This is a genomic window from Streptomyces sp. SKN60, from assembly GCF_026236535.1.
GTDB lineage: Bacteria > Actinomycetota > Actinomycetes > Streptomycetales > Streptomycetaceae > Streptomyces.
The window spans coordinates 225,787-283,123 of record NZ_JAHTMW010000001.1 but is presented as its reverse complement, the minus strand read 5'-3'; the positions used below and the strand labels follow the sequence as shown (position 1 = coordinate 283,123).

Sequence of the window (57,337 nt, the reverse complement as noted above, 5' to 3'; positions counted from 1 at the left end):
CGCACGCCCTTGCCGCCGCGCTTCTGCGAGCGGTAGTCCTCGGTCTTGGTCCGCTTCACATAGCCGCCACGCGTGATGGTGACGACGATGTCCTCCTCGGCGATCAGGTCCTCGATGGACATGTCGCCGTCGAAGGGCACCAGCTGCGAGCGGCGGTCGTCGCCGAACTTGTCGACGATCGCGGCCAGCTCCTCGCTGACGATCGCGCGTTGCTTCTCGGGCGAGGCGAGGATCGCGTTGTACTCGTTGATCTTCGCCTGGAGCTCGTCGTGCTCGGCGACGATCTTCTGGCGCTCCAGGGCGGCGAGCCGGCGCAGCTGCATCTCGAGGATGGCGTTGGCCTGGATCTCGTCGATCGTGAGCAGGTCCATCAGGCCCGCGCGGGCGACCTCGACGGTCTCGCTGCGCCGGATGAGGGCGATGACCTCGTCGATCGCGTCGAGCGCCTTGAGCAGACCGCGCAGGATGTGGGCGCGCTCCTCGGCCTTGCGCAGCCGGAAGCGCGTCCGGCGCACGATGACCTCGATCTGGTGCGTCACCCAGTGGCGGATGAACGCGTCCAGGGAGAGGGTGCGCGGCACGCCGTCGACGAGCGCCAGCATGTTGGCGCCGAAGTTCGTCTGGAGGTCGGTGTGCTTGTAGAGGTTGTTGAGGACGACCTTGGCGACGGCGTCCCGCTTGAGCACGATGACCAGGCGCTGGCCGGTCCGGGACGAGGTCTCGTCGCGGACGTCGGCGATGCCGCCGATCTTGCCGTCCTTCACCAGGTCGGCGATCTTCTGCGCGAGGTTGTCCGGGTTGACCTGGTAGGGCAGCTCGGTGACCACCAGGCACTGGCGGTTCTGGATCTCCTCGACCTCGACGACCGCGCGCATGGTGATGGAGCCGCGGCCGGTGCGGTACGCCTCCTCGATGCCCTTGCGGCCGACGACGAGCGCGCCGGTGGGGAAGTCCGGGCCCTTGATGCGCTCGATGAGCGCGTCGAGCAGCTCCTCGTGGCTGGCCTCGGGGTTGGCCAGGTACCACTGGGCACCCTCGGCGACCTCGCGCAGGTTGTGCGGCGGGATGTTGGTCGCCATGCCGACGGCGATGCCGGCGGAGCCGTTGACCAGCAGGTTCGGGAACCGGGCCGGAAGGACCGTCGGCTCCTGGTTGCGGCCGTCGTAGTTGTCCTGGAAGTCGACGGTCTCCTCGTCGATGTCCCGGACCATCTCCATCGACAGCGGCGCCATCTTGCACTCGGTATAGCGCATGGCGGCGGCCGGGTCGTTGCCCGGGGAGCCGAAGTTGCCGTTGGAGTCGACCAGCGGCATCCGCATCGACCAGGGCTGGGCGAGGCGGACGAGGGCGTCGTAGATCGAGGTGTCGCCGTGCGGGTGGTACGTACCCATGACGTCGCCGACGACGCGGGCGCACTTGTAGAAGCCCTTCTCGGGCCGGTAGCCACCGTCGTACATCGCGTACAGCACACGGCGGTGCACCGGCTTGAGGCCGTCGCGGACGTCGGGCAGCGCGCGGGACACGATGACGGACATCGCGTAGTCGAGGTACGAGCGCTGCATCTCGGTCTCGAGCCCGACGGGCTCGATCCGCAGCTGCGGCTCCTCCTCTTCCGTGGCCCCGGTGTTCTCGGTGTTCTCGGTGTTCACAGGAGTGTTGTCGTCGGCCATTGCTGGTCGTCAGTCCTTTCGTACGGTCAGCTGAGACCGACTCAGATGTCGAGGAAGCGAACGTCCTTGGCGTTGCGCTGGATGAACGAGCGCCGCGCCTCGACGTCCTCGCCCATCAGCACCGAGAACAGGTCGTCGGCCTGGGCGGCGTCGTCCAGGGTGACCTGGCCGAGCACCCGGTGCTCGACGTCCATGGTGGTGACGCGGAGCTCCTCGGCGTTCATCTCGCCGAGACCCTTGAAGCGCTGGATCGAGTCCTCGCGGATCCGCTTGCCGTTCTGCTTGCCCAGCTCGACGAGCGCGTCGCGCTCGCGGTCCGAGTAGGCGTACTCGAAGTCGTCCCGGCCCCACTTGATCTTGTACAGCGGGGGGCGGGACAGGTAGACGTGACCGGCCTCGACCAGCGGGCGCATGAAGCGGAAGAGGAAGGTCAGCAGCAGGGTGTTGATGTGCTGGCCGTCGACGTCGGCGTCCGCCATCAGGATGATCTTGTGATAGCGGAGCTTCTCGATGTCGAAGTCCTCGTGCACACCGGTGCCGAAGGCGGAGATCAGCGCCTGGACCTCGGTGTTCTGCAGGATCTTGTCGACCCGGGCCTTCTCGACGTTCAGGATCTTGCCGCGGATCGGCAGGATGGCCTGGTACATCGGGTTGCGGCCGGACTTGGCCGAGCCGCCGGCGGAGTCACCCTCGACGATGAAGATCTCGCACTTGGTCGGGTCGTTCGACTGGCAGTCGGACAGCTTGCCCGGCAGCGACGCCGACTCCAGGAGGCCCTTGCGGCGGGTCAGGTCGCGGGCCTTGCGCGCGGCCACGCGCGCGGTGGCGGCGTTGATGCCCTTGCGGATGATGTCCGCGGCCTCGACGGGGTTGCGGTCGAACCAGTCCGTGAGGTGCTCGTGGACGACCTTCTGGACGAAGGTCTTCGCCTCGGTGTTGCCGAGCTTCGTCTTGGTCTGGCCCTCGAACTGCGGCTCGCCGAGCTTGACCGAGATGATCGCGGTCAGACCCTCGCGGATGTCGTCGCCGGTGAGGTTGTCGTCCTTCTCGCGGAGCAGCTTCTTGTCGCGCGCGTACTTGTTGACGAGCGTCGTCAGCGCCGCGCGGAAGCCCTCCTCGTGCGTACCGCCCTCGTGGGTGTGGATCGTGTTGGCGAAGGAGTACACACCCTCGCTGTACGAGGAGTTCCACTGCATCGCGATCTCGACCGAGAGCGTGCGCTCCTTGTCCTCGGCCTCGACGTCGATGACGCTGGGGTGGATCAGCTCGCCCTTGCGCGAGTTGAGGTACGTCACGAAGTCGACGATGCCGCCCTCGTAGTGGTACTTCACCGTGCGGGCGGCGGGCTCGGCGGCCGCCTCGGCGTCCGGGTCGTCGGCGCCCACGGTCGCCTTCGCGGACTCGCGCTCGTCGGTGAGCGTGATGGTGAGGCCCTTGTTGAGGAAGGCCATCTCCTGGAAGCGGCGCGAGAGCGTCTCGAAGGAGTACTCGGTCGTCTCGAAGATGTCCGGGTCGGACCAGAAGGTGACCGAGGTGCCGGTCTCGCCGGTGGCCTCGTGCTGCGCGAGGGGCGCGGTCGGGACGCCCATCTTGTAGTCCTGCGTCCAGCGGTGGCCGTCGGTCTTGATCTCGACGGAGACCTTCGTGGACAGCGCGTTCACGACGGAGACGCCGACGCCGTGCAGACCGCCGGAGACGGCGTAGCCGCCGCCGCCGAACTTGCCGCCCGCGTGCAGCACGGTCAGCACGACCTCGACGGCCGGCTTGCCCTCGGAGGCCACGATGCCGACCGGGATGCCACGGCCGTTGTCGACGACACGCACGCCGCCGTCGGCCAGGATCGTCACGTCGATGGTGTCCGCGTGCCCGGCCAGGGCCTCGTCGACCGAGTTGTCGACGACCTCCTGCACCATGTGGTGCAGGCCGCGCTCGCCGGTCGAGCCGATGTACATGCCAGGGCGCTTGCGCACGGCATCCAGGCCTTCGAGGACCTGGATGTTGCTGGCGGTGTACTGCTTGTTCTCGTTGGGGTTGCCGGAATCGGCCACGAAGCGCCCTTTCTGGCACAGCACAGGCCGTTCTCCGGGCATACGGGAGCCGGCTGCGTCGTTCGACTTGTTCCGCAGGGTGGCGGGATTGTCTTCCAGTCTACCGGTACCACTGACACTCATGGGGGTTTGCCGGTACCTGAATGCTCATGTGCCGCCCTCGACGGCCCCGAGACGACTCCCCATATCCGGAGAGGGGCTCCAGAGGCCCCTGACGGCCACCTAGCGCTTCGGGTCGTAGCGCGTTGTGGCGACGGAGGGTGGGCACACGGCGCCGGCTGACGCCACCGCGTTGTGGGCATGCGTTCCGCAAGGGCTGGGGGTCCCCCGCCGAAGGCAGGGGGAGGGTGGGCACAACGCCCACGCGCACGGCGCCCTTCTGCTTGGACCCGCGCCCGTACGGACCTGCCGGCGCCGTACTACCCGTACGTGTCCCCGGGCCCGGTGGACCCGGGCGCCCTGAGCGGCCCGTAGCCCCGCCGCGGCCCGCCAGGCCCGAGCACCTTGATCATCCGCACCGTGCCGTGCCCGAGGTCCTCGTTCAGCCGCGCCACCAGCCTCGGCGCGAGCAACCTCAGCTGCGTCGCCCACACCGTGGAGTCGCACTGCACGGTGAGCACCCGCTCGTCCGGCTCCTCGTCGTACTTCAGCGGCACGCAGTGCTTCGCCAGGTCCTCGCCGACGATCTGCGGCCAGCGCCCCATGACCCCGCCCACCGCCGCCGGCGTCTCCCAGCCGCGCTCGGTGATCAGCCGGTTGATCGCGGCGCCGAGCGCCATCGGGTCGCGCCCGTCGGCGCGCGCGCCGGAGCGCAGTCCGCCGCCGCGCCGGGCCTGCTTCTTCTGCGCGGCCGCCGCGCCCCGCGCCTTCGCCTGCTCCTTGGCGGCGCGCAGCGCGACGCGGGCGAGGTCGACCCCGGTCGGCTCGGGGGCGGAGGAAGCCGGGGAAGCCGTAGATTTGTCCACAGGCTGTGGAGACTGTGGGGAACTCTCGCCGCTCATCACCGCGCCGCCACCTTCTCCACCGCGCCGCCCGCCACCGCGTACCGCGTCCCCGCGAGGACCCCCGGCACGTCGTCGTCGACCGCCGCCGTCACGAGCACCTGCTCGCCCGGTGCCACCAGCTCCGCGAGCCGCTCGCGGCGCCGCGCGTCCAGCTCGGCGAAGACGTCGTCGAGGACGAGCACCGGCTCGTTGCCCTCAGCGCGCAGCAGGTCGTACGAGGCGAGGCGGAGCGCCAGCGCGTACGACCAGGACTCGCCGTGGCTCGCGTACCCCTTGGCCGGCAGGTCGCCGAGCTTGAGCAGCAGGTCGTCGCGGTGCGGTCCGACCAGCGTGACGCCGCGCTCGATCTCCTGTTTGCGTACGTCGGCGAGCGCGCCGATCAGCTGCCCGTACAGCTCCTCGCGGGTGTGCCCGGCACCGGGTGCGGACGGCTTGTACTCCAGCTGGACCGGACCGCCGCCCGGCGCCAGCTGCTCGTACGCCTTGTCGGCGAGCGGGCGGAGCATGCCGATGAGGTCGAGCCGCTGGGCGAGCAGCTCGGCGCCGGCCCGGGCCAGGTGCTGGTCCCACACGTCGAGCGTGGACATGTCCATGGAGCGGCCGCCGTGCCGCCGCGCCATGGCGGCGGACTTCAGGAGCGTGTTGCGCTGCTTGAGCACCCGCTCGTAGTCGGAGCGCACGCCCGCCATGCGCGGCGCGCGCGCCGTGATCAGCTCGTCGAGGAAGCGCCGGCGCTCACCGGGGTCGCCCTTGATCAGCGCCAGGTCCTCCGGCGCGAACAGCACGGTCCGTACGATGCCGAGCACGTCCCGTGGCCTGACCTGCGAGGACCTGTTGATACGGGCCCGGTTCGCGCGCCCCGGGTTGAGCTCCAGCTCGACCAGCTGGGAGCGCTCGCCCTGGGTGACGGCGGCCCGGATGACCGCCCGCTCCGCGCCCATCCGCACCAGCGGGGCGTCGGAGGAGACGCGGTGGCTGCCGAGGGTGGCGAGATAGCCGACCGCCTCGACGAGATTGGTCTTGCCCTGGCCGTTCGCCCCCACGAACGCGGTGACGCCCGGATCGAGCGGAACCTCGACCCGGGCGTACGAGCGGAAGTCGGCCAGCGACAGATGCGTGACGTGCATGGTGGGCGCCGACCTTCCCCCGGCTGCTGTGCACCGCGGGGTGCACAGCCTGTGGATTACTTCTTCGTCTCGACCGCGTGGCCGCCGAACTGGTTGCGCAGCGCGGCGATCATCTTCATCTGCGGCGAGTCGTCCTGACGCGACGCGAACCGCGCGAACAGCGACGCGGTGATCGCCGGGAGCGGTACGGCGTTGTCGATGGCGGCCTCGACGGTCCACCGGCCCTCGCCGGAGTCCGAGGCGTAGCCGCGCAGCTTGTCCAGGTGCTCGTCCTCGTCGAGGGCGTTGACCGCGAGGTCCAGCAGCCAGGAGCGGATGACGGTGCCTTCCTGCCAGGAGCGGAAGACCTCGCGGACGTCGGTCACGGAGTCGACCTTCTCCAGGAGCTCCCAGCCCTCGGCGTAGGCCTGCATCATCGCGTACTCGATGCCGTTGTGGACCATCTTCGCGAAGTGGCCGGCGCCGACCTTGCCCGCGTGCACCGAGCCGAACTCGCCCTCGGGCTTGAGGGCGTCGAAGATCGGCTGGACCTTCGCGACGTGCTCGGCGTCGCCGCCGTACATCAGCGCGTAGCCGTTCTCCAGGCCCCAGACGCCGCCGGAGACACCGCAGTCGACGAAGCCGATGCCCTTGGCGGCGAGCTCCTCGGCGTGCTTCTCGTCGTCCGTCCAGCGGGAGTTTCCGCCGTCCACGACGATGTCGCCGGGGGAGAGCAGCTGGGCCAGCTCGTCGACGGTCGACTGGGTCGCCGCACCGGCGGGGACCATGACCCACACGACGCGCGGACCCTTGAGCTTGCCCACAAGCTCTTCGAGGCTGTGGACATCGGCGAGGTCCGGGTTGCGGTCGTATCCGACGACAGTGTGGCCGGCGCGGCGAATGCGCTCGCGCATGTTGCCGCCCATCTTGCCGAGACCGACGAGACCGAGCTCCATCAGAGATTCCTTAAGCGTCGTGTGCGGTTCGTACCCGGGTCCGAGCCTACGCCCGGACCCGCGTGCACACCTGTGGGGTCAGCCGCTCAATCGGCCACCCGTGGAGCGCCCCTGAAGGCCTGCTCAGCTCCGCTCAGCCGCTCAGCCGCACCGGCATACTGCGTCCCCCGGGGGACAACCCCCGGACCCCCGGCAGAGGGCTCAGCCGCTCAGCCGCACCGGCATGATCAGGTACTTGTAGGCCTCGTCCGCCTCCGCGTCGAGCGCGGGCTTGCCGCTCAGGAGGGCGGGCTTGGTGGAGGTCGTGAAGGAGAGCTGGGCGACCGGGGAGTCGATGGCGCTCAGGCCGTCGAGCAGGAAGGTCGGGTTGAAGGCGATCGAGATGTCGTCGCCCTCCAGCTGCGCGTCGACGCGCTCCACAGCCTGTGCGTCGTCGCTGGAGCCGGCCTCCAGGATGAGCACGCCCTGCTCGAAGCTGAGCCGGACCGGGGTGTTGCGCTCGGCCACCAGGGCGACGCGCTTGACGGCCTCGACGAAGGGGGCGGTCTCGATCACCGCGACCGAGTTGAACTCGGTGGGGAAGAGCGTCCGGTACTTCGGCAGGTCGCCCTCGAGCAGCCGGGTGGTGGTGCGGCGGCCGGCGCCCTCGAAGCCGATCAGGCCCTCGCCCTTGCCGGAGCCGGAGAGCGCCAGGGTGACCGTGTCGCCGCTGGTGAGCGCCTTGGCGGTGTCCAGGAGGGTCTTCGCCGGCACCAGGGCGACGGCGGAGGCGTCCGGGGACTCCGGCTTCCACAGGAACTCGCGGACCGCGAAGCGGTAGCGGTCGGTGGAGGCCAGGGTGACGGTGTCGCCCTCGATCTCGATGCGCACACCGGTGAGGACGGGCAGCGTGTCGTCACGGCCGGCGGCGATGGCCACCTGGGCGGCGGCGGAGGCGAAGACCTCACCGGGGACGGTGCCGGTGGCGGTGGGCATCTCGGGCAGCGCCGGGTACTCCTCCACAGGCAGGGTGTGGAGGGTGAAGCGGGAGGAGCCGCAGACCACGGTCGCCCGTACACCGTCTGTGGAGATCTCCACCGGGCGGTTGGGGAGGGCGCGGCAGATGTCGGCGAGCAGGCGGCCGGAGACCAGGACGGTGCCGTCCTCCTCGACCTCGGCCTCGACGGAGACCCGCGCCGAGACCTCGTAGTCGAAGCTGGAGAAGCTCAGCGCGCCGTCCTCGGCCTTCAGCAGAAGGCCCGCGAGTACGGGCGCCGGCGGACGGGCCGGAAGGCTGCGGGCCACCCACGCCACCGCCTCCGCGAGTACATCGCGCTCCACCCGGATCTTCACCGGAACCGCCTCCTGCTTGTTGCTGGCTCTTCGTCGACTGCGGGAACCAGTCTGACGTACGCCACCGACACTCGGTGCGGCTCGGGGTCAAGTCGCGACAACAGGTCGCCGAGGCTCCGGGCTCGAGTTGTGCACAGGCCCCGCTTCAAAGCGGATTCCGAGCTAACTATGAGTGGTCGTAGTAGTAGGGCCTGTGGAAACCGTGGATAACGTCGTCCATGCAGGTCAGGCCCGGTTTTTTGTCCACCGCCCCTGTGGGTGCAGCCCGTGGAAAACCGGGGTCCGCTGTGGACACACGAAAGTTCTGCACACCCGATTCACAGGCGACGGGGAGTTCTCCCCAGTGCTGTCCCCAGCTTTCCCCAGGTTCCCCACAGCCCAAACGTCTCCCTTGGTGTGACCGCTTTCACTCGCTCCAGTGAGCCCGGGCGTTTCGTTGCCGAACAGTGGACAGGCGTGTGGAGAAGCTGTGGGCAACCCAGCCCCGCCTGTGGGTTGCCGGTGGACAACCGAGTGGCGCCCCTGTGGACGAAACTTTCGTCCACAGCCTGTGGAGATCGTTTGCCAACAATTCCACAGGGCTCTGACCTGGAGTGATGGTCTGTCACCAGGTGGGCCTGTGGATGCGATCCGGATAACTCGACAGTCCCCACCCTGTGGACGGGAGATCATCCCCCAATCTGTGGAGAACCCGCCACCGCACCTCACTAATCGAACAGCGCCGCCGCGCCGAAGCGGCTCCGGGGACGCTGAAACGCCTCCGCGAACGCTGAAACGGCCCCGCGAACGCCGAAGGGCGCCCCGGATCTCTACCCGGGGCGCCCTTCGGCGATGCGGCGGCGTCAGCCTGGCGCGTCAGCGGCCTGGCACGTCAGCCGTTCTTGATGCGGTTGGTCAGCTCGGTGACCTGGTTGTAGATGGAGCGCCGCTCCGCCATCAGCGCACGGATCTTGCGGTCCGCGTGCATGACGGTGGTGTGGTCGCGGCCGCCGAACTGCGCGCCGATCTTCGGCAGCGACAGGTCCGTGAGCTCGCGGCACAGATACATGGCGATCTGCCGCGCGGTGACGAGCACCCGGCTGCGCGAAGAGCCGCACAGGTCCTCGACGGTCAGCCCGAAGTAGTCCGCCGTGGCCGCCATGATCGCGCCGGCCGTGATCTCCGGCGCCGTGTCCTCGCCGCCCGGGATCAGGTCCTTGAGGACGATCTCGGTCAGCCCGAGGTCCACCGGCTGCCGGTTGAGGCTCGCGAAGGCGGTGACGCGGATCAGCGCGCCCTCCAGCTCACGGATGTTCCGCGAGATCCGGGAGGCGATGAACTCCAGTACCTCCGGCGGGGCGTTCAGCTGCTCCTGGACCGCCTTCTTGCGCAGGATCGCGATGCGCGTCTCCAGCTCCGGCGGCTGCACATCGGTGGTCAGCCCCCACTCGAAGCGGTTGCGGAGCCGGTCCTCCAGGGTCACCAGCTGCTTCGGCGGCCGGTCCGAGGACAGCACGATCTGCTTGTTGGCGTTGTGGAGCGTGTTGAAGGTGTGGAAGAACTCCTCCTGCGTCGACTCCTTGCTCGCGAGGAACTGGATGTCGTCGACGAGCAGGATGTCCACGTCGCGGTAGCGCTTGCGGAACGCGTCGCCCTTGCCGTCGCGGATCGAGTTGATGAACTCGTTGGTGAACTCCTCGGAGCTCACGTACCGCACCCGGGTGCCCGGGTAGAGGCTGCGCGCGTAGTGCCCGATCGCATGGAGCAGATGGGTCTTGCCGAGGCCCGACTCGCCGTAGATGAAGAGCGGGTTGTACGCCTTCGCCGGCGCCTCGGCCACGGCGACCGCGGCCGCGTGGGCGAAGCGGTTCGAGGAACCGATGACGAAGGTGTCGAAGAGGTACTTGGGGTTGAGCCGCGCGTGCTGCTCGCCCGGCGCGCCCGTTCCGGCGCCCTGGCCGGACGAGGAGCCGAGGCCGGACCCGCCGCCCATGCCCGTCGAGCCGGCGCCCGGCCGCGGGCCGTGTGCCCCGGGACCGCCGCGGCCGCCGGGGCCGGACGGGCCGTCGGTGTCCGGGAGTTCGGCCCGCTCGGGGCGCTGCGGGTTCTGCTCGTACGGCGGGCGCTCGTCGTACCGCGGCTGCTGGGGCTGCTGCGGGCGGGGCGACGCGTACGGGTCGCGCTCCTGGAAGCCGCCGAGCCGCTGCTGCTGCCAGGAGATGTCCTCCTGGGCGCGCGGCCAGACGCCCGGGTCGGGGCGCTGCTGCTGGTACTCGGGGTACGCGGGGCGGGCGGTCGGCAGCCCGTCGTCGGGCATCGGGCGCCCGTACTCGTCGTACTTCTCGTACGCGTCGTATCCGCCGTACGGCTGCGGGGCCGGCCGGGCGGGCGGCGCCGGCGCGGGCGGCTCGCCCGCGGAGTCGTCGACGGTGATCGCGATCCGGATCGGGCGGCCGCAGGCGCGGCTGAGGGCCTCGCTGATCAGCGGGGCGAGCCGGCCCTCAAGCACCTGCTTGCCGTATTCGTTGGGCACGGCGAGCAGGGCGGTGTCGGCCACCAGCGCGAGCGGCTGGCAGCGCTCGATCCACTGCTTGTCCTTCGACTCGATGCCCTGCTGGCCTTCGCCGAGGAGCTGTTCGAGGACGCGCGGCCACACTGCGGCAAGATCGGCAGGTACGTCAGCCACGGGGCACGCTTCCTCATTGGTCCCACGAAGGTGTGGTTCTGCGGGACGGTGGGTCGAAGTCCGGAAGGACAGGTAAGGACAGAACGGAAAAGATTGCGGAGTCCAGCCACGGTAGTCGGGGCGGCTGACGTGGTTCAAGTTGTTGTCCACAGCCTGTGCACAGAGGGCCCCGTCGACCAGTCGGTTTGACCGGATGGCGTAGCCCCACGTACCGTAACCAGGTCGAGTTGTCGATGGCTGCTGCCGCCTGCCTCCGATGGGCGAAGATCACCATATGTGATCGCGAAGCGGTGCACTCGGGCGAATGCGAGAGCTACTCGTGGGCGCACGGTGACAGCCAGGCGATGTCCCGCCACCACCGAATGATTTCTGGAGCCCCCGAGTGAGCAAGCGCACCTTCCAGCCGAACAACCGTCGTCGCGCGAAGACCCACGGCTTCCGCCTGCGCATGCGCACCCGTGCCGGCCGCGCCATCCTGGCGAACCGCCGTGCCAAGGGTCGCGCGAGCCTGTCCGCCTGATCTGTCTTCGCAGGTCATGACGTGCTGCCTACCGAGAATCGGCTGAGGCGGCGCGAGGACTTCGCGACCGCGGTACGGAGAGGACGCCGGGCTGGACGCCCGCTCCTCGTCGTCCATCTACGCAGCGGTGCAACGGACCCGCACGCGCCTGGGGAGAGCGCTCCCCCGACGCGTGCGGGTTTCGTCGTGAGCAAGGCCGTAGGCGTAGCGGTCGTCCGCAACCAGGTGAAGCGTCGTCTCCGCCACCTCGTGCGCGAGCGACTCACTTTGCTTCCCCCCGGTAGCCTGGTGGTCGTACGGGCGTTGCCCGGAGCCGGTGACGCCGACCACGATCAGCTGGCCCGAGACCTGGACGCCGCTCTTCAGCGGTTGCTGGGAGGGGGCACGCGATGAAGTACCCGCTGCTGGCTCTCATCAAGCTGTACCAGTGGACGATCAGCCCGCTCCTGGGCCCCGTCTGCCGGTACTACCCGTCGTGTTCCCACTACGGATTCACGGCCATCGACCGGCATGGCGCGATCAAGGGCACTGCCCTGACCGCCTGGCGCATCCTGCGGTGCAATCCGTGGTCGCCCGGCGGCGTGGACCATGTTCCCCCGCGCAAGCGGCCGCGTTGGCACGAGATGCTGCGTACCGCCCTGCGTGGAGACAAGGGCGGGTCCTCCGCCGAGACGAGCCCGGCCGCAGAGACCTCGCCCAATGCTCAAGGAGCCTGATTAGTGGACACGATTGCCAATTTTTTCAGCTTCATCACCACACCTGTCTCATGGGTGATCGTCCAGTTCCACAAGCTGTACGGGGCGATCTTCGGCCCTGACACGGGCTGGGCCTGGGGCCTGTCGATCGTGTCCCTCGTGGTGCTGATCCGTATCTGCCTGATCCCGCTCTTCGTGAAGCAGATCAAGTCGACGCGGAACATGCAGGCGCTCCAGCCGAAGATGAAGGCGATCCAGGAGCGCTACAAGAGCGACAAGCAGCGTCAGTCCGAAGAGATGATGAAGCTGTACAAGGAGACGGGCACCAACCCGCTCTCCTCGTGCCTTCCCATCCTGGCGCAGTCGCCGTTCTTCTTCGCCCTGTACTCGGTGCTCTCGCACATCGCCGAGGGCAAGACGATCGGCGTCATCAACCAGTCGCTGCTCGACAGCGCGCGTCAGGCCCACATCTTCGGTGCGCCGCTGGCCGCCAAGTTCACGGACAGCGCCGAGAAGGTCGAGGCCCTCGGTGCCTCGATCACCGATGTCCGCATCGTCACCGCGGTCATGATCGTCCTGATGTCGGCCTCGCAGTTCTTCACCCAGCGCCAGCTGATGATGAAGAACGTCGACCTCTCCGTGAAGACCCCGTACATGCAGCAGCAGAAGATGCTCATGTACATCTTCCCGGTGATCTTCGCGGTCATGGGTATCAACTTCCCCGTCGGTGTCCTCGTCTACTGGCTGACCACCAACGTGTGGACCATGGGCCAGCAGATGTACGTGATCAACCAGAACCCGACTCCGGGCAGCAAGGCCCAGGACGCCTATCTGCAGCGTCTGCTCAAGAGCGTCTCCCACCACGGTGAGGTCCGCGGCCGCCGCCGCAAGAACATCGTGAAGGCCATCGTCGCCAAGGGCAGCGACCGCAACGACAACGAGCGCCGCTTCTTCGCGGGCCTCGCCAAGGCCGGCTTCGCCGCCCAGGTCGACGGCACCGTGCTCAAGAGCGACACCGCGGTCGCCGAGGCGGAGGGCGGTGCCGCCACCCGGCGCCAGCAGCCCAAGCGGCAGACCAAGGCGCAGCGCCAGTCCGGCGGTGGCCACCAGCCCCAGGCGAAGGACGCCGACACGGCGGACGAGCCCCAGGACGCGGCGCCCGGCGACCGGACCCCCTCGCTGGAGAAGAAGCCGCAGTCCCCGGCCAAGGGCACCAAGGCGGGTTCCGCCGATGACCAGGCCACCGGCGACAAGCCGGCCCGGCCGAGCCGCGCCAACTCCGGCGGCTCCCGCCAGGGCCAGGGCAAGTCCGGCCAGCGCAAGGGCCAGCAGCGGCCTAAGCACCCCTCCTCCAAGAAGTAAGCCTCCACGAAGCAAGAAGGAGTCCATCCGTGACGGAAGGCACCACCTCCGCCGCCGAGGGTGGCGACACCCTGACCCGCCTGGAGCAGGAGGGTGAGATCGCGGCCGACTACCTCGAGGGCCTGCTCGACATCGCCGATCTCGACGGTGACATCGACATGGACGTCGAGGCGGACCGGGCCTCGGTCTCGATCATCAGCGATTCCGGCAGCCGTGACCTGCAGAAGCTGGTCGGCCGCGACGGAGAGGTGCTGGAGGCCCTTCAGGAGCTCACCCGGCTCGCCGTCCACCGCGAGACCGGTGACCGCAGCCGTCTGATGCTCGACATCGCGGGCTTCCGCGCCAAGAAGCGGACCGAGCTCGCCGAGCTGGGCGCCAAGGCGGCGGAGGAGGTCAAGGCCTCCGGCGAGCCGGTGAAGCTGGACCCGATGACCCCGTTCGAGCGCAAGGTCGTGCACGACGCGGTCGCCGCCGCCGGACTGCGCAGCGAGTCCGAGGGCGAGGAGCCGCAGCGCTTCGTCGTCGTGCTTCCTGCCTGAACCCCCTCGTAGGATCGGCCCCGTCTGTTCGCAGGCGGGGCCGAACTTTGTCAGCCTGATAGTCAGCCACACAGTGCGCTCGCGCGGTATGCGTGCGGTACGGAAGGACGGTTCCCCGTGACGGAGGCAGCGGAGCTTCCCCAGGCGCCGGAGCAGGCCCGGACGGTCTTCGGCGAGTACTTCCCGGAGGCGGTCCGGTACGCGGAGCTCCTGGCGGACGCCGGGGTCAAGCGGGGCCTCATCGGTCCCCGTGAGGTGCCCCGGCTGTGGGAGCGCCATCTCCTGAACTGTGCCGTGCTCTCCGAGGTCGTCCCCGAGGGCGTCACGGTGTGCGATGTCGGCTCGGGCGCCGGCCTGCCCGGTATCCCGCTGGCCCTGGTGCGCCGCGATCTGAAGATCACGCTCCTGGAGCCGCTGCTCCGGCGCACCACCTTCCTCCAGGAAGTCGTCGAGCTGCTCGGTCTCGACCATGTGACCGTGGTCCGCGGCCGTGCCGAGGAGATGCTAGGCAAGCTGCCGCCCGTGCATGTGGTGACCGCCCGCGCCGTGGCGCCGCTCGACCGGCTGGCCGGCTGGGGCGTGCCGCTGCTGCGCCCCTACGGCGAGATGCTCGCGCTCAAGGGCGACACGGCGGAGGAGGAGATCGACGGTGCCCGCGCCGCGCTCGCGAAGCTGGGTGTCGTGGAGGCCTCCGTGCTGCAGGTGGGTGAGGGCGTCGTCGACCCGATGACCACGGTCGTCCGGGTCGAGGTGGGCGAGAGCCCCGGCGGTGTGCGCTTCGCAGCGAAGCGCGCCAAGGCCGCTCGCACCAGCCGCCCCCGTCGGCGCCGCTGAGCGGGTTCGTCGCCACCCACTGATCCGTACAAGCTGCGATACGTACAGATTTCGGAGTGTCGGGCGGTTCCGGCCCTGCGGCGCGTGCATCGTGTTTCACGTGAAACGTCGCTCACTGCTGCAGGGGATCATCAGCCGCGGCCGCGCGGCTGCCACGCCCCGGGACCGCAAGCCTCCGGCGAAACCACCCGTGAGGGTTAGAGGGTTGTCCACAGAGGTGGATTCATCCACAGAACCACGGGCCTCGCTGGTTCACGACCCCGAAAGCATGGCAGGCTCTGTTCATCGCGAGCCTGAAGCCGAGGAGAGTGAATCCTTGCGGTCCGACGCCAACATCGCGGGACCGATGACCGATCCGGTCCCCGGTCCCCGAACCGAATCGGTGGGGATGGATGTTTCACGTGAAACACCGCCCCCGATGGACGACACCCCCATTGGTCGTGCTGCCCAGCTGGCCGTAGAGGCCCTGGGTCGTGCGGGCGAGGGGCTTCCCCGGCCTGCCCAGACCCGCGTGATGGTGGTCGCCAACCAGAAGGGCGGCGTGGGCAAGACGACCACGACCGTCAATCTGGCCGCCTCGCTGGCCCTGCACGGCGCCCGCGTCCTGGTCGTCGACCTCGACCCGCAGGGCAACGCCTCCACGGCACTGGGCATCGACCACCACGCCGAGGTCCCCTCGATCTACGACGTGCTGGTGGAGAGCAAGCCGCTCGCCGAGGTCGTCCAGCCCGTCCGCGATGTCGAGGGTCTCTTCTGTGCCCCCGCCACCATCGATCTGGCAGGTGCCGAGATCGAGCTGGTGTCGCTGGTGGCGCGGGAGAGCCGGCTGCAGCGAGCGATCCAAGCCTACGAGCAGCCGCTCGACTACATCCTGATCGACTGCCCGCCCTCCCTCGGTCTGCTCACGGTCAACGCCCTGGTGGCAGGGGTCGAGGTGCTGATCCCGATCCAGTGCGAGTACTACGCGCTGGAAGGCCTGGGTCAGCTGCTGCGGAACGTCGACCTGGTACGGGGTCACCTCAACCCGACCCTGCACGTCTCGACGATCCTGCTCACCATGTACGACGGCCGGACCCGGCTCGCCTCGCAGGTCGCCGACGAGGTGCGCACCCACTTCGGCGAAGAGGTTCTGCGCACCAGCATCCCGCGCTCCGTGCGCATCTCGGAGGCGCCGAGCTACGGGCAGACCGTGCTCACCTACGACCCGGGCTCCAGCGGCGCCCTGTCGTATCTCGAAGCGGCCCGTGAGATCGCCCTGCGCGGGGTCGATCTGCACTACGACGCCACCCAGGCCCACGGGGGACAGCCTCACCCGGGTCACCAGAACAACCAGCGAATGTCGGAGGGGATCCAGTGAGCGAGCGACGTAGGGGGTTGGGACGCGGTCTCGGCGCGCTGATCCCCGCTGCTCCCCAGGAGCGGCCGGCCCCGGCCGTCGGCGTGGGTGCCATCCCGGCCGCGGCCTCTCCCGGCGCCATCCCGGCGCTCGGCTCCGACCGCGGAGTGGCCGCCGCCAAGCTGGCGACCCTGCCGGCGAGCCCGCAGTCCCCGGACTCCGTGGTGCCGGCCGCCGAGCCGGAGCCGCTGCCGGAGTCCCCTGCCGGGGCGCACTTCGCCGAGCTGCCGCTCGACTCGATCACGCCGAACCCGCGCCAGCCGCGTGAGGTCTTCGACGAGGACGCCCTGGCCGAGCTGATCACCTCCATCAAGGAGGTCGGTCTGCTGCAGCCCGTCGTCGTCCGGCAGCTGGGCCCCGAGCGCTACGAGCTCATCATGGGCGAGCGCCGCTGGCGGGCCTGCCGTGAGGCCGGCCTGGAGCGGATCCCGGCGATCGTGCGGGCCACCGAGGACGAGAAGCTGCTTCTGGACGCCCTCCTGGAGAACCTGCACCGGGCCCAGTTGAACCCGCTGGAGGAGGCCGCCGCCTACGACCAGCTCCTCAAGGACTTCAACTGCACCCACGACCAGCTGGCCGACCGCATCGGACGCTCGCGTCCCCAGGTCTCCAACACGCTGCGTCTGCTGCGGCTGTCCCCGCCGGTGCAGCGCCGGGTGGCCGCCGGAGTCCTGTCGGCCGGTCACGCCCGTGCCCTGCTCTCCGTGGACGACGCGGAGGTGCAGGACAAGCTGGCCTATCGGATCGTCGCCGAAGGCCTGTCGGTGCGGGCCGTCGAGGAGATCGTCACCCTGATGGGCTCGGAGCCCTCGTCTCCGGTCAAGCCCAAGGGCCCGCGGGCCGGCGCCCGAGTCTCCCCGGCGCTGCGCGATCTGGCGACCCGTCTGTCCGACCGCTTCGAGACCCGGGTGAAGGTCGACCTGGGCCAGAAGAAGGGCAAGATCGTCGTCGAGTTCGCCTCGATGGAGGATCTGGAGCGGATCCTCTCGACGCTGGCTCCGGGCGAGGGCCGGGTCATGGACCAGGGCGCGTCCGCCCAGGACGACGAGGACGGGCAGGACGTCGAGGGCTGAGTTCCGCGAGGGCTGAGTTCCCTCGCTTTCGTCCCCGGGGCGGGGCGCGACCGGCATGCACCGGAACGCGCTCCGCCCTTTGCCTGTCCGCGGTATCGCCCCGATCGGCCCCTCGTTACGATTCTGAGAGGCATATTCGTACAGCGATGGCCGAAGGAAGCGAGGAACAGCCGTGGGGCGTCGGCTCGTACCGCTCACGCTGGACAACCTTCCGGATCTCCCCAAGCGATGCCGTTCCTGTGTCTTCTGGGAGCTCGATCCGGTGAGTGGCGAGGCCGCCGTGAAGGCCGGCCGCCCGGAGCTGGAGAAGGAGGCCTGGATCTCCGCCGTGCTCCTCGAATGGGGCTCCTGCGGACGGGTGGTCTACGTCGACGACATCCCCGTCGGCTATGTCCTCTACGCGCCGCCGGCCTATGTGCCCCGCTCCACCGCCTTCCCCACGAGCCCGGTCGCCGCGGACGCCGTGCAGTTGATGACCGCGTGGATCATGCCGGGGTATCAGGGGCAGGGTCTCGGGCGGGTGATGGTGCAGACGGTCGCGAAGGATCTGCTGCGGCGGGGCTTCAAAGCGATCGAGGCCTTCGGAGACGCCCGCTGGAAAGAGCCGGCCTGTGTGCTCCCCGCCGACCATCTGCTCTCCGTGGGCTTCAAGACCGTACGGCCCCATCCGAGCTTTCCCCGGCTGCGCCTGGAGCTGAGGACGACGCTCTCCTGGAAGGAGGACGTCGAGATGGCGCTCGACCGTCTGCTCGGCGCCGTCCAGAAGGAGCCCGCGCTGCGCCCGCTCTGAGCACCCGCACCGCCCGATGACGAAGGCCCGCCCCCCTCGCAAGGGGGGCGGGCCTTCGCCGTTTCACGTGAAACAGCGTGTGCCGAGCGGCAGACGTCAGGCCTTCTTGGCCTCGATGTAGTCATCGAGGTCGCGCAGGATCGCGGCCTTCGGCTTGGCGCCGACGATCGTCTTCACGACCTCGCCGTTCTGGTAGACGTTCAGCGTCGGGATCGACATGACGCCGTACTTGGCGGCGATGCCCGGGTTCTCGTCGATGTTGAGCTTCACGACCTCGATCTCGTCGTGCTCGGCGGCGATGGCCTCGAGGGACGGGGCGATCTGGCGGCAGGGGCCGCACCAGGCCGCCCAGAAGTCCACGAGGACGGGCTTGTCGCTCTTGAGGACGTCCTGCTCGAAGGAAGCGTCGGTCACGTTCTTCAGGGTGCCGGCCACGGCGCCCTCCTTAATTCTTCGGGGTGTGGGCTGAGGGGAGCGTAGGGGTCAGACCGCGGGGGTCTCGGCGAGCTTCTCGCTGTCGGCGAGGGCGGCGAGGAAGCGCTCGGCGTCGAGGGCGGCGGAGCAGCCGGTACCGGCGGCGGTGATGGCCTGACGGTAGGTGTGGTCGACGACGTCGCCGGCACCGAAGACGCCCGAGAGGTTGGTGCGCGTGGACGGCGCGTCGACCTTCAGGTAGCCCTCCGCGTCCAGATCCAGCTGGCCCTTGAAGAGCTCGGTGCGCGGGTCGTGGCCCACGGCGATGAAGAGGCCCGTCACCGGGAGCTCGCTGGTCTCGCCCGTCTTGGTGTTGCGCAGGGTCAGACCGCTGAGCTTCTGGTCACCGTGGATCTCGGCGACCTCGCTGTCCCAGGCGAACTTGATCTTCGGGTCGGCGAAGGCGCGCTCCTGCATCGCCTTGGAGGCTCGCAGGCTGTCCCGGCGGTGGACGATGGTGACCGACTTGGCGAAGCGCGAGAGGAAGGTGGCCTCCTCCATCGCGGTGTCGCCGCCGCCGACCACGGCGATGTCCTGGTCCCGGAAGAAGAAGCCGTCGCAGGTGGCGCACCAGGAGACACCACGACCGGACAGGGTGTCCTCGTTCGGCAGGCCGAGCTTGCGGTGCTGGGAGCCGGTGGTGACGATGACGGCCTTGGCGCGGTACACGTTGCCGGCGGTGTCCGTGACGGTCTTGATCTCGCCGGTGAGGTCCACGGCGACGACGTCGTCCGGCACGAGCTCGGCGCCGAAGCGCTCGGCCTGGGCCCTCATGTTGTCCATGAGGTCCGGGCCCATGATGCCGTCACGGTAGCCGGGGAAGTTCTCGACCTCGGTCGTGTTCATCAGGGCGCCACCGGCGGTGACGGCTCCCTCGAACACGAGCGGCTGCAGCGACGCGCGAGCCGTGTAGAGCGCAGCGGTGTAACCCGCGGGCCCGGAGCCGATGATGATCACGTTACGGACGTCGCTCACGGGTTTCTTCCTCGTCTCTGCAGACTGCTACTGCCTACGGGGGCGGTCGGATCGGTCACTCTCACCCCACCCAACCGATCCTACGGGGCAAGCATTCCCGTGAACGCAGCCCGGCACGGCGCAGAGTTTCAGGAGCGCGGGACGGATTCCTTCAGCAGGACCTCGCCCGGGGCGTTTCCGCCGCCGGAGGCGCAGCCGGCGTCGACCACATAGGCCTGGACCCGGGTGCTGTCGGCGCTGTCCGGCAGCACCACGAGATAGGCGGGCGTCCCCTGGTAGTCGCCCTGCCGGAAGGCGAGGACGGGCTCCGTGCGGCCGGTGCCGGCCTTGACGCACGCGGGCAGGGCCGAGGGCAGTGCCCGGTGTTGTGCGTCGCCGCCGCTCTCGGCCGACATCGACTTGGGGGCGGCGTTCTGATCCTGGGGAGCCTTGAAGGTGCCGTTCGGGGCGAGCAGCGTTCGTACGGTGGTCGCCACCGGCTGCCCGTCGAACCGCGAGGCGCTCGCCGCGCTGACCGACCGGTCCGCGGTGCTGTCAGGGGTCGACTGGACGAAGAACACACCCAGGCCCAAGGCGGCGACGCCGAACACGGTCCCGAGGACCGCGACCCGGCGGCGCCGGGCCGTGCGGGGGCGCCCGGGGCCACGAGTGGCAGAGGGGTGCCCGGCCGGCCGGCCGCCGGCGGCAGCGGAGGGCGAGGTGCGGGCGGGCGATGTTTCACGTGAAACACGCGCCTCGGTGTCCGGCGCGGTCGCGCTCAGGAGCGCCTCGGCGGCGAGGGCGGCGTCGATCCGCCCGGCGATCTCGGCTGGCATCCGGGGCGGCCCGGGGAGGGTGCCCAGCAGCCCCCGGATCTCCTCCAGAGAGTCCCGTACGTCCGCACAGAGGGGACAGCCGCCGAGGTGCTGCCGTACGGCGGCGCTTCGGGTGGGCGGGAGCAGCCCCTCGGTGAGGTCGGAGATCTCCGAGACGTCCGGGTGCTGAGTCGTGTCGGCCGCGGAAGTCACGCGCGTCCACCTCCGCCCTTCACAGCCGCTTGATTGCTCGGTCCGGTGTCCGTCGGTCCCGGCACCGGTGGGACGGATGCCCCCGGCGTCCGGTTCCTTCCCCGGTCCGAGCCCTCGTTACCCACCGTGTCCCCGCGCAGATGAGTGAGCATCGGCAGGAGTTTGGCCCGTCCGCGTGCACAGCGGCTCTTCACGGTCCCGGTGGGGACATCGAGGATACGAGCGGCCTCGGCGACCGGGTATCCCTGCATGTCGACGAGGACGAGCGCGGCCCGCTGTTCCCCGGGCAGGGTGGCGAGCGCGGCCAGGAGCTGGCGGTGGAGGTCCTGGCGCTCCGCGGGTGCCTCGGCGGACTCGACGGGTTCGAGGAGCTGCTCGAACCGGTCCGTGTCGTCCACGGGGGAGGTGCGCCGTGAGGCCGCCTTGCGGGCCCGGTCGAGACAGGCGTTCACGGTGATCCGGTGCAGCCAGGTCGTGACGGCTGACTGGCCCCGGAAGGTGTGGGCGGCCCGGAAGGCCGACACCAGGGCGTCCTGGACGGCGTCAGCGGCCTCCTCGCGGTCGCCGAGCGTCCGCAGAGCCACCGCCCACAGGCGGTCCCGGTGCCGGCGGACGAGCTCACCGAAGGCCTCGGGATCGCCGGCCACGTGGCAGGCCAGCAGGTCCTGGTCGCTGCGCTCGTCGCGTATGGCGTCGTCCAACGGTGAGCCCCTCCCCCCGGTGTCGTGTCAGCTGGTGATCTTGATGTCCGAGATCTCGCCCCGGAATCCGCCCGGGACGCTCGGCAGGTCGGTCAGCCAGACGAGCACATAGCGCGTCTTCACGGGCTTGGCCGGAGTGAGATTCACCTGCGTGCCCGACTGCGCGGCCTGCTTGGTGAAGTCGTCGATCCGATCGGGCTGCGAGGAGAAGTTCTCGGGAGTCGTCCGGACCTCGACCGACGTGACGCCGTGGAACGCCACCTCGACCTTGGCGACCTGCTGGACCTTGCCGAGGTCGAGGATGATGCCGACCCCGTCCTTCAGGTTGCCGAACTTCGAGTTCCGTTCGTACCGCATGGTCGTCCACGCGGTGCTCGGGTCACCGTCGTAGGTGTTCTTTATGTCCTCGGGGTTCTCCCGGCCGTCGTCGCTCTGCGGGTCGAAGTCCCGTGCGTCGACGATCGTGACCGGCTTCCCGTCCGCCGTCGGCTCCTTGTTGTCCGGCTCCTGCTGCGGCTGGGTGTTCTGCGGGGTCTCGGTGCCCTTGTCCTGGTCCAGGAGCCGGTCCGCGATCTGCCAGCTGCCGAGGCCCAGGGCGGCGATCAGGAGGGCCGAGACGGCCCACTTGAGGGCCCGGCCCGTGCGGCTCTGCAGCGGGGGCGGCGGGATCACGACGGGCTGGGTGGCCACGGGACGCTGCTGGGGGCGCCCGTAGGTGCCCTGCTGGTACGTGGTGCGCTGGTACTCCGGCGGGGCCGGGAGCGGGAACTCCGGCTCCGGCGGGCGGATGCGGGGCATCGCCGCGACGGCCTTGGCGAGCTCGTCCGGGGTGGTGCAGGGCGGCTCCTGGCGCGAGGCGGTGGCCCCGTCGTTCGCGAGGGCGCGCATGGCGATCTCGGAGAGGCCGCGGTGGACGCCGGCCCGGACCTGGTCCGGGGCGAGCAGCCCGACGCCCTTGGGAAGCCCGGAGAGGCCGTAGGCGTCGTTCTCGTACGGCCAGCGCTGGGTGAGCGCCGCGTACAGCAGGGCGCCGATCGCCTCGGTGTCCGTGCGCTGGGGGCGTTCGGCGCTGATGCCGCGCAGCGCGGCGTTCACGGCGAGACCGCGGATGCGGTACTGGCCGGTCGAACTGCGCAGTACGGCGCTCGGGGTGAGCCGGAGGTGGGAGAGGCCCTCGCGGTGGGCGGCGGCCATCGCCTGGGAGACCTGGCTTACGAGCTGGTAGGCGTCGTGCGGCTCCATGGGGCCGGCCGCGAGCAGCGCGGTCAGCTCGGTGGAGTCGGGCAGCCACTCGTGCACGACGTAGACGAGGTCGTTCTCCTCGACCGCGTCGAGGACCTGCACGAAGCGCGGGTCGCCGAGGAGCGCGGCGGAGCGCGCGGCGGCGAGCACGGAGCGGGCCCGGGAGTGGTCGGCGGGCAGGATGTGCACGCCGACGGCACGGCGCAGTTTCTCGTCGACGGCACGCCAGCTGCTGAATCCGTCCAGACGGGTGACGCATTCCTCCAGCCGGTACCGCCTCGCCAGCTTGTGGCCGCTGTGCAGCTCCGGTGCCGTGATGGAAGGCTGTTCGCCGTTCTTTCGTTCGCCCGCCTTGCTCTCCGTGGCCTCGGCGGTCGTGACCGCCTTCTTCTGCGCTTCCGCCACCCCGTCGGTCGCGGCCTTGTCCGCCTTGGCGGTCAGCGGGTCGTCACCGCTGTTGTCGGCCACGTCGACGGCAGCCGTGCTACGTTCCGCCACCGTCGTTCCTGCCTCCCCATCCGTTGCGCCACATCCAACAGCCATGCCAATTGTGCCCACAGTCCGGCGCTATGCACGACACGCGTCGGCAGCCGATGGTTGTGCGAACCCCACGGCGCCCGCTTGCGGTCAGCGTCCCAGACGTCCGCGGACCATACCCACCATGGAGTTGAGCTCCGCGATCCGCATGCGCTTGGCGGCCACGAAGAACACTCCGAGCAGCACCGCACCGCCCACGAGGAGCGCGACGAGCGAGCCGAGCGCGCCCTCGCCGAGCAGCTTCAACAGGCCGAAGCCGACCGCGCCTGCGACGACCGCGGCGGGCAGCGAGGCCAGGCACAGCCGTGCGTAGGTGCGCAGCACGTGCGAGCCGTCCAGGTCGCCGCCGAGCCGGTTGCGCAGCCGGCGCCAGGCGACGCCGACGCCGACCGCGTAGGCCAGTCCGTAGGAGGCGGCCATGCCGACGACGGCCCACTGGGCGGGCAGCAGGACGTAACAGACGGCCGAGGCGGCCGCGTTGACGGCGGCCACGATGACGGTGTTGTAGAAGGGCGTCCGGGTGTCTTCGTAGGCGTAGAAGCCACGGAGCACGACGTACTGCACCGAGTAGGGGATCAGGCCGAGGCCGAAGGCCATCAGGATGAAGCCCATGCCCTGGGCGGCCTCGACGCCGCTGGAGGCATAGAGCAGGGTGCACATCGGGACGCCGAGCGCGAGGAACGCGAAGGAGACCGGGACGATCGCGACGGCCGAGTTGCGCAGGCCCTGTGAGATGTCGTCACGGACGGCACCCGGGTCGTCGTCGGAGGCGGCGCGGGAGATGCGCGGCAGCAGCGCGGCCATGACCGAGACGGTGATGATGGCCTGCGGCATGCCCCAGATCAGCTGGGCGTTGGAGTAGGCGAGGAAGCCGGCGCCGTTCTTGCCGGACTCCTCTCCGGCGGCGGTGGCGAGCTGGGTGACGACCAGGACACCGGCCTGGTTGGCGAGGACGAACAGCACGGTCCACTTGGCCAGCTTGACCGTCTTGCCGAGGCCGTGGCCCTTCCAGTCGAAGCGGGGGCGGAAGCGGAAACCGGTCTCGCGCAGATACGGGATCATCGCCAGGGCCTGGACGGCCAGGCCGAGCAGGGTGCCGATGCCGAGCAGCCGGATGCCCTCGTCGGGGATCGTCTGGACGCCCATGTGGGACTCGGCGGAGGTGCCGTACACCCAGATGAACAGGCCGAACGTCACGATCATCACGATGTTGTTGAGGACCGGGGTCCACATCATCGCGCCGAACTTGCCGCGGGCGTTGAGGATCTGACCCATCACCACGTGCACACCCATGAAGAAGATGGTGGGCAGGCAGTAGCGGGCGAAGGTGACGGCGACGCTGTTGGCCGCCGCGTCGTCCGCGATGGTGTTGGACATCAGCCGGATCAGCACCGGTGCGGCGAACACGGCGATCGCCACGATCGCGCCGAGCGCGACCATGACGAGGGTGAGGAGCCGGTTGGCGTAGGCCTCGCCGCCGTCCTCGTCGTTCTTCATGGAGCGGACCAGCTGCGGCACGAAGACCGAGTTGAGGCCGCCGCCGACGGTGAGGATGTAGATCATCGTCGGGAGGGTGTAGGCGACGGTGAAGGTGTCACCGAGGAGGGCGGCGCCGAGGGCGCCGGTGATGACCAGGCTGCGGACGAAGCCGGTGAGCCGGGAGACGAGGGTGCCGGCGGCCATCACGGCGCTCGACTTGAGCAGCCCGGAGGCGCGGCCGGCCTTCTTCGGGGCGGGCGCGGGCATGGGGTTCGGCTCCGGAGCGGGCGGCGGCACCTGGCCGGAGGCCTGCTGGTCCCGATAGAGGTGGGCGAACGCGTCGGGCTCCGGCTGCTCCTCCCCCGCGTGGGTCACCAGGTCGTCGACGCCGGTGAACTGGACCGTGCGGGCGTCGTCGCCGTACGGCAGATGGCGTGAGGGGCCGTCCGGCTCGGGCGCGGGCGTCTGGGCCCACACCCGGGGGTCCGGGGCGTGCTGGGGCGCGGCGGGCTGCTGGTAGAGCGGCTGCGGCTCCGCGTAGGTGCCCGGCGGGGGCGGCGGGTGCGCGGCGCGGTCGTAGAGCGCCTCGGTCACCGGGTCCTGGGCAGCCAGGTCCCGCGCCTGGTAGGGGTCGTGGGTGTAGGCGTCCTGGACGTACGGGTCCTGGGCGTAGGGCTGCTGCTGATCCGGTGCGTACGGGTCAGGGGCGGCCTGCTGCGGCGGTGGCACCGGCGCAGGGCCGGGTGCCGCGGGCGTGCCACCGGACGGCGTGGTGCCACCCGCGCCCTGACCGCGGTCACCGTCGTACGGCGCGTTCATGGTTACCCCACCTCATCGTCTCCGGCCGACCGGCCACGACATCGCTCAACGGTCCACTTTCTCACCCGGGCCCGACGGGTCGCCGCTTTCGGACCCGGTGTCCGGTGTCGGGTCACTCGGCTGCTCGGGATCCGCGTCCTCCGACGGGGCGGCGGCCCCGGGCTCGTCGTCCCCGGCGTCGCCCGCCGCGTCGGCCTCGGTCTCCGCGGCGGCCTCCGCCTCGGCGCTGCGGGCGGCGGCGCGCTTGCGCGCGCTGTACATCCGGACGCCGGCGAGGACGAGCAGCAGCACACCGCCGGCGATGACGAGCATCACCGTGGGGGTGATCTCGGAGACCTTCACGGTGAAGGTCATCGGATCGCCGTAGGGAGTGCCGTCCTCGGTGTAGAGCTGGGCCGTCATGGTGACCGGACCGTTGGCGTTGGCCGAGGCGTCGAACTTCACCGACTGGCTGTGCCCGCCGTCGATCTTCACCGGGCGGGCCGCCTCGCCGGTGTCGCCGTCCAGCTTCAGACGCGTCTTGTTGCTGGACTTCAGCTTGAGGACCAGGTGGTCCACGCCCTGGAGCAGCCGGTTCTGCACGGTCACCGGGATGGTGGCGCTGCGGCCGGACAGCGTGAGGTCGGACTTCTCGAACAGCCGCACTTCCTGTGTGAGGTTGCCCAGGTAGTCCTGGACCTCCCTGCGGTAGAGGGCCGCCGAGGGCGCCTCTCCGCGCCACGAGGTCGACATCTCGCGGCTGATCGCGTTGGTGAAGGGCGGCACCACGCGGTCGGGGAAGGTCAGGATGACCTGGAAGTCGTCCAGCCGGTCGCGGGTCAGCTTCATCTGGCGGAACGCGTCGGCGTCCAGCTCCTGGGCCCGCAGCTTCTTCGGGTAGGCCGAGCTGCCGGGGACCCGCTTCGAGGCGTCGGGGTCGGACTGCGTGGCGGCGGCCTGCAGGTCGACCGGCTCCGTCCAGCGCTTGGCGGCGAGGCTCTGCAGGCCCTTCGCCATGGCCTGGGCCTGCGAGGTGCTGGGCATGCGCTGCGGCGCGACCACGACGCTGCGCTGGTCCTCGGGCAGCTCCAGGGTGATCGCGAGCGACTGGGCGAGGAACTCCTGCACGGCCAGGGTCGAGTTCTCGGCCTTGATCATCTCGCCCTGGAAGGCGGTCGACAGGCCCGCGTCGCTGACGATCGCGGTGGTGCCGCCGCCGATGGGGCGGGCCGAGGTCGGCGTGTACGAGAGGTCGTCGCGGAAGCTGTCGCTGCGGGCGATCACGTTCCGCGCGCCGGCGGAGGTGGCGACCGCCATGATCGACGGGTCCACGGCGCCGTCGACGGGCCAGGCGAAGTCGGTGGACGGCTTCACGTGCAGGACGGTCTCCACGGTGGTGGCGGCCAGTGCCGTCGCCTGCTGGAGGTGGCTGAGCGAGCCGGGAACGTCCTTGCCGTGGTGGGCCAGGGAGGCCAGGTCAGGGTCGGCGAAGGGCAGCGCGACGACCTTGCGGCCCTGGACGGCCTTCTCCAGGTCGTTCAGCCAGCGCTCGGCGATCGCCTGGTTGCGGCCCGGGACCTCCGTCGTGCCGTTCTTGATCATGTACGGCTCGGTCATGGCCGTGACGCTGGCCAGCAGGTCCGGGTCGATCACCCAGGTGACCGGGAGGTCCTTGCCGAGCGAGACCATCTCGTGGAGCCGGCCGCCGGGGGCCAACTCGGCCGCCAGGTCGTCGTTCTCGAAGACCGGGGTCTGCTGCTGGTCGGCGCCCGTCTCCGCGGAGACATGGGCGGTGGAGATCAGCGGCCAGAGATAGCTGAGCTGGGTCTTCTTCTCGGCGGCCTCGGGCTGGAAGGGCAGCAGCGTCCGCTCGATGCCGAGGACCCGACCGTAGGACTGGCTCGCCGTCTGGCCGGTCAGGGAGACCCCGAGCTGATAGACCCCGGCCTCGTCCAGTTCGAGCTTGGAGACCGGCACGGAGAGCGTGAAGTCCTTGCTCAGGCCGGCGCCCAGCCGGGGGATCTTCACCGTGTAGGGGCCGCCCAGCGGAGCCGGGTCGCGGCCGTCCCGGTAGGCCCGGCGGCCGGAGACCTCGTCGATCTCGCTGCGGCTGCTCAGCCGGGGGCCGACGCGCAGATCGACCGTGGCGTCCGTCACGGCCTGCTTGCCCTGGTTGGTGACCGTGCCCGTGATGGTGACCGTGTCGCCCTCCACCGGGGCGCTCGGGGTCAGCGTGTCGAGGGACACATCGACGGTTCCGCCGCCCTTCGTGCTCTCGGCGGCCGTCGTCTCGGCCGCCGCCGCGGCTTCGGGGGCGGGAGTGCCCGGGAGGAATCCGGCCAGTAGCGGGGCGGCGACGGCGAGTGAGGCCGTGCGCCGCAGCCAGCGGCGGGCAGGTGAGGGAACGGTCCCCTGGATAGCTGCCGCCTCGGCCACGCGTCGCCCGTCCTCGTCGTTGTCTGTGGTGTCAGTGGTGTCGCTGGTGGTTCCCGGTTGCTGTGTCCAGGCATGGTAACGATGCACGCGGGGGCCAAGTGCCGGGGACTGCTCCAGCCGATGGGCCGGAGCGGGCCGGCAGCGGACCGAGAGTGGACCGGGAATGGACCGGACAGCGGGCCGGACGGCGGGAGAAAACGGGGACGTCGCGGTGGGCCGGTGCACGTACCCTTTTCTGTTGTGCCGAACGCCAACGAAGACACCCCGACTGCCCTGAGCCAGGTGCAACGCCGCGCGGTCAGTGAACTACTGCGTGTGTCCCCTGTCGCCGACGACCTCGCCCGCCGCTTCAAGGATGCCGGGTTCAGCCTCGCGCTGGTCGGCGGCTCGGTGCGCGACGCCCTCCTCGGCCGTCTCGGCAACGACCTGGACTTCACCACCGACGCCCGCCCCGAGGCCGTACTGAAGATCGTGCGCCCCTGGGCCGACGCCGTCTGGGAGGTCGGAATCGCCTTCGGCACCGTCGGCTGCCAGAAGGACGGCTACCTGGTGGAGATCACCACCTACCGCTCCGAGGCGTACGACCGCACTTCGCGCAAGCCCGAGGTCTCCTACGGCGACTCCATCGAGGAGGACCTGGTCCGGCGCGACTTCACCGTCAACGCCATGGCCGTGGCACTCCCCGAGAAGGAGTTCATCGACCCGCACGGCGGCCTGGAGGACCTCGCCGAGCAGGTGCTGCGCACCCCGGGCACCCCCGAGGAGTCCTTCTCCGACGACCCGCTGCGCATGATGCGGGCGGCCCGCTTCGCCGCACAGCTGGACTTCGAGGTGGCCCCCGAGGTCGTCACGGCGATGACGGAGATGGCCGAGCGGCTGGAGATCGTCTCCGCCGAGCGCGTCCGTGAGGAGTTCAACAAGCTCCTGCTCTCCGCCCACCCCCGCAAGGGCCTCGGTCTCCTCGTGGACACGGGCCTGGCCGCCCATGTGATCCCCGAGCTGCCGGCGCTGCGCCTGGAGAGCGATGAGCATCACCGGCACAAGGACGTCTACGAGCACTCGCTGACCGTGCTGGAGCAGGCCATCGACCTGGAGGAGGACGGCCCCGACCTGGTGCTGCGCCTGGCCGCTCTGCTTCACGACATCGGCAAGCCGCGTACCCGTCGCTTCGAGAAGGACGGCCGGGTCTCCTTCCACCACCACGAGGTGGTCGGCGCGAAGATGACCAAGAAGCGCATGACGGCGCTGAAGTACTCCAACGAGATGATCAAGGACGTCTCTCGTCTGGTGGAGCTGCATCTGCGCTTCCACGGCTACGGCTCGGGCGAGTGGACCGACTCCGCCGTCCGCCGTTACGTCCGGGACGCGGGCCCGCTGCTCTCCCGGCTGCACAAGCTGACCCGCTCCGACTGCACCACCCGGAACAAGCGCAAGGCTGCCGCGCTCTCCCGTACGTACGACGGCCTGGAGGAGCGCATCGCGCAGCTCCAGGAACAGGAGGAGCTGGACTCGATCCGTCCGGACCTGGACGGCAACCAGATCCAGGAGATCCTGGGCATCCGCCCCGGACCCGCCGTCGGCCAGGCCTACAAATTCCTGCTTGAGCTGCGGCTGGAGAACGGCCCGATGGAGCAGGACGCCGCCGTCGGCGCGCTCAAGGAGTGGTGGGCGAGCCGACAGGGCTGACGCGGATGCCACCGTTTCGCGGTTGATGTTTCACGGTCGATGTTTCACGTGAAACATCGACGCGGCGGTCTCGGGCAGGGGTGATGTTTCACGTGAAACATCACCCCTTTCTGGTGGTGCGGGCCAGGGCGAGCGCGAGCAGTGCGTAGAGCAGGGTCACGAGCAGCACGATCGTGGGGGACCGCCCGTCCGGCGGCAGCATCGCGGCCGCGACCCCGGCGGCGCCGACGAAGGCGACGTTGAAGAGCACGTCGTAGAGGGAGAAGACCCGCCCGCGATAGGCGTCGTCCACGGAGGTCTGTACGACGGTGTCGGTGGCGATCTTCGCGCCCTGGGTGATGAGGCCGAGCACGAAGGCGGCCACGAGGAACGGCGTCCGGGCGAAGGTGAGGCCAAGCGCGGGCGTCAGTACGGCGGCGGAACCCGTGCACACGGTCATCCAACCGAAGGCGCCGAAACGCCCCACCGCCCACGGCGAGAGCACGGCCGCCGCGAAGAACCCGGCCCCGGAGGCGGCGACGGCCAGCCCGAGGACGGCAAGGCCCTGCGACTCCGTGGTGCTCCAGGCGTACCGGGAGAGCATGAGCACGGTCACGAAGAGGGCGCCATAGCAGAAGCGCATCACCGTCACGGCGGAGAGCGCGCGGGCGGCGGCGCGGCGCTCGGACAGATGGCGCAGCCCGCTCATCAGCCCCCGGGCGGTGGAGGCCAGCGCGGCGGAGAGCCGGGGCTGGAGGAGCTCCGGGTCGGGACCGAGGAGCTCGCGGGACATCCGCAGCGAGGCGAGCGCGGAGCAGAGATAGAGGACGGCGCCCAGGAGGACCACGGCGGCGTCGGAGTCGTCCGCCACGAGGCGTACGCCGAAGGCCAGACCGCCGCCCAGGGTCGCGGCCAGGGTGCCGGCGGTCGGCGAGAGCGAGTTGGCGATGACAAGGCGTTCGGCGTCGACCACGCGCGGGAGTGCGGCGGAGAGGCCGGCCAGGACGAAGCGGTTGACGGCCGTGACGGAGAGGGCGGAGGCGTAGAACAGCCACTCCGGCACGGAGGCCAGCATGAGCACCGCGGTGCCGCCGGCCAGCAGGGCCCGGAGCAGGTTTCCGTAGAGGAAGACCTGGCGCCGCTGCCAGCGGTCGAGCAGGACGCCGGCGAAGGGGCCGACGAGGGAGTAGGGGAGCAGGAGCACGGCCATGGCGGAGGCGATGGCGGCGGCGCTGGTCTCCTTCTCCGGGGAGAAGACGACATACGTGGCCAGGGCGACCTGGTAGACGCCGTCGGCGCACTGGGAGAGCAGGCGGACGGCCAGCAGGCGGCGGAAGTTGCGCAGCCGCAGGAGGACGCGCAGATCACGCACGACGGACATGGCAGCAAGACTCACATACGACGAGGGCCCCCGGGCAGTGCCACGGGGACCCTCGTCAGTGAGCCTTCGTCGGGATCTCGACGGCCGGCGGGCCGCAGGGAGACCGTCGGGTCAGCGCTCGACCTCGCCCTTGATGAACTTCTCGACGTTGGCGAAGGCCTCGTCGTCGAAGTACTGGACCGGCGGGGACTTCATGAAGTAGCTCGACGCGGAGAGGATCGGGCCGCCGATGCCGCGGTCCTTGGCGATCTTCGCGGCGCGCAGGGCGTCGATGATGACACCCGCGGAGTTCGGGGAGTCCCAGACCTCGAGCTTGTACTCCAGGTTCAGCGGGACGTCGCCGAAGGCACGGCCCTCAAGGCGCACGTACGCCCACTTGCGGTCGTCCAGCCAGGCCACGTAGTCCGAGGGGCCGATGTGGACGTTCTTCTCGCCGAGGTCCCGGTCGGGGATCTGGGAGGTGACGGCCTGCGTCTTGGAGATCTTCTTGGACTCCAGGCGCTCGCGCTCGAGCATGTTCTTGAAGTCCATGTTGCCGCCGACGTTGAGCTGCATGGTGCGCTCGAGACGGACACCGCGGTCCTCGAACAGCTTCGCCATCACACGGTGCGTGATGGTGGCGCCGACCTGGGACTTGATGTCGTCACCGACGATCGGGACACCGGCCTCGGTGAACTTGTCCGCCCACTCCTTGGTGCCGGCGATGAAGACCGGGAGGGCGTTGACGAAGGCGACCTTGGCGTCGATGGCGCACTGGGCGTAGAACTTCGCCGCGTCCTCGGAGCCCACGGGCAGGTAGCAGACGAGAACGTCGACCTGCTTGTCCTTGAGGACCTGGACGACATCGACCGGGGCCTCGGCGGACTCCTCGATGGTCAGGCGGTAGTACTTGCCGAGACCGTCGAGGGTGTGGCCGCGCTGGACCGTGACGCCCTTGTTCGGGACGTCGCAGATCTTGATGGTGTTGTTCTCGCTGGCGCCGATGGCGTCGGACAGGTCGAGGCCGACCTTCTTCGCGTCGACGTCGAACGCGGCCACGAACTCCACGTCGCCGACGTGGTAGTCGCCGAACTGGACGTGCATCAGGCCGGGCACCTTGGTCGCCGGGTCGGCGTCCTTGTAGTACTCGACGCCCTGCACCAGCGAGGCGGCGCAGTTGCCCACGCCGACGATGGCTACGCGAACCGAACCCATTCCGGTTGCTCCCTGTGTGATCGTGGAAGCCCTGCGAGAGCAGGGTTTCACTTGGCGGTGTCGTCGGACGGATCCGGCCGGGTACTGCCCCCGTGCCGGGGCAGGCCGCCCGTTTCTCCGGATTCTCTGTTCTGCTGCTGAGCGGCGCCCTCGGGGGCGTCGGGGCCGGATCGCTGATCCCGCCCCGCCCGCTCGCTCTCGATGAGCTCGTTCAGCCAGCGCACTTCGCGCTCCACGGACTCCATTCCGTGGCGCTGCAGCTCAAGCGTGTAGTCGTCGAGGCGCTCGCGCGTCCGGTTGAGAGAGGCGCGCATCTTCTCCAGGCGCTCCTCCAGCCGGCTGCGGCGACCCTCGAGCACCCGCATCCGCACCTCGCGCTCGGTCTGGCCGAAGAAGGCGAAGCGGGCGGCGAAGTGCTCGTCCTCCCAGGCGTCGGGGCCGGTGTGGGAGAGGAGCTCCTCGAAGTGCTCCTTACCTTCGGCCGTCAACCGGTAGACGATCTTGGCACGGCGCCCTGCGAGTGAAGCCGCGAGGGCCTCCTCGGGGGCACTTCCCGGTTCCTCGATCAACCAGCCGTTGGCGACCAGCGTCTTGAGGCACGGGTAGAGGGTCCCGTAGCTGAAGGCCCGGAAGATGCCCAGTGAGGTGTTGAGCCGCTTGCGCAGCTCGTACCCGTGCATCGGGGCCTCGCGGAGCAGGCCGAGAACGGCGAACTCGAGGATTCCTGAGCGCCGGCTCATTCGTCGCCTCCTCCGTTCTCGGGACTCGTCTCGGGGACCGTGCGGAAAACACTCCTATGTCGAGTCGATGTGCCGCACTGATGTATCGACTCGATACATCCCGACGATAGAACGGCCCCATGTCCGCGACAAGTGGGACTCGGGTGACCGGCGTCACATCGTCAATTCACAGCAATCGAGTTGCCTGATTTGGGGTGAACTTGCCCTCTAGGGAGGTTTTGGCCGTGCGTAGTCTGTGCGGCATGCAGACCACCGGGAACCGAGCAAGGCCGCGAGGCGTCCGTGAAACGGGTGACCGGCTGCGACCCGGCGGGGCTTCTTCCGAGGTCCGGCCGTGTGCATTTCGGGGGGACCGGAACTCAACTGCCGCTTCCAGGCGTACGCGCCTGCCCGAGGAGTAGTCGTTCGATGAGCGAGCACCGTCGCAAACCGCCGCAGCCGCAGCAGCAGCCGCCGTACGGCGGTCGTGCCGCGGCACGGCGCGCCGCCCAGCAGCCCCCGGGCCGCAGGCCGGCGCCCGGTCGTGATGCCGCCACAGGGTCCCCTTCCGCCTCGTACGGGCCGCCTTCTTCCTATGGAGAGGAAGAGCGTCCCTACGGCGGACGGGCCGAGGCCCGTCGTGCCGCCCAGCGCGGTGGGCGCAGGCGCGCCCCCGAGGGCGGCGGTGGTCCTGGCGGACCCGGCGGCCGGCGCGGGGGCGGCGGAGGCGGCCGTGGCGAGGGCCCGGGGCGCGGTCGCGGCGGCGCCGGCGGGCGTCCGCCGGGCAAGAAGCGGCTCATCGACTACCCGCGGTACGGCAAGCACGGCTGGCGTCGCTGGATGCCCTCGTGGAAGCTCGTGACGGGCCTGTTCCTGGCGTTCGTCGGCAGCCTCATGGGCGCGGCGACGATCGGGTACGCCATGGTGGGCATCCCGAACGAGGCCGACAGCGCCAAGCAGCAGAACAACGTCTTCTACTGGTCCGACAACACGGTGATGGCCGCGACCGGTGGTGAGGTCAACCGCCAGATCATCGACTTCGCCGAGATTCCCAAGGCCATGCAGGACGCGGTGGTCTCTGCGGAGAACAAGACCTTCTGGACCGACTCCGGCATCGATCCCATGGGCATCGGCCGCGCCGTGTGGAACATGGCCAAGGGCGGCCAGACCCAGGGCGGCTCGACCATCACCCAGCAGTACGTGAAGAACAACCGCCTCGACGACCAGTCGCAGACGGTGACCCGCAAGGTGAAGGAACTCTTCATCTCGATGCGCGTCGGCAATGAGCGGGGCAAGCCCGAGATCATGGCGGGCTACCTCAACACCTCGTACTACGGCCGAGGTGCCTATGGCCTCCAGGCCGCCGCCCGCGCGTACTTCGCCAAGGACGCCACCGATCTCAACCCCAGCGAGTGCGCCCTGCTCGCCTCGGTGCTCAAGGGCGCGACCTACTACGACCCCGCCGGCTACCCCGAGATCGACCCGAACGCCAGCGCGCAGGCGAACACCGAGCGTGCCCGGAAGCGCTGGTCGTGGATCCTCGACGAGATGGTCAAGGACGGGAAGCTCGACGCCACCGAGCGCGCGAAGTACACCAAGATGCCGCCGACCAAGCAGCGCACCCAGGGTGCCCAGCTCGGTGGCCAGATCGGCTATCTGGTGCGGACGGCCGAGGCCAACTTCCTGAACAACAGCAACTTCACGACCCAGCAGCTCGCCAAGGGCGGCTTCGAGATCCACACCACCTTCGACAAGAAGAAGGTCAAGGCACTCGAGTCGGCGGTCCAGAAGGTCTACAAGGACAACATCGACCCGGAGAAGCGCCCGGAGAAGGACACCCACGTCCAGTTCGGCGGTGCCTCGGTGAACGCGGAGACCGGCGCCATCGTCGCCCTCTACGGCGGTCAGGACGCCACGAAGCACTTCACCAACAACGCGGACCAGACCGGTGCCCAGGTCGGCTCGACCTTCAAGCCCTTCGTGCTGGCCGCCGCGCTGCGTGACGGTGTGCGGGACCCCAAGGGCGAGAAGGTGCAGGGCCCCGAGACCCGCAGGATCGTCGACCCGAGCAAGAGCTTCTACAACGGCACGAACAAGCTGACGATCAAGAACTACGACGGCTCGACGTGGTACGACGACAAGGGCAACGAGTGGCGTCAGGTCAATGACGGTGGCGAGAGCGTCCCGAGGGTCGACCTGCGCAAGGCCATGATGAAGTCCCTGAACTCGCCGTATGTGCAGCTCGGCATGGACGTCGGCATCGACAAGGTGCGCCAGTCGGCCATCGACGCGGGTCTGCTCGACTCCTCGCTGGTGAAGGCGGACGTCCCGTCCTTCTCGCTCGGTATCTCCTCCCCGAGCGCGATCCGCATGGCCGGCGCCTACGCGACCTTCGCGAACAACGGCGAGCGCAACGACGTCTTCTCCGTGACCAAGGTCCTCCAGCGGGGCACGGTCGTCTACGAGCACAAGGCCGAGCCCAAGCGGGCGTTCACCACGGCCGTCGCCAGCAACGTCACCGACGTCCTGAAGGACGTCGTCGAGGCCGGCACCGGTACCAACGCGAAGCTCGACGACCGCGAGGCGGCCGGCAAGACCGGTACCACCGACGGCAACAACTCGGCCTGGTTCGTGGGCTACACCCCGCAGCTCTCCACCGCGATCGACATGTACCGCTTCCCCGACGACGAGAACCTCAAGGACCGCAAGTTCGAGTCCATGAAGGGCACCGGCGGCCAGGCGAAGATCCACGGTGCGTCGTTCCCGTCGGAGATCTGGCACGACTACATGACCTCCGCCCTCAAGGGCACCGACCCGAAGAGCTTCCCGGCTCCGGAGGACCTCGACGGCGAGGCGGTCTTCGGCGGTGGCGCGGTCAGCCCGACCCCGACGCCGACCGCGACCACGCAGTCGCCGACGCCGACCATGACGCCGTCGACCGAGGCGCCCACGGACAAGCCGACCAAGTCGCCCGACCCGGGCAAGACCTGCAGCGTCTGGGACTGGCCGTGCAAGGACAACGGCGGCACCAGCACGGGCACCGACAGCGGCGGGGCCGGCAGCGGTGGAACCACCAGCACACCCACCGTCGATCCGACGAGTACCGCCACCACCGACCCGACCAACGGCGGAGGCGGCGGCAAACCCGGCGGCACCTCATGGGGAACCGTGGGCTAGCCCCGGGGCTCCGCTCCCCCGATCGCAGGGCCGTCGTGCCCGGTTCCGTACCCCGTACGGAACCGGCGCGGCGGCCCTCACCGTTTTCCCAGGGGCGTACGGCAGGATGTCCCCCATGCCGAGCCTCCAGAAGACGAGCCCTCCGCAGGATCCCCCGGTGGTCTGCCCCACCCGACGGGACGAGGTGGCCGCCGCCGGCAGCGAGCTGATCGGCGGCCCGATCGGACGCCGGGCGCTGCTCGGCGCCGGGCAGCTGACCCCGGTCAGGGTCGTCGTGCTCGTGGCCCTCGGGATGTACGCGCTCGGCATGGTGCAGAAGCTGCCCTGCTACAACTGGGCCTGGTTCCGTGGCTCCACCTCGCAGTACACCCACGCCTGCTACTCCGACATCCCGCACCTGTTCTCCGGGCGCGGCTTCGCGGAGGGCCTGGTCCCGTACTTCGACCGGCTGGGCGGCGACATACCGTTCCTGGAGTACCCGGTGCTCACCGGGCTGTTCATGCAGGTCGCCGCGTGGCTGACGCCGGGCGGGGACGTGACGGCGCAGGAGCGGACGTACTGGATGGTCAACGCGGGCCTGCTCATGGTCTGTGCGGCGGTCCTGGCCGTCTGTGTGGCCAGGACGCACCGGCGGCGCCCCTGGGACGGCCTGCTGGTGGCGCTCGCGCCCGCGTTCGCGCTGACCGCCACCATCAACTGGGACCTGCTCGCCGTGGCGCTGACGGCCGCCGCGCTGCTGATGTGGTCGCGCAGCCGGCCGCTCGCCTTCGGGGTGCTGCTCGGGCTCGCGACGGCCGCCAAGTTCTATCCGGTGCTGCTGCTCGTGCCCGTGCTGCTGCTGTGCTGGCGGGCCGGGAAGTGGCGCGCGTTCGGTACGGCGCTGCTGGGCGCGGCCGGAGCCTGGCTGGTGGTGAACCTGCCGGTGCTGGTGCTCGCGACGGAGGGCTGGAAGCAGTTCTACGTCTTCAGCACCGACCGGAACGTCGACTTCGGCTCGGTGTGGCTGCTGATCAGCCAGCTCACGGGCGAGCAGATGCGCCCGGAGACGGCGAACTACTGGGCCCTGTTCCTGATGATGCTGGCGGTCGCGGGGCTCGCGTATCTGGCGTTCAACGCGCCCCGCAGACCGCGCCTTGCCCAGCTGGCGTTCCTCATCGTGGCCGCCTTCGTGCTGGTCAACAAGGTCTACTCGCCGCAGTACGTGCTGTGGCTGATCCCGCTCGCCGCGCTCGCCCGGCCGCGCTGGCGGGACTTCCTGGTGTGGCAGGGCTGCGAGGTCCTGTACTTCTTCGCGATCTGGTTCTACCTGGCGTACACGAGCAGCGGGAACAAGCAAGGGCTGCCGACCGACGGCTACCAGTTCGCGATCGTGCTGCACATGGCCGGCACGCTCTACCTGTGCGCCCTGGTCGTCCGGGACATCCTGGCGCCGGATCGGGACGGGGTGCGGCGCGACGGCTCCGACGACCCGTCCGGGGGCGTTCTGGACGGTGCCGAGGACGTCTTCGTGCTCGGCAGGGCGGCGCACCCGGCGCGGCACGCGGCACCGGCCCTGGAGGGCCCGCGGGTGGACTGGGGCACGCCCCGCGAGTGACGACGCCCGGATACGCGGAAGCGGCCCCCGGGGACTCCCCGGGGGCCGCTTCCGTCATTCCGGTTCGGTGCGGCGGCTCAGCGCTCGACGAGCCGGTCGTACTGCGTCGTGGTGTGCCGCAGGTGTGCGACCAGCTCGTCGCCGACCTTGGGCTCCTGGGCGTCGGACGGCACGAACAGGATCGACACCTGCATGTGCGGCGGTTCGGCGAACCAGCGCTGCTTGCCGTCCCAGACGAACGGAGAAAGGTTCCGGTTGACCGTGGCGAGGCCGGCCCGCGCGACGCCCTTGGCCCGCGGCATCACGCCGTGCATGGCCTTCGGGGCCTCCAGGCCGACGCCGTGCGAGGTGCCGCCGGCGACCACCACGAGCCAGCCGTCGGAGGCGGTCTTCTGCTGCCGGTAGCCGAAGCGGTCGCCCTTGGCGACCCGGGTGACGTCGAGGACCGCGCCGCGGTACTCGGTCGCCTCATGGTCGCCCAGCCACAGCCGGGTGCCGATACGGGCCCGGAAGCGGGTCTGCGGGAACTGCTGCTGGAGCCGGGCCTGCTCCTCGGCGCGCAGATGGCTGACGAACATGGTGTGCAGCGGCAGCCGGGCGGCCCGCAGCCGGTCCATCCAGGCGATGACCTCCTCGACGGCGTCGGTGCCGTCGGGGCGGTCCAGCGGCAGGTGGAGGGCGAAGCCCTCCAGGCGTACGTCCTCGATGGCCGCGTGGAGCCTGGGCAGCTCCTCCTCGTGGACGCCGTGCCGCTTCATCGAGCTCATGCACTCGATGACGACGCGGGCGCCCACCAGGGCGTGCACACCGTCCACCGAGGAGACCGAGCGGATGACCCGGTCGGGCAGCGGCACCGGCTCCTCACCGCGCCGGAACGGGGTGAGGACGAGCAGGTCGCCGCCGAACCAGTCCTTGATCTTCGCGGCCTCGTACGTGGTGCCCACCGCGAGCATGTCGGAGCCGAAGCGCGCGGCCTCGTCCGAGAGGCGCTCGTGGCCGAACCCGTAGCCGTTGCCCTTGCAGACCGGGACGAGGCCCGGGAACTGCTCGATCACGGTCTTCTGGTGCGCCCGCCAGCGAGCGGTGTCGACGTAGAGGGAGAGCGCCATGGCCGGCCCGGAACCTTTCTGGTGGCTGCGGTGAGTCAGAGATGTGTACGAGCGGTACGAGACTACGCAAGCCTCGCACGGGTCGTCAGCGGCGCGACATGTAGATGTCCAGGGCCTTGTGCAGGAGCTTGTTGAGCGGGAAGTCCCACTCGCCGACGTACTCCACGGCCTCGCCGCCGGTGCCGACCTTGAACTGGATCAGGCCGAAGAGGTGGTCGGTCTCGTCCAGCGAGTCCGAGATGCCGCGCAGGTCGTAGACGGTCGCGCCCATCGCGTAGGCGTCGCGCAGCATCCGCCACTGCATGGCGTTCGAGGGGCGGACCTCGCGGCCGATGTTGTCGGAGGCGCCGTACGAGTACCAGACGTGGCCGCCGACCACGAGCATCGTCGCGGCGGACAGGTTCACGCCGTTGTGGCGGGCGAAGTAGAGCCGCATGCGGTTGGGGTCCTCGTTGTTGAGGACGGTCCACATGCGCTGGAAGTACGAGAGCGGGCGCGGCCGGAAGTGGTCGCGGACGGCCGTGATCTCGTACAGCCGCTGCCACTCGGCCAGGTCCTCGTAACCGCCCTGGACGACCTCGACACCGGCCTTCTCGGCCTTCTTGATGTTGCGGCGCCACAGCTGGTTGAAGCCCTTGAGGACGTCGTCCAGCGAGCGGTTGGCGAGCGGGACCTGGAAGACGTAGCGGGGCTGGACGTCGCCGAAGCCGGCGCCGCCGTCCTCGCCCTGCTGCCAGCCCATCTTCCGCAGCCGGTCGGCGACTTCGAAGGCGCGCGGCTCGATGTGGGTGGCCTCGACGTCCTTGAGGCGCTTGACGTCCGGGTCCTGGATGCCGGCCTTGATGGCGGTCGAGTCCCAGCGGCGGATGACCACCGGCGGGCCCATCTTCACGGAGAAGGCGCCCTGCTGCTTGAGGTGGGCCAGCATCGGCTGCAGCCACTCGTCCAGGTTCGGCGCGTACCAGTTGATGACCGGGCCCTCGGGCAGATAGGCCAAGTAGCGCTTGATCTTGGGCAGCTGACGGTAGAGCACCAGACCGGCACCCACGAGCTCGCCGGACTTGTCGAACCAGCCGAGGTTCTCCGAGCGCCACTCGGTCTTCACATCAGCCCATGCCGGGACCTGGCAGTGACTCGCCGCGGGCTGGCTCTGGATGAATGCCAGATGCTGCTCACGACTGATGGTCCTCAGGGTCAGGCTCATGCGGGGCGCTCCTCGGCAGGTGTGTCCCCATCGGTTGCGGGGCTGCGGCTCTCGCGCCGAAGCCTACTGCGACCGGGGAGCGCCCCGGAGGGCCCCGTGGCCCGCCCGGGCCCGGCAGGGGCCCAGGTGACGGGCCCGGGGCCCTTGCGCGGCTAGCTGATCACGCCGCCGAAGAGGCCGCCGTGGGCCATGCCGAGGTAGAAGCCCACTGCCGCGGCGCCGAGTCCGACGATCAGCGCGAAGCGCTCGCGGGTCGTGGCGGAGATGAACTGTCCGTAGGCGCCGGTGAGGATGCCGATCAGACCTGCCCAGGACGCCAGCAGGTGCAGGTTGTCGAAGAAGCCCACGACGAAGGCGAGGATGCCGAGCGCGAGGGTGACGACGACCAGGGTGTCCTGGAGCGGATGGGGTTTGCCGTCCGTTGCGAAGAGGGAGTGGCCGGGGTCGGGTCGCATTGCCTGTGCCATGGGGCACCTCCTGGCGTGCCTGGCGGAAGGCGGCGCCAGTGTGACGCCGCCGACATCCGTTGTGTACAGATTGCGTCCCCTCACCACCGGATTTCAACCGCAGGGCGATGTGCGGGTACTCTGTACGGTCTGCACCGGTGTCTGCCCAGGTCCGACCTGGATCCGCCGGCAGCCCCTCGTTCACCGAGGGGGACTGTCAGCGGCGGCGGATACCGTTGCGCACGCATCACGACCCTCCTGCCACGGAACGACCGTGGCCGCTGAGTCCAAAGGAGGTGGGTTCCACATGCGTCACTACGAGGTGATGGTCATCCTCGACCCCGATCTCGAGGAGCGCGCTGTCTCCCCGCTGATCGAGAACTTCCTCTCCGTCGTCCGTGAGGGCAACGGAAAGGTCGAGAAGGTCGACACCTGGGGCCGTCGTCGTCTCGCCTACGAGATCAAGAAGAAGCCCGAGGGCATCTACTCGGTCATCGACCTGCAGGCCGAGCCTGCGGTCGTCAAGGAGCTCGACCGCCAGATGAACCTGAACGAGTCGGTCCTCCGGACCAAGGTCCTCCGCCCCGAGACCCACTGAGCTCCGGCTCAGGCGTTCTCGGGTTCGAGTAGCAGTAAGCAGCCGTAAGCAATCCCGCCGAGAGGTTCACCCATGGCAGGCGAGACCGTCATCACGGTCGTCGGCAACCTTGTCGAAGACCCCGAGCTGCGCTTCACCCCGTCCGGTGCGGCGGTCGCGAAGTTCCGCGTCGCGTCCACTCCCCGCACCTTCGACCGGCAGACCAATGAGTGGAAGGACGGCGAGAGCCTGTTCCTGACCTGCTCGGTCTGGCGGCAGGCGGCGGAGAACGTCGCCGAGTCGCTGCAGAAGGGCATGCGCGTCGTCGTGCAGGGCCGTCTGAAGCAGCGGTCCTACGAGGACCGCGAGGGCGTCAAGCGCACGGTCTACGAGCTGGACGTCGAGGAAGTCGGCCCCAGCCTGCGCAACGCCACGGCCAAGGTCACCCGCACCACCGGCCGCGGTGGCCAGGGCGGCTACGGCGGCGGCCAGCAGCAGGGCGGCGGCGGTGGCTGGGGTGGCAACTCCGGCGGCGGCCAGCAGGGCGGCGGAGCTCCCTCCGACGACCCCTGGGCCTCCAGCGCCCCGTCCGGCGGCCAGCAGGGCGGCGGCGGTGGCTGGGGTGGCAACTCCGGCGGTTCCGGCGGCGGCTACTCGGACGAGCCTCCCTTCTAGGGCCTGCGCCCCGGAAGCAGCTCGTACCCACACTTCTTGATCACACAGGAGAAACACCATGGCGAAGCCGCCTGTGCGCAAGCCTAAGAAGAAGGTCTGCGCGTTCTGCAAGGACAAGGTCGCGTACGTCGACTACAAGGACACGAACATGCTGCGGAAGTTCATTTCCGACCGCGGCAAGATCCGTGCCCGTCGCGTGACCGGCAACTGCACGCAGCACCAGCGTGACGTCGCCACGGCCGTCAAGAACAGCCGTGAGATGGCGCTGCTGCCCTACACGTCCACCGCGCGCTAAGGGAAGGGTGACCGAAAAATGAAGATCATCCTCACCCACGAGGTGTCCGGCCTCGGTGCCGCCGGCGACGTCGTCGACGTCAAGGACGGCTACGCTCGCAACTACCTGGTCCCGCGCGGCTTCGCGCTCCGCTGGACCAAGGGTGGCGAGAAGGACGTGGCGCAGATCCGCCGCGCCCGCAAGATCCACGAGATCGCGACCATCGAGCAGGCCAACGAGGTCAAGGCCCAGCTCGAGGGCACGAAGGTCCGTCTGGCCGTTCGCTCCGGCGACGCCGGCCGCCTCTTCGGCTCCGTGACCCAGGCCGATGTCGCCGACGCGATCAAGACCGCCGGTGGCCCGGCCGTCGACAAGCGTCGCGTCGAGCTCGGTTCGCCGATCAAGACCCTGGGCTCGCACGAGGTGACCGTGCGTCTGCACGCTGACGTCGTCGCGAAGCTCGGCGTCGAGGTCGTCGCCGCGTAACACTGCCCCCGGGCAGTGAGCGCAGCGGTACGCGCTCAGCAGTACGGAAGGGCCCGCACCCCGAGGGGTGCGGGCCCTTCCGCTGTTTCACGTGAAACAGCCGGTTTCACGTGAAACAGCGCTCAGCGCGTGGCGCCCGTGACGAGCCAGCGGCCCGAGCGCTCGCGGAACCACAGCGTGGCCATGCGGACGAGCATCATCAGCGTCATCGCTCCCCACAGAGCCGTGAGGCCGCCGCCCAGCGTGGGGACCAGAAGGGCCACGGGGGCGAAGACGGCCAGGGTCAGCAGCATGGCCCAGGCGAGGTACGGGCCGTCGCCCGCGCCCATGAGGACGCCGTCGAGGACGAAGACCACCCCGGAGATCGGCTGTGAGAGCGCCACGACGAGGAGGGCGGGGAACAGCGCGTCCTGGACGGCGGGGTCGCTGGTGAAGAGCGGGACGAAGAGCGGCCGGGTGAGGATCAGCAACGCGCCGAGAGCGATCCCGGAGACCACGCCCCACTGGACCATGCGGCGGCAGACCTGGCGGGCACCCGTCGCGTCGTCGGCGCCGAGGTAGCGCCCGATGATGGCCTGGCCGGCGATGGCGATCGCGTCCAGGGCGAAGGCCATCAGACTCCACAGGGACAGGATGATCTGGTGGGCCGCGACATCGGCGTCCCCGAGCCGGGCCGCGACGGCGGTGGCGATCATCAGGACGGCGCGCAGCGAGAGCGTACGGACCAGGAGCGGGGCACCGGCCTGGGCGGAGGCCCGGATGCCGGCGGCGTCGGGGCGCAGCGAGGCGCCGTGGCGGCGGGCGCCGCGGACGACGACGAAGAGGTACGCGGCGGCCATGCCGAACTGGGCGATGACCGTGCCCCAGGCGGAGCCGGCGATGCCGAGGCCGGCGCCGTAGACCAGGCCGAGGTTGAGGGCGCCGTTGGCCGCGAAGCCGCCGATGGCGACGTAGAGCGGCGTGCGGGTGTCCTGGAGGCCGCGCAGGACGCCGGTGGCGGCCAGGACGACCAGCATGGCGGGGATGCCCAGGCTGGAGATGCGCAGATAGGTGGTGGCGTAGGGGGCGGCCGTGTCGGAGGCTCCGAAGAGGTCGACGAGCCCGGGAGCGGTGGGCAGGGTGAGGGCGACCACGGCGGCGCCGAGGAGCAGGGCGAGCCAGATGCCGTCGATGCCCTGGCGGATGGCGGCCTTGAGGTCGCCGGCGCCGACCCGGCGGGCGACGGCCGCGGTGGTGGCGTAGGCGAGGAAGACGAAGACGCTGACGGCGGTGGAGAGCAGTGCCGAGGCGATGGCGAGCCCGGCGAGCTGGGGGGTGCCGAGATGCCCGACGATGGCACTGTCGGCCATGAGGAAGAGGGGCTCGGCGACGAGTGCGCCGAAGGCCGGGACGGCGAGCGAGACGATCTCGCGGTCGTGTTGCCGTCGAACGGCCTTGGGGGTCGCGGGAGCCGGGTGCATGCGCCCAATCTAATCTTCCACAGGTAAGAGATGCAATTGCTTTGTGACCCTTACTTTTGTGGCGAGTGACCCTTCGGGTGTGCGCCGTTTGTTCTGATCTTGCTCCGGGTGGCAAAGTTTTTCTCCCCCACAGCCGGTGGATGGAAAAACCGCAGGTCAGAGGTGTTTGGGTGAGTGGGCTATGAGTTTGTCCACATGGCTGTCCCCCGGTCCGTGCACAGGTTCCGGGGAGTTCTCCACAGCATCTGGGCCTTCACCCACAGGGCCTGTGGATAACCAGATTGGCTGACGGTGCCCGCGGCCCTACCGTGGACCGGCGCCCGACGCGCCAGAAGCGGAGCCAAAGCCCCTTTTTTGTCCGAGCCGTGGCGTAAGAAAGAGGGGCACGGCGAGGTCCGCGGAGCGGACGGGAGGAGGTGGCTCGGTGAGCATGCCCGAGCCCATGGACGATCCCTGGGCCGACAGCGGACCCGGCGACCGGCTCCCGACGCGTACCCGCGAGCGCGGCGGCCGCGGACGGGGCCGGGAGGACCAGCACGAGCGCGGCAGCGAGGACGGCGGCTGGGACAGCGGGATCTCCGCCTTCGAGCGGGTCCCCCCGCAGGACCTGGACGCCGAGCAGTCCGTCCTCGGCGGCATGCTGCTGTCCAAGGACGCGATCGCCGACGTCGTTGAGATCATCAAGGGCCACGACTTCTACAAGCCGGCCCACGAGACGGTCTACGCGGCGATCCTCGACCTCTACGCCAAGGGCGAGCCCGCCGACCCCATCACCGTCGGCGCCGAGCTCACCAAGCGCGGCGAGATCACCCGGGTCGGCGGCGCCTCGTATCTGCACACCCTGGTGCAGTCGGTGCCGACCGCGGCCAACGCCTCGTACTACGCGGAGATCGTCCACGAGCGGGCCGTGCTGCGCCGCCTCGTGGAGGCCGGCACCAAGATCACACAGATGGGATACGCGGCCGACGGCGACGTCGACGACATCGTCAACCGCGCCCAGTCCGAGATCTACCAGGTCACCGAGCAGCGCACGACCGAGGACTACCTGCCGCTCGGCGACATCATGGAGGGCGCGCTCGACGAGATCGAGGCGATCGGCTCCCGCAGCGGCGAGATGACCGGTGTGCCCACCGGCTTCACCGACCTCGACGCGCTCACCAACGGGCTGCACCCCGGCCAGATGATCATCATCGCGGCCCGCCCCGCCATGGGTAAGTCCACGCTCGCGCTCGACTTCGCCCGGGCCGCCTCCATCAAGCACAACCTGCCCAGCGTCATCTTCTCCCTCGAAATGGGCCGCAACGAGATCGCGATGCGTCTGCTCTCGGCCGAGGCCCGGGTGGCGCTGCACCACATGCGCTCCGGCACCATGACCGACGAGGACTGGACCCGGCTCGCCCGCCGGATGCCGGACGTCTCGCAGGCCCCGCTCTACATCGACGACTCGCCGAACCTGTCGATGATGGAGATCCGCGCCAAGTGCCGCCGCCTCAAGCAGCGCAGCGGCATCAAGCTCGTCATCATCGACTACCTCCAGCTGATGCAGGCCGGCGGCTCCAAGCGGGCCGAGAGCCGCCAGCAGGAGGTCTCGGAGATGTCGCGAAACCTCAAGCTCCTCGCCAAGGAGCTGGAGCTCCCCGTCATCGCGCTCTCCCAGCTGAACCGTGGCCCCGAGCAGCGCACCGACAAGAAGCCGATGGTGTCCGACCTCCGAGAGTCTGGCTCCATCGAGCAGGACGCCGACATGGTCATCCTGCTGCACCGCGAGGACGCCTACGAGAAGGAGTCCCCGCGCGCGGGCGAGGCCGACATCATCGTCGGCAAGCACCGTAACGGTCCGACGGCGACGATCACCGTGGCCTTCCAGGGCCACTACTCGCGCTTCGTGGACATGGCACAAACCTGATCGATATCTGTGTAGGTTCTCAAATTCCGTGTCATTTTCTCAGTCGCAATGTCATCTGATTGGCCGACCTGACATGGGATTGAGAATCGCTGGCCACCGCCTTCACTCGTTCGGCTGACCTTGCCTCAGGCCCGGCGTGGGAGCCTCGCGCGGATGCGAACGTAGCGCTCGCGGAGGAGGCTGCCCACGTTCACTCGTCTGGGGACTCCGTTGCCAGCGGGATACCGCACCGCCAGCAGTCGTTCGCGTGGTCGTCCTGGCAGACGTAGCCGATGGCACCATCCACGCACCATTCGGCGGCCTCCTCGGAAAGCAAGTCAGGCCCGGCAAGAAGCAGCCGACGAAATTCCGTGGTGTCCGCAATGTCGGCCGGCCGGTTGGTGAACCACTCGTCGAACCAAGGATCGTCCCGGCGCATGCGCCAGTGCGCATTCTCCCGGTCGTCGACAGCCGTAAGGAACCGATCGACGATGCGCCCCCAACTCGGTGATCCGAACCAGCCGTTGTCGGACGCACAGAAGGATTCGATCAGGGTTCGCAGGCCGAACTCCTTCTCGTGAAGGCAGTACCTTCGCCCCCATGAGATCGCGACCTGTGCCATCTCCGCGAGTTCGTCTCGCGGATCAACCTCGTGCGCCGGGTCGTCAGGGTTGTGACAGGCCAGCCCGAGCTCGAGCACGGACTGCCCGGTCGGTAGAACCCGGGACGGGTTGACGATCGCGAGACCGAGACCGATCCAGTTGACATGGTCGAACGACAGCATCGAGCGCACGAGTCGGGTGGTTGCCGTGTTGATCCGCATCATGGTGCCGTCGTGCAGCGGACTCTTCCCGGCATGCCAGTTCTCGACGGGTGTGTTGCGCCACACGGCGAGCGTGATGCGGGTGGCAGCGAGCCACAGCAGGGCGTCGTCGTCGAGGTGCCCGAACCGCTTGGCACACTCCTGGGCGCCGTAGGTGATCAACTCTTCCGGTTTCGGCCACCTGTGGCTGTCGGGCCCTTCGGGCACGTACTCGTAGTCGTCGGCGTACTCGTCGAGGATCGCGCTCAGCTCGGCTGTGCTGTCAGCCTCGCTGTACTCGGAGCCGTCCGGCCCCTCGACGGTGTACATGTCGTGGTCCCAGGAGACGTACACGTCGCCCCAGAGCACGACGTCATCGCACTCGCTGGCGTTGTCCGTCACAACCGGCCTGATGGTGATCGGGGCAGTACGCCCGTCGGTTCGCTCGCCGTCCTTCTCGGCGGCCCATGCGGTGATGACCCCGAGCGGCTTCGGAAGGAGAGGACCGACCTCGGTGATGCTGAACGGCTCGACGTCGTCATCGGTGTCGAACCGGCTATTGACGAACGCGACCGCCTCGGAGGGCGTGCTGACGATGGACTGGCTACCACTCTCGTTGTCAACTACACGCCACAACGCCCTGTTCTTCACGGTGCTCTCCGATCGCGGTGAGTGCACCCGAGGCGGGTGCGATGCGCCGGTCGCTCGGCACTGACTCAAATTATGGGCTGATCAACCCGTCCGTAGTCCCGCAGGCGCTCGTCGGCGACGACGCTCGGGACGTTCGTGTGCAACCTGCTTTTCGCGACCGCAGGCGGCCAGCCCGTCGGGAGCGGCGTGGGCTCGCCCACCCGTTCAGACAAGAAGCCGTGGACTGTGTTCTTCAACGCGCAGGGTTCCTCGGTGGTACGGCAGGCCGACGTGATCACCGTCTGGTACTGAGCCGGGGCTTGCATCGAACACGAGAGCTCAGGAAATGACACGGACCTGATACAGCCGACGGATGATACGGCGTGAGACGGCAGATAGAACCGCAGGTCACGGCGGCGCCGCATGACACGGAACTAGAGAACCTACAGAGACTTTGTAGGGTCTCAAACTTCGTGTAGGAATCTCACGGTCGATGTCGGATGGAAGTCGGATCCGACACCAAGCTGAGATTCGCAGGTCGCTGCTGTACCTCATTCGAGTGAAAGCGTTGCTGGTGTGCTCCCGTCGGTGTGTTGGGCGGGAGCATCGTGCTGCCGGGGGCAACTCCAACTCGGGAGTGGGGATGGAAGCGACGGTCAGCTTCGTGGGCACGGTGGTCTGGGACTCCGCCCGGCGGCAGATCGCAGCCAGGCCGTCGTGATTCCTCGCTGGGGGCAGATAGTCACTTGCCGCACCCGCCCTGGCAGCTCGATCATGAAGTCTCGATCGAGGAGGCTTCGTGGGATTGTGCCTGTTTCCCGGGGACGGTGACCTCACTAGCCCGGACGTCAGCTGGTCCTACTCGGGTTTCAAGGCCTTCCGTCGGCGCTTGGCGCAGGCTGAGGGGTTCACGTTGCCGGACATGTGGGGCTTCGGTGGGGACCGGCAATGGAGCGAGATCTCATCGGCGCTTGAGCCCCTCCTTGACCATCCCGACGATGCCGGCGATCTATCCGCCGCCGACTGCGCCAGGATCCTGCCCCGGCTGGCCGAGATCATCACGGAGTGGGAGACCGAGGAAGGTGACCTCACGCTCGCGCGGCACATCGAGGACGCCCGACAGCTCGTGATCGTGTTGAGGATCTGCGTCGACTCGAACGTTGAACTGCTCTTTGGGTGACCTTGAGGGGAAGCCGGCTGACAGCCGGGGAGCCGGGACGGCATCGAGGAAATGACATGGCCGTGAGACATAACTCAGGCCAACCCGCGTGAGACACCGCCAAGACCTGCAGGTCACAGCATCGCGATATGACACCGAAAGCGAGAACCTACAATCCGGCGGAGGGCGCGGCATGATCGCCGCATGACCTCATCCTTCGAAGCCCTGTTGCCCACCACCGAGCGCGCCCTGCTGCACCGGGTGGCCGTCGCGCAGAGCGAGGGCCGCGCGCCCTCGTTCGCCGCCGGCGTCGCGCGGGACGGAGCGGTGGTGTGGAGCGGCTCGCGCAGCTGTGTCGACGGGCATGCGCCGGACGCCGAGACCCAGTACCGGATCGGGTCGATCACCAAGGTGTTCACCGCGGTGCTGGTGATGCGGCTGCGGGACGAGGGGCTGCTGAGCCTTGAGGATCCGCTGGAGAAGCATCTGCCGGGCACGGGCGTCGGCGAGGTGACGATCGCCCAACTCCTGGGCCACACCTCGGGACTGGCCGCCGAGACTCCGTCGCCGTGGTGGGAGCGGACCCCGGGGGCTCTTCGGCCGGAGCTCTCCGACGTGCTGGGGGAGCGGCCGATGCTGCATCCGGTGGGCCGGCTCCACCACTACTCCAACCCCGGTTACACGCTGCTCGGTTCGCTGGTGGAGGCGGTGCGCGGAGTGTCCTGGGAGGAGGCGCTGCGCACCGAGATCCTGGAGCCGCTGGGCCTTGACCGGACGACCGCGCAGCCGGTCGCGCCGCACGCCGGTGGCTTCGCGGTGCATCCGTGGGCGGACGTGATGATGGCCGAACCCGCCCAGGATCTGGGGGTGATGGCTCCGGCGGGGCAGCTCTGGTCGACGGTCGGGGACCTGTGCCGGTTCGGCGTCTTCCTCGCCGAGGGGGACGACCGGGTGCTGAGCGCCGCCAGCGTGGCGGAGATGCGGGTCCCGTCGGCGCCGGCCGCCAGCGCCGACGGGAAGATGGGCTACGGCCTGGGGCTCCAGCTGGTGTACTCGGAGCGCGGGACTCTGTTCGGGCACACCGGCTCGCTGCCCGGCTTCGTCGCCGGACTGTGGGTGAGCGTCGAGCACGGGATGGTCGCCGCGGCCCTCGCCAATGCCACCAGCGGGCCGCTCACGGCCACGGTGGCCGCCGAACTCATCGGGATCGTCGCGGAGGCCGAGCCCCGTTTCCCGGAGCCCTGGCGCCCCCTTCCCGCGGCCGAGGTCGACGAGGAGCTGCTCGCCCTCACCGGCCCCTGGTACTGGGGCACCTACGCGTACGGGCTGAAGCTCGGCGCCGGGCGCGCCGTGACCCTGGAGCCGCTCAAGGGCGTCGGGCGGCGGGCGACCTTCCGGGCGCTGCCCGACGGCAGCGGCTGGATCGGCCTCGACGGCTACTACCAGGGGGAGACCCTGCGGGTGGTGAAGCGGCCCGACGGCTCGGTGAGCCATCTCGACCTGGGCTCCTTCGTCTTCACCCGGGAGCCCTACGAGCAGGGCGACGCCGTGCCCGGCGGAGTGGACGAGGCGCCCTGGCGCGGCCTCTGACCGTCTCGCCGCCGGCCTTGCGCTGTTTCACGTGAAACAGCGCGCTGGGTTCAGGCGGGGACGTTCGCGGGAACGTCCAGGCCTTCGACGACCCGCACGAACGGGGCGAGCTCGGGGTTCTGGGCGGCCGTGTCCAGGGCCTCGCGGAGCGCGGCGTCGTTGGTGGGGCGGGCCTCGTCGAGGAGCTTCTGGCCGGCCTCGGTGACATCGGTGTAGATGCCGCGCCGGTCGGTGGCGCAGAGGTACCGGGTGAGCAGGCCGCGGTCCTCGAGCCGGGTGACGAGCCGGGTGGTCGCGCTCTGGCTGAGCACCACGGCGTCGGCCACCTGCTTCATCTGGAGGTGGCCGCCGGGGCCGTCGTGCTGGCGGCTGAGGACGTCGAGGAGCGAGTACTCGCGGACGCTGAGCCCGTGCCCGGCCTCCAGAGCGCGCTCGATGTGCGACTCGATCCGTCCGTGCAGCAGGGAAAGCGCGCACCAGCCCTGGGAGAGGGCCGTCAGGGCGGGGTCCGTCGCGGTCATGTGCGCTCCTCGCTTCCTCGGTCTGTCCTCGGTGTCCGCGGCCTGGAAGGGCTTCGGCTCTTTACCAGGGTAGACGATGGAACGCAAAAAGCCGCGTGTGCAATTAATCCCGCCCTGATGCCCTGACGCCCCGGGTTCAGCCCGCCGCGACGGTCAGCGGGGCGAAGCGGCGGTTCCCGTCGCCTGGCAGTTCGGCGCGCGAGCGGATCATGACGGCGTTGGTGGTGATCTGCTCCAGGCCGTTCGCCTTCAGCCAGGTCACCAGGGCGCTGTGTCCGGTGTCGATGTCCGTGCGCAGCGGGCGGTCGGTGGCGGCGGCGAGCGAGGCGATCAGGGCCTGTGCGGTGCCGGTGTCGCGGGCGATCACCGGGCCGATGACATGGGTCTCCATGTTGGGCCAGAGCGCGGCGAAGCCGGTGATCTCGCCGTCCTGCTCCGCGACCCTCAGGTGGTCGGCGAAGGCCGGGAGCCGGGTGATGAGGTGGGTGCGGTCGGCGCCGAAGATCTCGTGGTCGAGGCGGAGCACCTGCTGCACGTCCTCGGCGGTGGCGGGCCGGACGGAGCGCTCGGGCGCCGGCTCGGCCGCCGTGAAGCGGCCCCTGAGCATCTCCGCGCGTGCGACCTCCGTGAAGCCGAGCTCCTCGTAGAGCGGCTGCCCGTTGCTCGTGGCGTACAGGCTCAGCGGGGTGTCGCCGGCCTCCGCGAGGACATGGCGCATCAGACGGCGCCCGACGCCCTGCCGGGCGTAGCGCTCGGCGACCAGGACCATGCCGATGGCGGCGAGCTCCGGCCCGTACGAGGTGACCACGCAGACGGCGAGCAGCCCCTTGCCGGATGGGTCGGCGATGCCGTGTCCCACCCCGGCGGCGAGCAGCAGGCCCCACTTGTGCTCTTCCCGGGGCCAGCCCCGGTTCTCGGAGAGGTCGGCGCAGGCGAGGAGGTCGTCGGGGCCGAGGCGTCGGATCGGGAGCCGGTCGAGCGGGAGCTGAGAGAGGGGCATGGTGATCAGGCTGTCCGACGTGGCGACGGCCCGTCCACCGCTTTACGAGAACTGGCCCTGGCGAGCTGCGCGCCCCGCCCGAGGTGCCTGACGTGCGGCCGATTCCCGCAGGTGGCGGCCGCGCCGGGTCAGCCCCCAGGGCTTCAGGACGGAGATCGCCGTCATGAAGAGATAGGCCGTCGTGGAGACCACCGGGGCGCCCACCAGACTGCTGTCGGGGACCCCGGCGGCCGCCGCGTGGGCGATCTCCGGGCGCAGCGCGAAGATCGTCGCGGCGGCGGTGGCCAGGGTGAGCCAGAACTTGATCCAGACCCAGCGATGCCGGGCGAGACCCCAGGGCGTGCCCAGGGAGAGCACCAGGCCGCTGCCGAAGGTCACCAGGGCGACCGGGGCGAGCAGCCAGTCCGCAAAGACCTTCATGGCGCGGTAGGCCGCCTGGGTGAGGGACGGGTCCTGGGTGGTGTAGGCGGTGAGACCGAGGGTGAGCAGCCCCAGGCTGAGGCCGAGCCAGGCCACGGAGACCGCCACATGGACGACGAGGAGCGCCCGCCGAACGGGCCGCTGGAGATGTTTCACGTGAAACACCGTGCCGAACGACAGCGGTGTCCCGCGTCTGACCGGGGGAGTAAGCCGGCGTACTAGCCTCGGCGTACATGACGACCCTGCGCGGCCGGCGGCGGCTGCATCTCTTCGACCTCGACGGCACGCTGATCCGTGGCTCGGCGGCCGCGGTGGAGATCTCCCGGCAGCTCGGGCTGAGCCGGGAGATCGCGCAGCTGGAGCAGGACTTCCTGCTGCGCGGGCTCACCCCGGACGAGTTCGCCGTCCAGGCCCATGCGCTCTGGTCGGAGCTCACCCCGGAACAGGTGACCACGGCCTTCGAGCAGGCGCCCTGGCTGAGCGGCATCCGGGAGGTCTGGGCCGAGATCCGGGCCGAGGGCAGCCACTGCGCGGTCATCTCGCTCTCGCCCGACTTCTTCGTCGAGCGGCTCCTCGACTGGGGCGCCGACGCGGCCCACGGCTCCCGCTGGCCCGCCGTGCCCTTCACCGAGCCGATCCACCGGCCGGGCATCCTCGACGCCTCGGCCAAGGTGCGGATCGCCGGGGAGCTCTGCGCGCGGTTCGGGGTCGATCCGGCCGACTGCGTGGCGTACGGCGACTCGATGTCCGACGCGGAGCTGTTCGCGATCGTGCCCGAGACCGTGGCCGTGAACGCCGACCACCATCTGGCCGGACTGGCCCGGCACAGCTACACGGGCGGCGATCTGCGCGAGGCCTGCGCACTCGTCCGAAAGAGCGCAGCCTAGCCCTCCGCTCGGGGCGAATCACCGGGAATCCCACTTTCTGTCCGTCCTCCTCATCGCACTGCCATTCTGCGAACACAGCGGCCCACTGCGGGGAGGCAAGGACATGACGGATGCTCCGGCTGCGGCCACGGGTGCGCCGACCCTCGTGCCGGCCGTGCCGGCGGCCCCTGAGGAAACGTTCAGCGAGCCGGCGGGGGCGAAGGAGCCGGACGCCTCGGCCGACGCCGTGCTCGTCCGGCGCACGCTCGCCGAGATCGGGCCGACGGCGGACCGGGTCACCTCGTACTTCTACGCGCTGCTCTTCACCCGGCACCCCGATCTGCGCGCGATGTTCCCCGCCGCCATGGACGCCCAGCGGGACCGGCTCCTCAAGGCGCTGCTCACGGCGGCCGACCATCTGGACGACACCCCGGTGCTCACCGCCTATCTGCGCAACCTCGGGCGCGGGCACCGGAAGTACGGCACGCGGGCCGAGCACTACCCGGCCGTCGGCGAGGCGCTGATCGGCGCCCTGGAGCGGTACGCCGGCAGCGGCTGGGACGCGGAGACCGAGGCGGCCTGGGTCCGTACGTACACGACCATCTCGCAGATCATGATCGACGCCGCCGCCGAGAACGAGAGCCACGCGCCGCCCTGGTGGCAGGCCGAGGTGGTCAGCCACGATCTGCGGACCCCCGACGTCGCCGTGATCACGCTCCGGCCCGATCTGCCCTACCCCTTCCTGGCCGGGCAGTACACGACCCTGGAGACGCCCTGGTGGCCGCGGATCTGGCGGCACTACTCCTTCGCCTCCGCGCCCCGCCCGGACGGGCTGCTCTCCCTGCATGTGAAGGCGGTGCCCGCGGGCTGGGTGTCCAACGCCCTGGTGCACCGGGCCCGCCCGGGGGACATGCTGCGGCTCGGCCCGCCCGCGGGCTCGATGACCGTCGACCACTCCACCGACAACGGGCTGCTCTGCCTCGGCGGAGGCACCGGGATCGCGCCGATCAAGGCGCTGGTCGAGGACGTGGCCGAGCACGGGGACCGGCGGCCGGTCGAGGTCTTCTACGGCGCCCGCAGCGGCCACGACCTCTACGACATCGACACCATGATGCGGCTGCAGCAGACCTTCCCCTGGCTCGCCGTCCGCCCGGTCACCGAGGCGGAGGGACGGCTGCCGGACGCGGTGCGCCGCTACGGGCCGTGGGCCGAGTACGACGCGTACCTCTCGGGGCCGCTCGGCATGATCCGCAGCGGCCTGGACGCGCTGAAGGGCGCGGGCATCCCCACCGACCGGATCCGCCACGACTACCTGGGGGAGGTCGCCCGCGCGTCCTAGGAGCCCGGCAGTACCGGAGGGCCTAGCCCAGGTCGGGCGCGTGCATCGCGCGGACGCCCTCGATGTTGCCGTCCAGGTAGTGGCGCAGCGAGAGCGGGACCAGGTGGACGGCGGCGATGCCGACCCGGCTGAAGGGCACCCGGACGATCTCGTACTCGCCCAGCGGCTCGTCGATCTCCGGGCCGTGCCGCTGCGAGGTGTCCATGGACTCGAGCCGGCACACGAAGAAGTGCTGGACCTTCACCCCGGAGACCCCGCCGTCCACGATGTGCTCGACGGTGTCGACGAAGCAGGGGACCACGTCGACGATCTTGGCGCCCAGCTCCTCGTGGACCTCGCGGTGCAGGGCCTCGACGACGGTCGCGTCGGTGGGTTCGACCCCGCCGCCGGGGGTCACCCAGTAGGGATCCACGCCCGGCTTGGTGCGCTTGATGAGGATCAGGTCGTCCCCGTCGAGCAGGATGGCGCGTGCGGTGCGCTTGACCACGGGTCGTTCGGTCATGGGAAGAAAATGGCCCGTCCCCGCTGTCCTGAAACGCGCGCCGCCCGGAAACTCACCAGTCCCCCGCGGCACGCAGCAGCAAGTCGTGGGCGCGGGCGATGTGCGGCAGGGCGAGGGTGCCGGTGCGGACGACGAGGAAGTAGGTGCGCAGCGGCGGCACCGGAGGGTCGAGCAGGGTCACCAGCCGCCCGCGCGCCAGCTCCTCCTCGCACAGATAGCGGGGCAGCACGGCGAGGCCCGCGCCGGAGGCGGCGGACTCCCGGACAGCCCGCAGATCGGGGGCGATCACGGTGGCGGAGGTGGCCGGCTCGGCGTCGAAGACGGCCGCCCAGTAGCGGCTGACGAAGGGCAGCGACTCGTGCACCTCGACCACCGGCAGCCGCTCCAGGACGACGGCGCCCTTGTGCAGCAGCACCTCGGGGGAGAGCCGGGCGGCCCAGCGCGGGGCCGCGACGAGGACGTGCTCCTCGTCGCAGAGCGGGGTGGCGGTGAACAGGCCGCCGCGGGGCCGGGCGACCGCGACGGCCAGGTCGTGGTGGCCGGCGGCCAGGCCGTCGAGGGTCTCCTCCGCGTTGCCCAGGAGCGAGGAGCGGACGGCGAGGCCCTGGGCGACCAGCGGGGTGAGGGCGGGCAGCACCCGGGCCGCCGTGAACTCGGGCGGCCCGGCGACATGCAGGGTGCGCACCCCGGTGTGCTCGTCGAGACCGGTCTCGGTGATCTCGACCAGGGCGTCCAGGTGCGGGGCGGCACGGTGGGCGAGCTCGTCGCCGATGGTGGTGGGGGTGACCCCACGGGCCTGTCTGAGGAACAGCGGCCGGCCGAGCTGGCGCTCCAGGCTGCGGATCTGGCTGGTGACGGCCGGCTGGGAGAGGCCGAGGAGCGCGGCGGCGCGGGTGAAGGAACCGGCCCGGTGCACCGTGACGAAGGTGCGCAGCAGGGTCAGATCCATGTCCGCCCCCTCCCGGCGCCCGAGTCCGTGCGACCGGACCGTCCAACTAAGGACCGTCCAACTATAAATAAGTCGATAGGTCGCTGTCGCTACCGTGATTGGACACTGACACAGAGTCAACTAGCCTTGTTCGGGCGGGTGTCCGTGAGGACACCGCCGGGGGACGAGGGGCGTTCCGAGCCACGAGGGGGGAGGCTCGGAGCGCCCCTGTCGCGTCAGCCGAGCGCCTTGGCCGTCTCGTCGAGGGCGCGCAGGACGTCGGCGATCAGGTCCTCCGGGTCCTCGGCGCCGACCGAGAAGCGGACGAAGCCCTCCGGCACGGCGTCGCCGCCCCAGCGTCCGCGCCGCTCGGCGGTGGACCGCACGCCGCCGAAGCTGGTCGCCTCCTCCACCAGGTGCAGCGCCCCCAGGAAGTGCTCGGCCCAGGCCCGGTCCGGCAGCTCGAAGGAGATGACGGAGCCGAAGCGGCGCATCTGGCGGGCGGCCACCTCGTGCGAGGGGTCGTCGGGAAGCCCCGGGTAGCGCAGCCCGGTCACGTGCCGATGCCCCTTGAGCGCCTCCGCGACGGCGAGCGCGGTGCCGCACTGCCGGTCGATCCGCAGCTGGAGGGTGGCCAGCGAACGGTGCGCGAGCCAGGCCTCCATGGGGCCGGGAATCGCGCCGACGATCTTGCGCCAGCGCCGTACCTCGGCGGCCCGCTCGGCGTCGCGGCAGCTGACGTGCCCGAGCAGCAGATCGCCGTGCCCGGACATGCCCTTGGTGTCGCTGGCCACCGAGAAGTCGGCGCCCAGCAGCAGCGGCCGCTGGCCGAGCGGGGTCGCCAGGGTGTTGTCGACCGCGACGAGCGCCCCGGCCTCGTGGGCGGCGTCCGCCAGACGGCGCAGGTCGCACACGTCGAGCCCGGGGTTGGACGGGGTCTCGATCCACAGCAGCTTCGCGCCGGCGAGGACGGACAGCTGGGCGTCGCCGCCGGTCGGCGCGGACCGTACCTCGACGCCGTACGCCCGCAGCTGCTCGTGCACCAGCGGCACGGCCTGGTAGCCGTCGGAGGGGACGACGACCACGTCGCCGGCCTTCAGCTGGGAGAAGAGGACGGCGGAGATGGCGGCCATGCCGGAGGCGAAGACCAGCGTCTCGACGCCGCTCTCCCCCGGTGCCTCCAGGGTGCTGATGGCGTGTTCCAGATGGGTCCAGGTCGGGTTCTCGTCCCGGCCGTAGGTGTACGGGCCGGTCGGCTCGCCGGGGAGGTGGAAGTGGGCCGCGAAGACCGGGCCGGGCAGGGTGGGCTCGTACTTCACGGGCTCGGGCAGCCCCGCCCGTACGGCCAGGGTGCCGTCCCCGATCATGTCGTCCGCACCGCGCGTCGCGTCGCTGCTCATGCCGTCCGCTCCTTCACTTGCTCGCGCACGGCGGCGAGCAGTCCCGCGCTCGCCGCCTCGACCATCTCCAGGCACTCCTCGAAGCCGCCCCGGTCACCGTAATAGGGGTCCGGTACGCCGAGACCGGCGCCCGTCGCCCGTGCGGACGCAACGGACGTGGTACGGCATGGCGGGCAGCCCTCAGTCGCCGTCGGGCAGCACGATGTTCAGCGCCCACGAGACGACGGAGATGATCAGGCCGCCGAGCACGGCGGTCCAGAAGCCCTCCACGTGGAAGCTGAGGTCGAACTGATCCGCCAGCCAGGACGTCAGGAGCAGCATCAGCGCGTTGACGACCAGGGTGATCAGACCGAGGGTCAGGATGAAGAGCGGGAACGTGAGCAGCTTCACGACCGGCTTGACCAGGAAGTTCACCAGGCCGAAGACCAGGGCGACCAGGATGAGGGTCCAGGCCTTCTTGCCGGTGCTGTCACCGGTCAGCGTGATGTCCTGCAGCAGCCAGATGGCCACGGCCAGTGCGCCCGCGTTCGCGAGCGTCTTGACTACGAAATTCTTCATGTGTCAGATCGTGGCAGACATGATCTGGCCAGAAACAGGGGCGGACGAGCAATGAAAGCATTCCGACTGGACGAGCTGGAGGCGGAGCGCGCCGCCAACGACGGCGCCTACCTCCAGTTCCTGCGCGAGCGGAACAT

General features: G+C 69.8%; 51 protein-coding genes and 1 pseudogene (2 of these 52 running past the window's edge). 22 read left to right on the top strand and 30 right to left on the bottom strand.

Going from position 1 to position 57,337, the window contains the following annotated elements:
- The 7 genes from gyrA to dnaA all read right to left on the bottom strand — a co-directional run.
- Nucleotides 1-1,670, bottom strand: partial view of a DNA gyrase subunit A gene (gene gyrA, locus KV205_RS01330; RefSeq protein WP_265861421.1) — the 5' portion only. 973 nt of this gene lie to the left of the window's left edge; only the first 1,670 of its 2,643 coding nucleotides appear in the window; the start codon lies at nt 1,668-1,670; its stop codon lies beyond the left edge, outside the window.
- A gap of 41 nt (nt 1,671-1,711) precedes the next feature.
- Nucleotides 1,712-3,742: a DNA topoisomerase (ATP-hydrolyzing) subunit B gene (gyrB, locus tag KV205_RS01325; RefSeq protein ID WP_265861420.1), complete on the bottom strand. Its 2,031-nt coding sequence runs from the start codon at nt 3,740-3,742 to the stop codon at nt 1,712-1,714.
- A 395-nt stretch (nt 3,743-4,137) separates the two neighbouring features.
- A complete protein-coding gene (locus KV205_RS01320; RefSeq protein WP_265861419.1) occupies nt 4,138-4,719 on the bottom strand; it encodes a DUF721 domain-containing protein in 582 nt (193 codons plus the stop codon).
- Complete coding sequence (recF, locus tag KV205_RS01315) at nt 4,719-5,849, bottom strand: DNA replication/repair protein RecF (RefSeq protein WP_265861418.1); 1,131 nt, start codon at nt 5,847-5,849, stop codon at nt 4,719-4,721. Before recF ends, KV205_RS01320 begins: the two co-directional genes overlap by 1 nt.
- A 56-nt stretch (nt 5,850-5,905) precedes the next feature.
- Nucleotides 5,906-6,784: a phosphogluconate dehydrogenase (NAD(+)-dependent, decarboxylating) gene (gene gnd, locus KV205_RS01310; protein WP_265861417.1), complete on the bottom strand. Its 879-nt coding sequence runs from the start codon at nt 6,782-6,784 to the stop codon at nt 5,906-5,908.
- Between the two features lie 201 nt (nt 6,785-6,985).
- A complete protein-coding gene (gene dnaN, locus KV205_RS01305) occupies nt 6,986-8,116 on the bottom strand; it encodes a DNA polymerase III subunit beta (protein WP_015034855.1) in 1,131 nt (376 codons plus the stop codon).
- Between the two features lie 871 nt (nt 8,117-8,987).
- Nucleotides 8,988-10,781 carry a chromosomal replication initiator protein DnaA gene (gene dnaA / locus KV205_RS01300; RefSeq protein ID WP_265861416.1) on the bottom strand — a complete coding sequence of 598 codons (1,794 nt, stop codon included), beginning with the start codon at nt 10,779-10,781 and terminating at the stop codon, nt 8,988-8,990.
- Between the two features lie 382 nt (nt 10,782-11,163).
- Between dnaA and rpmH the strand changes: the two genes are divergently transcribed.
- The 9 genes from rpmH (at nt 11,164) to KV205_RS01255 (ending at nt 17,990) form a co-directional block, all read left to right on the top strand.
- A complete protein-coding gene (rpmH, locus tag KV205_RS01295; RefSeq protein WP_015659252.1) occupies nt 11,164-11,301 on the top strand; it encodes a 50S ribosomal protein L34 in 138 nt (45 codons plus the stop codon).
- 21 nt (nt 11,302-11,322) lie between these two features.
- Nucleotides 11,323-11,694 (top strand): ribonuclease P protein component, encoded by a 372-nt coding sequence (rnpA, locus tag KV205_RS01290; RefSeq protein WP_265861413.1) that lies wholly within the window; start codon nt 11,323-11,325, stop codon nt 11,692-11,694.
- A complete protein-coding gene (yidD, locus tag KV205_RS01285; protein WP_265861412.1) occupies nt 11,691-12,017 on the top strand; it encodes a membrane protein insertion efficiency factor YidD in 327 nt (108 codons plus the stop codon). Before rnpA ends, yidD begins: the two co-directional genes overlap by 4 nt.
- 3 nt (nt 12,018-12,020) lie before the next feature.
- A complete protein-coding gene (gene yidC / locus KV205_RS01280) occupies nt 12,021-13,358 on the top strand; it encodes a membrane protein insertase YidC (protein ID WP_265861411.1) in 1,338 nt (445 codons plus the stop codon).
- A gap of 29 nt (nt 13,359-13,387) precedes the next feature.
- Complete coding sequence (locus tag KV205_RS01275) at nt 13,388-13,897, top strand: R3H domain-containing nucleic acid-binding protein (protein WP_265861410.1); 510 nt, start codon at nt 13,388-13,390, stop codon at nt 13,895-13,897.
- 117 nt (nt 13,898-14,014) lie between these two features.
- Nucleotides 14,015-14,731, top strand: a complete 717-nt coding sequence (gene rsmG, locus KV205_RS01270; RefSeq protein ID WP_265861409.1) for a 16S rRNA (guanine(527)-N(7))-methyltransferase RsmG — start codon at nt 14,015-14,017, stop codon at nt 14,729-14,731.
- Nucleotides 14,732-14,999: 268 nt separating this feature from the next.
- Entirely contained in the window at nt 15,000-16,088 is a 1,089-nt protein-coding gene (locus tag KV205_RS01265) for a ParA family protein (RefSeq protein WP_265861407.1), read from the top strand.
- Entirely contained in the window at nt 16,085-17,200 is a 1,116-nt protein-coding gene (locus KV205_RS01260) for a ParB/RepB/Spo0J family partition protein (RefSeq protein WP_265861405.1), read from the top strand. Before KV205_RS01265 ends, KV205_RS01260 begins: the two co-directional genes overlap by 4 nt.
- Before the next feature lie 172 nt (nt 17,201-17,372).
- The gene (locus KV205_RS01255; RefSeq protein WP_265861403.1) at nt 17,373-17,990 is read left to right on the top strand and encodes a GNAT family N-acetyltransferase; all 618 of its coding nucleotides are present in this window, start codon (nt 17,373-17,375) and stop codon (nt 17,988-17,990) included.
- A 96-nt stretch (nt 17,991-18,086) separates the two neighbouring features.
- Here the strand turns inward: KV205_RS01255 and trxA are convergent, their stop codons facing one another.
- The 7 genes from trxA to KV205_RS01220 all read right to left on the bottom strand — a co-directional run bounded on the left by trxA (nt 18,087) and on the right by KV205_RS01220 (nt 27,639).
- Nucleotides 18,087-18,425 carry a thioredoxin gene (gene trxA / locus KV205_RS01250; protein ID WP_265861402.1) on the bottom strand — a complete coding sequence of 113 codons (339 nt, stop codon included), beginning with the start codon at nt 18,423-18,425 and terminating at the stop codon, nt 18,087-18,089.
- Between the two features lie 48 nt (nt 18,426-18,473).
- Complete coding sequence (gene trxB, locus KV205_RS01245) at nt 18,474-19,439, bottom strand: thioredoxin-disulfide reductase (protein ID WP_265861401.1); 966 nt, start codon at nt 19,437-19,439, stop codon at nt 18,474-18,476.
- Between the two features lie 128 nt (nt 19,440-19,567).
- Nucleotides 19,568-20,446: a hypothetical protein gene (locus KV205_RS01240; RefSeq protein WP_265861399.1), complete on the bottom strand. Its 879-nt coding sequence runs from the start codon at nt 20,444-20,446 to the stop codon at nt 19,568-19,570.
- Nucleotides 20,443-21,147 carry an RNA polymerase sigma factor SigM gene (gene sigM / locus KV205_RS01235; protein WP_265861398.1) on the bottom strand — a complete coding sequence of 235 codons (705 nt, stop codon included), beginning with the start codon at nt 21,145-21,147 and terminating at the stop codon, nt 20,443-20,445. Before sigM ends, KV205_RS01240 begins: the two co-directional genes overlap by 4 nt.
- Before the next feature lie 27 nt (nt 21,148-21,174).
- Entirely contained in the window at nt 21,175-22,887 is a 1,713-nt protein-coding gene (locus KV205_RS01230; RefSeq protein ID WP_265861397.1) for a protein kinase family protein, read from the bottom strand.
- 129 nt (nt 22,888-23,016) lie between these two features.
- On the bottom strand, nt 23,017-25,224 hold the full coding sequence (murJ, locus tag KV205_RS01225) for a murein biosynthesis integral membrane protein MurJ (RefSeq protein ID WP_265861396.1): 2,208 nt from the start codon (nt 25,222-25,224) through the stop codon (nt 23,017-23,019).
- 45 nt (nt 25,225-25,269) lie between these two features.
- On the bottom strand, nt 25,270-27,639 hold the full coding sequence (locus tag KV205_RS01220; protein ID WP_265861395.1) for a DUF6049 family protein: 2,370 nt from the start codon (nt 27,637-27,639) through the stop codon (nt 25,270-25,272).
- 240 nt (nt 27,640-27,879) lie between these two features.
- On the opposite strand from KV205_RS01220, the gene KV205_RS01215 reads away from it, so the two are divergent.
- Nucleotides 27,880-29,325: a CCA tRNA nucleotidyltransferase gene (locus KV205_RS01215; RefSeq protein WP_265861393.1), complete on the top strand. Its 1,446-nt coding sequence runs from the start codon at nt 27,880-27,882 to the stop codon at nt 29,323-29,325.
- Nucleotides 29,326-29,425: 100 nt separating this feature from the next.
- Here the strand turns inward: KV205_RS01215 and KV205_RS01210 are convergent, their stop codons facing one another.
- The 3 genes from KV205_RS01210 to KV205_RS01200 all read right to left on the bottom strand — a co-directional run bounded on the left by KV205_RS01210 (nt 29,426) and on the right by KV205_RS01200 (nt 32,619).
- Nucleotides 29,426-30,685: an MFS transporter gene (locus KV205_RS01210; RefSeq protein ID WP_265861392.1), complete on the bottom strand. Its 1,260-nt coding sequence runs from the start codon at nt 30,683-30,685 to the stop codon at nt 29,426-29,428.
- Nucleotides 30,686-30,796: 111 nt separating this feature from the next.
- The gene (locus tag KV205_RS01205; RefSeq protein WP_265861391.1) at nt 30,797-31,879 is read right to left on the bottom strand and encodes an inositol-3-phosphate synthase; all 1,083 of its coding nucleotides are present in this window, start codon (nt 31,877-31,879) and stop codon (nt 30,797-30,799) included.
- A gap of 47 nt (nt 31,880-31,926) precedes the next feature.
- Nucleotides 31,927-32,619, bottom strand: a complete 693-nt coding sequence (locus KV205_RS01200) for a PadR family transcriptional regulator (protein WP_265861390.1) — start codon at nt 32,617-32,619, stop codon at nt 31,927-31,929.
- A 408-nt stretch (nt 32,620-33,027) separates the two neighbouring features.
- Here KV205_RS01200 and KV205_RS01195 point away from each other — a divergent pair, with 408 nt between their 5' ends.
- Together KV205_RS01195 and KV205_RS01190 are read left to right on the top strand one after the other, a co-directional pair.
- Entirely contained in the window at nt 33,028-35,775 is a 2,748-nt protein-coding gene (locus KV205_RS01195) for a transglycosylase domain-containing protein (RefSeq protein WP_265861389.1), read from the top strand.
- Between the two features lie 115 nt (nt 35,776-35,890).
- A complete protein-coding gene (locus KV205_RS01190; RefSeq protein ID WP_265861387.1) occupies nt 35,891-37,369 on the top strand; it encodes a glycosyltransferase family 87 protein in 1,479 nt (492 codons plus the stop codon).
- 77 nt (nt 37,370-37,446) lie between these two features.
- Here the strand turns inward: KV205_RS01190 and KV205_RS01185 are convergent, their stop codons facing one another.
- The 3 genes from KV205_RS01185 to KV205_RS01175 all read right to left on the bottom strand — a co-directional run bounded on the left by KV205_RS01185 (nt 37,447) and on the right by KV205_RS01175 (nt 40,149).
- Entirely contained in the window at nt 37,447-38,478 is a 1,032-nt protein-coding gene (locus tag KV205_RS01185) for an alanine racemase (protein ID WP_265861386.1), read from the bottom strand.
- Between the two features lie 85 nt (nt 38,479-38,563).
- A complete protein-coding gene (locus tag KV205_RS01180) occupies nt 38,564-39,682 on the bottom strand; it encodes a peptidoglycan bridge formation glycyltransferase FemA/FemB family protein (RefSeq protein WP_265861384.1) in 1,119 nt (372 codons plus the stop codon).
- Between the two features lie 152 nt (nt 39,683-39,834).
- Entirely contained in the window at nt 39,835-40,149 is a 315-nt protein-coding gene (locus KV205_RS01175) for a hypothetical protein (RefSeq protein ID WP_265861383.1), read from the bottom strand.
- A 286-nt stretch (nt 40,150-40,435) separates the two neighbouring features.
- Between KV205_RS01175 and rpsF the strand changes: the two genes are divergently transcribed.
- From rpsF to rplI, 4 genes are all read left to right on the top strand, one after another.
- Nucleotides 40,436-40,726 (top strand): 30S ribosomal protein S6, encoded by a 291-nt coding sequence (rpsF, locus tag KV205_RS01170; RefSeq protein WP_004950685.1) that lies wholly within the window; start codon nt 40,436-40,438, stop codon nt 40,724-40,726.
- A gap of 72 nt (nt 40,727-40,798) precedes the next feature.
- Nucleotides 40,799-41,380: a single-stranded DNA-binding protein gene (locus tag KV205_RS01165; RefSeq protein WP_265861371.1), complete on the top strand. Its 582-nt coding sequence runs from the start codon at nt 40,799-40,801 to the stop codon at nt 41,378-41,380.
- A 58-nt stretch (nt 41,381-41,438) separates the two neighbouring features.
- The gene (rpsR, locus tag KV205_RS01160; protein WP_128983236.1) at nt 41,439-41,675 is read left to right on the top strand and encodes a 30S ribosomal protein S18; all 237 of its coding nucleotides are present in this window, start codon (nt 41,439-41,441) and stop codon (nt 41,673-41,675) included.
- 18 nt (nt 41,676-41,693) lie between these two features.
- Nucleotides 41,694-42,140 (top strand): 50S ribosomal protein L9, encoded by a 447-nt coding sequence (gene rplI, locus KV205_RS01155; protein ID WP_265861370.1) that lies wholly within the window; start codon nt 41,694-41,696, stop codon nt 42,138-42,140.
- Between the two features lie 122 nt (nt 42,141-42,262).
- On the opposite strand, the gene KV205_RS01150 is transcribed toward rplI, so the two are convergent.
- Nucleotides 42,263-43,600, bottom strand: coding sequence for an MATE family efflux transporter (locus tag KV205_RS01150; protein ID WP_265861368.1), 1,338 nt, complete (start codon nt 43,598-43,600; stop codon nt 42,263-42,265).
- Nucleotides 43,601-44,042: 442 nt separating this feature from the next.
- Here KV205_RS01150 and dnaB point away from each other — a divergent pair, with 442 nt between their 5' ends.
- Nucleotides 44,043-45,506 (top strand): replicative DNA helicase, encoded by a 1,464-nt coding sequence (gene dnaB / locus KV205_RS01145; RefSeq protein ID WP_265861887.1) that lies wholly within the window; start codon nt 44,043-44,045, stop codon nt 45,504-45,506.
- Between the two features lie 190 nt (nt 45,507-45,696).
- On the opposite strand, the gene KV205_RS01140 is transcribed toward dnaB, so the two are convergent.
- On the bottom strand, nt 45,697-46,938 hold the full coding sequence (locus KV205_RS01140; RefSeq protein WP_265861367.1) for a hypothetical protein: 1,242 nt from the start codon (nt 46,936-46,938) through the stop codon (nt 45,697-45,699).
- A gap of 868 nt (nt 46,939-47,806) precedes the next feature.
- On the opposite strand from KV205_RS01140, the gene KV205_RS01135 reads away from it, so the two are divergent.
- Both KV205_RS01135 and KV205_RS01130 read left to right on the top strand, forming a co-directional pair.
- Nucleotides 47,807-48,097, top strand: coding sequence for a hypothetical protein (locus KV205_RS01135; protein WP_306806229.1), 291 nt, complete (start codon nt 47,807-47,809; stop codon nt 48,095-48,097).
- 183 nt (nt 48,098-48,280) lie between these two features.
- Nucleotides 48,281-49,666, top strand: coding sequence for a serine hydrolase (locus KV205_RS01130; RefSeq protein WP_265861363.1), 1,386 nt, complete (start codon nt 48,281-48,283; stop codon nt 49,664-49,666).
- A gap of 50 nt (nt 49,667-49,716) precedes the next feature.
- Here KV205_RS01130 and KV205_RS01125 read toward each other — a convergent pair whose 3' ends face one another.
- The 3 genes from KV205_RS01125 to KV205_RS01115 form a co-directional block, all read right to left on the bottom strand.
- A complete protein-coding gene (locus KV205_RS01125; RefSeq protein WP_265861361.1) occupies nt 49,717-50,187 on the bottom strand; it encodes a MarR family winged helix-turn-helix transcriptional regulator in 471 nt (156 codons plus the stop codon).
- A 136-nt stretch (nt 50,188-50,323) separates the two neighbouring features.
- Nucleotides 50,324-51,187: a GNAT family N-acetyltransferase gene (locus KV205_RS01120; RefSeq protein ID WP_265861359.1), complete on the bottom strand. Its 864-nt coding sequence runs from the start codon at nt 51,185-51,187 to the stop codon at nt 50,324-50,326.
- Nucleotides 51,188-51,229: 42 nt separating this feature from the next.
- Complete coding sequence (locus KV205_RS01115; RefSeq protein ID WP_265861358.1) at nt 51,230-51,763, bottom strand: DUF2269 domain-containing protein; 534 nt, start codon at nt 51,761-51,763, stop codon at nt 51,230-51,232.
- A gap of 77 nt (nt 51,764-51,840) precedes the next feature.
- Between KV205_RS01115 and KV205_RS01110 the strand changes: the two genes are divergently transcribed.
- Together KV205_RS01110 and KV205_RS01105 are read left to right on the top strand one after the other, a co-directional pair.
- Nucleotides 51,841-52,494, top strand: coding sequence for an HAD family phosphatase (locus tag KV205_RS01110; protein WP_265861357.1), 654 nt, complete (start codon nt 51,841-51,843; stop codon nt 52,492-52,494).
- Nucleotides 52,412-53,812 carry a globin domain-containing protein gene (locus KV205_RS01105; RefSeq protein ID WP_374214606.1) on the top strand — a complete coding sequence of 467 codons (1,401 nt, stop codon included), beginning with the start codon at nt 52,412-52,414 and terminating at the stop codon, nt 53,810-53,812. Before KV205_RS01110 ends, KV205_RS01105 begins: the two co-directional genes overlap by 83 nt.
- Before the next feature lie 22 nt (nt 53,813-53,834).
- Here KV205_RS01105 and KV205_RS01100 read toward each other — a convergent pair whose 3' ends face one another.
- From KV205_RS01100 to KV205_RS01080, 5 genes and pseudogenes are all read right to left on the bottom strand, one after another.
- A complete protein-coding gene (locus KV205_RS01100; protein WP_265861355.1) occupies nt 53,835-54,314 on the bottom strand; it encodes an NUDIX domain-containing protein in 480 nt (159 codons plus the stop codon).
- Between the two features lie 52 nt (nt 54,315-54,366).
- A complete protein-coding gene (locus KV205_RS01095; RefSeq protein ID WP_265861353.1) occupies nt 54,367-55,263 on the bottom strand; it encodes a LysR family transcriptional regulator in 897 nt (298 codons plus the stop codon).
- Between the two features lie 215 nt (nt 55,264-55,478).
- Entirely contained in the window at nt 55,479-56,642 is a 1,164-nt protein-coding gene (locus KV205_RS01090) for a cystathionine gamma-lyase (RefSeq protein ID WP_265861352.1), read from the bottom strand.
- Nucleotides 56,639-56,779, bottom strand: a pseudogene (locus KV205_RS01085) (low molecular weight phosphotyrosine protein phosphatase); the annotation flags it as partial. The pseudogene KV205_RS01085 and the gene KV205_RS01090, both read right to left, overlap by 4 nt.
- A 43-nt stretch (nt 56,780-56,822) precedes the next feature.
- Nucleotides 56,823-57,200 (bottom strand): phage holin family protein, encoded by a 378-nt coding sequence (locus KV205_RS01080; RefSeq protein WP_265861351.1) that lies wholly within the window; start codon nt 57,198-57,200, stop codon nt 56,823-56,825.
- Nucleotides 57,201-57,251: 51 nt separating this feature from the next.
- On the opposite strand from KV205_RS01080, the gene KV205_RS01075 reads away from it, so the two are divergent.
- Nucleotides 57,252-57,337, top strand: partial view of a cupin domain-containing protein gene (locus KV205_RS01075; protein WP_265861350.1) — the 5' portion only. The gene runs 232 nt beyond the window's last position; 86 of the gene's 318 nt are visible here — the first part of the coding sequence; it begins with the start codon at nt 57,252-57,254; its stop codon lies beyond the right edge, outside the window.

Bases quoted from the DNA above. Each gene is read 5' to 3' on its own strand.
- KV205_RS01210 (WP_265861392.1), bottom strand. From the start codon at position 30,685: ATGTCCGTCGTGCGTGATCTGCGCGTCCTCCTGCGGCTGCGCAACTTC.
- KV205_RS01150 (WP_265861368.1), bottom strand. From the start codon at position 43,600: ATGCACCCGGCTCCCGCGACCCCCAAGGCCGTTCGACGGCAACACGAC.
- gnd (WP_265861417.1), bottom strand. From the start codon at position 6,784: ATGGAGCTCGGTCTCGTCGGTCTCGGCAAGATGGGCGGCAACATGCGC.
- yidD (WP_265861412.1), top strand. From the start codon at position 11,691: ATGAAGTACCCGCTGCTGGCTCTCATCAAGCTGTACCAGTGGACGATC.
- KV205_RS01185 (WP_265861386.1), bottom strand. From the start codon at position 38,478: ATGGCGCTCTCCCTCTACGTCGACACCGCTCGCTGGCGGGCGCACCAG.
- KV205_RS01175 (WP_265861383.1), bottom strand. From the start codon at position 40,149: ATGGCACAGGCAATGCGACCCGACCCCGGCCACTCCCTCTTCGCAACG.
- recF (WP_265861418.1), bottom strand. From the start codon at position 5,849: ATGCACGTCACGCATCTGTCGCTGGCCGACTTCCGCTCGTACGCCCGG.
- KV205_RS01265 (WP_265861407.1), top strand. From the start codon at position 15,000: ATGGCAGGCTCTGTTCATCGCGAGCCTGAAGCCGAGGAGAGTGAATCC.
- KV205_RS01320 (WP_265861419.1), bottom strand. From the start codon at position 4,719: ATGAGCGGCGAGAGTTCCCCACAGTCTCCACAGCCTGTGGACAAATCT.
- KV205_RS01100 (WP_265861355.1), bottom strand. From the start codon at position 54,314: ATGACCGAACGACCCGTGGTCAAGCGCACCGCACGCGCCATCCTGCTC.
- KV205_RS01190 (WP_265861387.1), top strand. From the start codon at position 35,891: ATGCCGAGCCTCCAGAAGACGAGCCCTCCGCAGGATCCCCCGGTGGTC.
- KV205_RS01095 (WP_265861353.1), bottom strand. From the start codon at position 55,263: ATGGATCTGACCCTGCTGCGCACCTTCGTCACGGTGCACCGGGCCGGT.
- KV205_RS01180 (WP_265861384.1), bottom strand. From the start codon at position 39,682: ATGAGCCTGACCCTGAGGACCATCAGTCGTGAGCAGCATCTGGCATTC.
- KV205_RS01130 (WP_265861363.1), top strand. From the start codon at position 48,281: ATGACCTCATCCTTCGAAGCCCTGTTGCCCACCACCGAGCGCGCCCTG.
- KV205_RS01195 (WP_265861389.1), top strand. From the start codon at position 33,028: ATGAGCGAGCACCGTCGCAAACCGCCGCAGCCGCAGCAGCAGCCGCCG.
- dnaB (WP_265861887.1), top strand. From the start codon at position 44,043: ATGGACGATCCCTGGGCCGACAGCGGACCCGGCGACCGGCTCCCGACG.
- KV205_RS01120 (WP_265861359.1), bottom strand. From the start codon at position 51,187: ATGCCCCTCTCTCAGCTCCCGCTCGACCGGCTCCCGATCCGACGCCTC.
- KV205_RS01200 (WP_265861390.1), bottom strand. From the start codon at position 32,619: ATGAGCCGGCGCTCAGGAATCCTCGAGTTCGCCGTTCTCGGCCTGCTC.
- rpsR (WP_128983236.1), top strand. From the start codon at position 41,439: ATGGCGAAGCCGCCTGTGCGCAAGCCTAAGAAGAAGGTCTGCGCGTTC.
- KV205_RS01205 (WP_265861391.1), bottom strand. From the start codon at position 31,879: ATGGGTTCGGTTCGCGTAGCCATCGTCGGCGTGGGCAACTGCGCCGCC.
- murJ (WP_265861396.1), bottom strand. From the start codon at position 25,224: ATGAACGCGCCGTACGACGGTGACCGCGGTCAGGGCGCGGGTGGCACC.
- KV205_RS01110 (WP_265861357.1), top strand. From the start codon at position 51,841: ATGACGACCCTGCGCGGCCGGCGGCGGCTGCATCTCTTCGACCTCGAC.
- KV205_RS01080 (WP_265861351.1), bottom strand. From the start codon at position 57,200: ATGAAGAATTTCGTAGTCAAGACGCTCGCGAACGCGGGCGCACTGGCC.
- rpsF (WP_004950685.1), top strand. From the start codon at position 40,436: ATGCGTCACTACGAGGTGATGGTCATCCTCGACCCCGATCTCGAGGAG.
- KV205_RS01125 (WP_265861361.1), bottom strand. From the start codon at position 50,187: ATGACCGCGACGGACCCCGCCCTGACGGCCCTCTCCCAGGGCTGGTGC.
- KV205_RS01090 (WP_265861352.1), bottom strand. From the start codon at position 56,642: ATGAGCAGCGACGCGACGCGCGGTGCGGACGACATGATCGGGGACGGC.
- rplI (WP_265861370.1), top strand. From the start codon at position 41,694: ATGAAGATCATCCTCACCCACGAGGTGTCCGGCCTCGGTGCCGCCGGC.
- KV205_RS01165 (WP_265861371.1), top strand. From the start codon at position 40,799: ATGGCAGGCGAGACCGTCATCACGGTCGTCGGCAACCTTGTCGAAGAC.